Source organism: Micromonospora sp. DSM 43699 (assembly GCF_055517075.1).
Genome location: NZ_JBTMMT010000053.1, coordinates 1 through 44594, shown reverse-complemented (window position 1 = coordinate 44594; position 44594 = coordinate 1). Strand labels below are relative to the sequence as shown.

42 protein-coding genes, 1 tRNA gene and 1 pseudogene are annotated in these 44594 nt (G+C 70.6%); 29 read left to right on the top strand and 15 right to left on the bottom strand.

The features are described from left to right. Positions 1–695: 695 nt before the first annotated feature. Positions 696–1583 carry a helix-turn-helix domain-containing protein gene (locus AC0AIB_RS22800; RefSeq protein ID WP_465097450.1) on the top strand — a complete coding sequence of 296 codons (888 nt, stop codon included), beginning with the start codon at positions 696–698 and terminating at the stop codon, positions 1581–1583. After that, entirely contained in the window at positions 1580–1786 is a 207-nt protein-coding gene (locus AC0AIB_RS22795) for a DUF397 domain-containing protein (RefSeq protein WP_465097449.1), read from the top strand. Before AC0AIB_RS22800 ends, AC0AIB_RS22795 begins: the two co-directional genes overlap by 4 nt. A 68-nt stretch (positions 1787–1854) precedes the next feature. Here the strand turns inward: AC0AIB_RS22795 and AC0AIB_RS22790 are convergent, their stop codons facing one another. Then, entirely contained in the window at positions 1855–3471 is a 1617-nt protein-coding gene (locus AC0AIB_RS22790; RefSeq protein ID WP_465097448.1) for a hypothetical protein, read from the bottom strand. A gap of 185 nt (positions 3472–3656) precedes the next feature. Here AC0AIB_RS22790 and AC0AIB_RS22785 point away from each other — a divergent pair, with 185 nt between their 5' ends. The 5 genes from AC0AIB_RS22785 (at position 3657) to AC0AIB_RS22765 (ending at position 10618) form a co-directional block, all read left to right on the top strand. Next, positions 3657–3857, top strand: a complete 201-nt coding sequence (locus AC0AIB_RS22785; protein ID WP_151454337.1) for a hypothetical protein — start codon at positions 3657–3659, stop codon at positions 3855–3857. A 2-nt stretch (positions 3858–3859) separates the two neighbouring features. Then, positions 3860–5533, top strand: a complete 1674-nt coding sequence (locus AC0AIB_RS22780; protein ID WP_465097447.1) for an N-6 DNA methylase — start codon at positions 3860–3862, stop codon at positions 5531–5533. Then, positions 5521–6168 carry a restriction endonuclease subunit S gene (locus tag AC0AIB_RS22775; protein WP_465097446.1) on the top strand — a complete coding sequence of 216 codons (648 nt, stop codon included), beginning with the start codon at positions 5521–5523 and terminating at the stop codon, positions 6166–6168. Before AC0AIB_RS22780 ends, AC0AIB_RS22775 begins: the two co-directional genes overlap by 13 nt. A 1416-nt stretch (positions 6169–7584) precedes the next feature. Next, positions 7585–8469 (top strand): replication-relaxation family protein, encoded by an 885-nt coding sequence (locus AC0AIB_RS22770; RefSeq protein ID WP_465097445.1) that lies wholly within the window; start codon positions 7585–7587, stop codon positions 8467–8469. Between the two features lie 514 nt (positions 8470–8983). Beyond that, positions 8984–10618: a recombinase family protein gene (locus AC0AIB_RS22765; RefSeq protein WP_465097444.1), complete on the top strand. Its 1635-nt coding sequence runs from the start codon at positions 8984–8986 to the stop codon at positions 10616–10618. On the opposite strand, the gene AC0AIB_RS22760 is transcribed toward AC0AIB_RS22765, so the two are convergent. The 8 genes and pseudogenes from AC0AIB_RS22760 to AC0AIB_RS22725 form a co-directional block, all read right to left on the bottom strand. After that, a tRNA-Lys gene (locus AC0AIB_RS22760) sits at positions 10587–10658 on the bottom strand. The genes AC0AIB_RS22765 and AC0AIB_RS22760 overlap by 32 nt on opposite strands. Positions 10659–11041: 383 nt before the next feature. After that, on the bottom strand, positions 11042–11251 hold the full coding sequence (locus AC0AIB_RS22755; protein WP_328349120.1) for a hypothetical protein: 210 nt from the start codon (positions 11249–11251) through the stop codon (positions 11042–11044). Next, positions 11241–11423 (bottom strand): annotated as a pseudogene (locus AC0AIB_RS22750) (transposase); the annotation flags it as partial. The pseudogene AC0AIB_RS22750 and the gene AC0AIB_RS22755, both read right to left, overlap by 11 nt. A 60-nt stretch (positions 11424–11483) precedes the next feature. Further along, the gene (locus AC0AIB_RS22745) at positions 11484–12830 is read right to left on the bottom strand and encodes a DUF4407 domain-containing protein (RefSeq protein WP_328341285.1); all 1347 of its coding nucleotides are present in this window, start codon (positions 12828–12830) and stop codon (positions 11484–11486) included. Next, positions 12823–14265 carry a hypothetical protein gene (locus AC0AIB_RS22740; protein ID WP_328341287.1) on the bottom strand — a complete coding sequence of 481 codons (1443 nt, stop codon included), beginning with the start codon at positions 14263–14265 and terminating at the stop codon, positions 12823–12825. The genes AC0AIB_RS22745 and AC0AIB_RS22740 overlap by 8 nt, the downstream gene beginning before the upstream one ends. Continuing rightward, entirely contained in the window at positions 14262–16286 is a 2025-nt protein-coding gene (locus AC0AIB_RS22735; RefSeq protein ID WP_328341289.1) for a hypothetical protein, read from the bottom strand. Before AC0AIB_RS22735 ends, AC0AIB_RS22740 begins: the two co-directional genes overlap by 4 nt. A 289-nt stretch (positions 16287–16575) precedes the next feature. Further along, a complete protein-coding gene (locus AC0AIB_RS22730) occupies positions 16576–17175 on the bottom strand; it encodes a toll/interleukin-1 receptor domain-containing protein (protein WP_328348968.1) in 600 nt (199 codons plus the stop codon). Between the two features lie 777 nt (positions 17176–17952). Then, complete coding sequence (locus AC0AIB_RS22725; protein WP_328341291.1) at positions 17953–19254, bottom strand: helix-turn-helix domain-containing protein; 1302 nt, start codon at positions 19252–19254, stop codon at positions 17953–17955. Positions 19255–19328: 74 nt separating this feature from the next. Between AC0AIB_RS22725 and AC0AIB_RS22720 the strand changes: the two genes are divergently transcribed. Further along, complete coding sequence (locus tag AC0AIB_RS22720; RefSeq protein WP_465097443.1) at positions 19329–19748, top strand: hypothetical protein; 420 nt, start codon at positions 19329–19331, stop codon at positions 19746–19748. Here AC0AIB_RS22720 and AC0AIB_RS22715 read toward each other — a convergent pair. Further along, complete coding sequence (locus AC0AIB_RS22715) at positions 19738–20184, bottom strand: HIT family protein (RefSeq protein ID WP_328341293.1); 447 nt, start codon at positions 20182–20184, stop codon at positions 19738–19740. The genes AC0AIB_RS22720 and AC0AIB_RS22715 overlap by 11 nt on opposite strands. A 240-nt stretch (positions 20185–20424) precedes the next feature. Here AC0AIB_RS22715 and AC0AIB_RS22710 point away from each other — a divergent pair, with 240 nt between their 5' ends. From AC0AIB_RS22710 to AC0AIB_RS22695, 4 genes are all read left to right on the top strand, one after another. Next, complete coding sequence (locus AC0AIB_RS22710; protein WP_465097452.1) at positions 20425–21753, top strand: NAD(P)/FAD-dependent oxidoreductase; 1329 nt, start codon at positions 20425–20427, stop codon at positions 21751–21753. 23 nt (positions 21754–21776) lie between these two features. After that, the gene (locus tag AC0AIB_RS22705; RefSeq protein ID WP_328341295.1) at positions 21777–23330 is read left to right on the top strand and encodes an aminotransferase class I/II-fold pyridoxal phosphate-dependent enzyme; all 1554 of its coding nucleotides are present in this window, start codon (positions 21777–21779) and stop codon (positions 23328–23330) included. Positions 23331–23547: 217 nt separating this feature from the next. Beyond that, complete coding sequence (locus tag AC0AIB_RS22700; RefSeq protein WP_465097442.1) at positions 23548–24429, top strand: hypothetical protein; 882 nt, start codon at positions 23548–23550, stop codon at positions 24427–24429. Beyond that, positions 24426–25259 (top strand): hypothetical protein, encoded by an 834-nt coding sequence (locus tag AC0AIB_RS22695; RefSeq protein WP_465097441.1) that lies wholly within the window; start codon positions 24426–24428, stop codon positions 25257–25259. Before AC0AIB_RS22700 ends, AC0AIB_RS22695 begins: the two co-directional genes overlap by 4 nt. Before the next feature lie 73 nt (positions 25260–25332). Here the strand turns inward: AC0AIB_RS22695 and AC0AIB_RS22690 are convergent, their stop codons facing one another. Beyond that, entirely contained in the window at positions 25333–25824 is a 492-nt protein-coding gene (locus AC0AIB_RS22690; protein ID WP_465097440.1) for a hypothetical protein, read from the bottom strand. A 284-nt stretch (positions 25825–26108) separates the two neighbouring features. Between AC0AIB_RS22690 and AC0AIB_RS22685 the strand changes: the two genes are divergently transcribed. Beyond that, positions 26109–26501 (top strand): SCO5389 family protein, encoded by a 393-nt coding sequence (locus tag AC0AIB_RS22685; protein WP_328341303.1) that lies wholly within the window; start codon positions 26109–26111, stop codon positions 26499–26501. 101 nt (positions 26502–26602) lie between these two features. Here the strand turns inward: AC0AIB_RS22685 and AC0AIB_RS22680 are convergent, their stop codons facing one another. Continuing rightward, positions 26603–26995: a Fur family transcriptional regulator gene (locus AC0AIB_RS22680; RefSeq protein ID WP_328341305.1), complete on the bottom strand. Its 393-nt coding sequence runs from the start codon at positions 26993–26995 to the stop codon at positions 26603–26605. Positions 26996–27193: 198 nt separating this feature from the next. Here AC0AIB_RS22680 and AC0AIB_RS22675 point away from each other — a divergent pair, with 198 nt between their 5' ends. Beyond that, positions 27194–27667: an RrF2 family transcriptional regulator gene (locus tag AC0AIB_RS22675; protein WP_465097439.1), complete on the top strand. Its 474-nt coding sequence runs from the start codon at positions 27194–27196 to the stop codon at positions 27665–27667. Between the two features lie 79 nt (positions 27668–27746). Further along, positions 27747–28973, top strand: coding sequence for an MFS transporter (locus tag AC0AIB_RS22670; RefSeq protein WP_465097438.1), 1227 nt, complete (start codon positions 27747–27749; stop codon positions 28971–28973). A gap of 87 nt (positions 28974–29060) precedes the next feature. On the opposite strand, the gene AC0AIB_RS22665 is transcribed toward AC0AIB_RS22670, so the two are convergent. Then, entirely contained in the window at positions 29061–29843 is a 783-nt protein-coding gene (locus tag AC0AIB_RS22665) for an SAM-dependent methyltransferase (RefSeq protein ID WP_328341311.1), read from the bottom strand. Between the two features lie 174 nt (positions 29844–30017). Between AC0AIB_RS22665 and AC0AIB_RS22660 the strand changes: the two genes are divergently transcribed. After that, the gene (locus AC0AIB_RS22660) at positions 30018–30503 is read left to right on the top strand and encodes a hypothetical protein (RefSeq protein ID WP_328341313.1); all 486 of its coding nucleotides are present in this window, start codon (positions 30018–30020) and stop codon (positions 30501–30503) included. On the opposite strand, the gene AC0AIB_RS22655 is transcribed toward AC0AIB_RS22660, so the two are convergent. After that, entirely contained in the window at positions 30468–32813 is a 2346-nt protein-coding gene (locus tag AC0AIB_RS22655) for a glycoside hydrolase family 65 protein (protein ID WP_328348970.1), read from the bottom strand. The genes AC0AIB_RS22660 and AC0AIB_RS22655 overlap by 36 nt on opposite strands. A gap of 189 nt (positions 32814–33002) precedes the next feature. Here AC0AIB_RS22655 and AC0AIB_RS22650 point away from each other — a divergent pair, with 189 nt between their 5' ends. Then, complete coding sequence (locus AC0AIB_RS22650; protein WP_328341315.1) at positions 33003–33617, top strand: phosphatase PAP2 family protein; 615 nt, start codon at positions 33003–33005, stop codon at positions 33615–33617. A gap of 67 nt (positions 33618–33684) precedes the next feature. On the opposite strand, the gene AC0AIB_RS22645 is transcribed toward AC0AIB_RS22650, so the two are convergent. Further along, positions 33685–34416, bottom strand: coding sequence for an A24 family peptidase (locus tag AC0AIB_RS22645; protein ID WP_328341317.1), 732 nt, complete (start codon positions 34414–34416; stop codon positions 33685–33687). A 546-nt stretch (positions 34417–34962) separates the two neighbouring features. Between AC0AIB_RS22645 and AC0AIB_RS22640 the strand changes: the two genes are divergently transcribed. From AC0AIB_RS22640 to AC0AIB_RS22585, 12 genes are all read left to right on the top strand, one after another. Further along, complete coding sequence (locus AC0AIB_RS22640) at positions 34963–35526, top strand: hypothetical protein (protein ID WP_328341319.1); 564 nt, start codon at positions 34963–34965, stop codon at positions 35524–35526. Continuing rightward, positions 35520–36440 carry a hypothetical protein gene (locus AC0AIB_RS22635; protein ID WP_328341321.1) on the top strand — a complete coding sequence of 307 codons (921 nt, stop codon included), beginning with the start codon at positions 35520–35522 and terminating at the stop codon, positions 36438–36440. The genes AC0AIB_RS22640 and AC0AIB_RS22635 overlap by 7 nt, the downstream gene beginning before the upstream one ends. A gap of 109 nt (positions 36441–36549) precedes the next feature. Next, entirely contained in the window at positions 36550–37200 is a 651-nt protein-coding gene (locus AC0AIB_RS22630; protein ID WP_328341323.1) for an SAF domain-containing protein, read from the top strand. 2 nt (positions 37201–37202) lie between these two features. Beyond that, complete coding sequence (locus AC0AIB_RS22625) at positions 37203–38006, top strand: ParA family protein (protein ID WP_328341327.1); 804 nt, start codon at positions 37203–37205, stop codon at positions 38004–38006. Next, positions 37996–39537, top strand: coding sequence for a CpaF family protein (locus AC0AIB_RS22620; protein ID WP_328341329.1), 1542 nt, complete (start codon positions 37996–37998; stop codon positions 39535–39537). Before AC0AIB_RS22625 ends, AC0AIB_RS22620 begins: the two co-directional genes overlap by 11 nt. Continuing rightward, on the top strand, positions 39534–40433 hold the full coding sequence (locus tag AC0AIB_RS22615) for a type II secretion system F family protein (protein WP_328341331.1): 900 nt from the start codon (positions 39534–39536) through the stop codon (positions 40431–40433). Before AC0AIB_RS22620 ends, AC0AIB_RS22615 begins: the two co-directional genes overlap by 4 nt. Beyond that, complete coding sequence (locus tag AC0AIB_RS22610) at positions 40433–41293, top strand: type II secretion system F family protein (protein WP_465097451.1); 861 nt, start codon at positions 40433–40435, stop codon at positions 41291–41293. The genes AC0AIB_RS22615 and AC0AIB_RS22610 overlap by 1 nt, the downstream gene beginning before the upstream one ends. 29 nt (positions 41294–41322) lie before the next feature. Next, positions 41323–41514: a hypothetical protein gene (locus AC0AIB_RS22605; protein WP_328341333.1), complete on the top strand. Its 192-nt coding sequence runs from the start codon at positions 41323–41325 to the stop codon at positions 41512–41514. Next, positions 41487–42050 carry a TadE family protein gene (locus AC0AIB_RS22600; RefSeq protein WP_442930592.1) on the top strand — a complete coding sequence of 188 codons (564 nt, stop codon included), beginning with the start codon at positions 41487–41489 and terminating at the stop codon, positions 42048–42050. Before AC0AIB_RS22605 ends, AC0AIB_RS22600 begins: the two co-directional genes overlap by 28 nt. Positions 42051–42169: 119 nt before the next feature. After that, on the top strand, positions 42170–42634 hold the full coding sequence (locus AC0AIB_RS22595; RefSeq protein WP_328348973.1) for a TadE/TadG family type IV pilus assembly protein: 465 nt from the start codon (positions 42170–42172) through the stop codon (positions 42632–42634). Between the two features lie 53 nt (positions 42635–42687). Then, positions 42688–43062, top strand: a complete 375-nt coding sequence (locus tag AC0AIB_RS22590; RefSeq protein WP_328348974.1) for a hypothetical protein — start codon at positions 42688–42690, stop codon at positions 43060–43062. 129 nt (positions 43063–43191) lie between these two features. Beyond that, positions 43192–44511, top strand: coding sequence for a LysM peptidoglycan-binding domain-containing protein (locus AC0AIB_RS22585; RefSeq protein WP_328341335.1), 1320 nt, complete (start codon positions 43192–43194; stop codon positions 44509–44511). The last annotated feature ends 83 nt before the right edge of the window (positions 44512–44594 follow it).

The following is a 44594-nucleotide window of genomic DNA, read 5'->3' as shown; positions in this document are numbered from 1 at the left end:
GACTCATGACCCCATCCTGGGCCGTCACGACGTCAACAGCAGTATTCAACGCTTCTCGATCCTGAACTCGCCCTGTCCGGCGGACTTGCTACGAGCCGCTGGCCCCAACTCACCCTGACAGACAGGGAAGCGGGCCGCTGCCGTGCTGGTAGTCCTGTTCACGTAGGTGCACGACGTCGCCGGGCGCGACGGCGACTACAGGTGTCATCGGCCTCGGGGTCACAGTCCGCTCGTCCAACTCGTCCGGCCGGGACACGGGCGGGATCTGCGGCCTCCGCAGTCGGGGCAGTTCAGTGCCGACCCGCACCGTCGGCACCATCGGGACTTGACCTTGAACAGGAACAGTCCGGCGGCGAAGCCGAGCATCGCGACCACCAGCAGGACGAGGGATGAAACCACCGCGTTGCCTCCCTGACTCGGCCTCTCGGTGGGGATGCAGCCCGCTTCGGGTGACGGGCTGCGTCCCCGCCGAGAGGCGTCCGAGGCCGGACGGATGGTGGGCCCCTGGGGGCGCGAGCCCACCGCCGTACCGCGCGGCTTGATGAGCCGCGCCGGCCTGACATGCTCATGCCCATAGTGCCTATGCACTAGTGAGAATGCAAGGATTGCATTCGCATGTACGTCACTTGCCTGGCCTGCCTAGAGGTTGCATCCGCACGGCGGGCACACTCTGACTACGACAGGAGCGAAGGGACATGGAGTTGTCAGCTCGACGGCAACCGCCCACCGTGCGCCTCCGGCGGCTCGCGGCGGAAATGCGCGGACTGCGTTCCGCGGCCGGCCTCACCCGCGACGAGGTCAGCGAGCAGACCGGCATCAATCCCGCAACGCTCTACCGCATCGAGACGGCCAAGGTCCGCCCGCAGCGGCGCACCCTGATGGCGATGCTGGACAAGTACGGCGTCACCGACGAGGACAAGCGCAGCGAGCTGATCGCCCTGTCCCGCCAGGCCGCGCAGCTGGGCTGGCTCCAGGCGTACGAGTCGGAACTGCCGGAGCTCTACACCACGTACATCAGCTTCGAAGCCGAAGCCCGCTCGGTCCGCAACTATGAGTCGCTCTTCGTCCCGGGCCTCCTGCAGAGCGACAACTACGCCCGCGCCGTCATCCGGGGCGTGTTGCCACTGGCAACCGACGCGGACGTGCATGCCCGGGTGGAGGCACGCATGCAGCGGCAGGAGTCGCTCCGCAAGACGGAGCCGCTACGTCTCTGGGCGATCCTCGACGAAGCCGTCCTGCACCGGCTGACCGGCGGACCAACCGTCATGGCCGAACAGCTCGACGCCCTGGTGAGTGCGGCGGGCCAACCTCACGTCACCCTTCAAGTCATCCCGTTCACCTCGGGCGCGCACGCCGGCATGCCCGGCTCGTTCGTCGTCATGGACTTCCCCGACCCAGCCGACCCCGCCCTGGTGTACGTCGACAGCATGGCCGGCGACCTGTTCCTCGAACGGGAAGCAGACGTCCGCCGCTACACCAGCACGTTCGAACACCTTCGCGCCACCGCACTCGACCCGACCAGCTCGATCAAGCTGATCCAGGAACACGCTGCCGCGATCAGTCAGGAAGGAGGTACGGGATGACCTCAGTTGACCTGTCCCGCGCCCAGTGGAAAAAGAGCACCCGGTCCAGCGGGAACGGCCAATGCGTCGAGGTCGCCGACCTCGCCGACGAGGTGGCTCTCCGGGACGGCAAGGACCCAACCGGCCCGGCTCTCCTGTTCCGCCGGGAGGATTGGACGAGCTTCTTGGTCGGCGCCAAGAACGGCCACTTCACCCACCAGTAGGCGAACGCATCCGTCGGACGAGCCCAGTCGACCATCGGCGAACATGGACGCGCTTCTGCGCATGGCTGCTACTTGTGCCACCAGTTGGGGCGTCCGCGCATTCCGTGGTGCCAGGTGTCGGCCTGAAGCCGGCTGGCGTTGATGGCCTGCTGGTCGTGCTCCGACCGATACTCGCGGTGGGGCTGGTACGGGCTCCAGTCGCCGATGAAGGGCCGTAGGTCGTCGGGTTTGGGTTCGATGTCGAAGTCGATGCCGGCGAGGGCTCCGTCGCCGCAGGTGGGATCGAGACGGGCTGCCGCGGCTCGTGCCCAGCCGATCCATCGGGCATGGTTGTCCAAGTCGTCCGGCCTGTCGGGGCCGGCTACTTCGAGGGCGTCGCAGAAGGCACGGATCTCGTTGGCTGCCGTCCAGGAGTCGTAGGCCCGCCGGAACGCCTTCTTGCGTAGGAGTTCGGCGGCCTGGGGACGGGCCTCGTCGAGGGCCGCTTGCCAGCGGCGACGCTCCTCGGCCTCCTTCCGATTCAGCTCGGCGACGTATTCGTCGTGGGCACGCTGAGCAGCCTGCTTGGCTTCCTCGTCAGCGGCGACGCCGGCTTCGACATCGCGGATGATGCGCGGAAGGCGTTTCTCCAGGGTGGTGCGCTTGTCGTCGGTCCAGGTGTCCTTCTTGTCCCAGCCATCGCGGGCGATCTCCATCCGCAGCCGACCGGAGGCCACCCGGTCGGTCTTGGGAAGCACCATCCACCGATTGCGCCGCAGCTGCCGGGCCTCCTGCTCGGTGGGCACGTGGGGGATCTCGTCGTACTCCTCGATCAACCGGACTCTGCGGCGGGTCTTGTCGACCTGGAGGTAGACCGACGGGTTCTTTGTCTTGGTGTTCACCCCGACCCGGTGGCCCCGCCGTCGGGCTTCGGCGGCGAGGCCACGGATCAGGTCCAGCGCCCGGGGGACAGATTCCTTCGTAACCTCCAGTCCGGCCGGGTTCTTCTCCAGCGCGGCGAACACGAGGCCGGGATCGGTGGTGACGCGGCGTGTGTTGAGCCGGATCCGGTTCCAATCCCTGTCGTTCGGGTCGTCGTCGTTGGATAGCTGGATGATCAGGTCTCCGGCGGCGCGGCCGGTGTGCTTGAGGTGGAAACCGGCGGGTACAAGGCCGTGCTGCTTCGCCGCGTGGATGACCCGGCGATACAGGGCACGTTCCTCGGAGTCGGGGCTCTCGACTCGCACGGTTCCGCCCTCGGCCCGCAGGCGTTCCACGAGCAGCCGGGCCTGCTCGACTGTTGCGGTGGTCGGAGGCTGCGGCGAGTCGGCCGATGTGGCGCCGCCACCGGCTGGCGACCGGCTCGAAGCCGACCCACTGCGGTTGGCGGTGATGGCGGTCCGGGTGCGCTGACGGGGTGTCGCCCTGCCAGGCGAGAGCCGGTCGGGGTGGTCGGGGTGGATGCCGTTGTCGAGGTAGAAGCGGCCGGCGTCGGTGATCTGGGCCCGCCACACACCGCCCCGGCGGCTGACGTCAACGAGCCGGCGGGTCTGCAGTGCTCGAGCCGAGTGGCGCTGGTCGAGTCCGTCGGGGCCGCTGAGATCGTCTCCGTCGCCGATCCGCCGCAGCAACAGCAGCTGGTGTTCCTTCAGCGGATCCCATATCTGCACGCCCTCGACCTTCGACTGCCAGGGCCTGATCCGCAAGGATCGACACCCTTGCGCGGGTTTGAGCTGGCCTCCCTTGCCCACGATGGGATACCGGCGCCCTTCGCCGCTACGCCCGGACAGCGGCGAAACAGATAGACGCGTATCGTCGATACGCGCTTCGTTCGTCGGGCTGCTGCCCCTAGCTTCGAGTGCGACAACGAAATCTCACAGGAGGAGGCAGCATGGCGGCGAGGCTGGCGCAGCTGGTCGGTGATCTCCCCGGGCCGTACATCATGGGTGCGATCCTGTTACCGGTGCTTTTCCTGGGCTGGGTCATCATGAGCGAGCGGCGGACCCGTCACCTCACGCAGCTGATCCGCGCGGTGCGGGGATCGGTGCGCCCGGGAGGTAGCTCCCGTGGCAGCAACCGAGAGGGGCGCTGACCATGTCCACGGTAGAGCAGCTGATGACAAAGGAGGAAGTGGCTCACGCCGCAGCCGTCACCACCCAGGCGGTGAGCAACTGGGCGCGTAGGCATCCCAAGAATTTTCCTCAGCTTGTTCGGCGCGAATCCCAGGATGGTTACCTGACGTCGGCGGTGGCGGCGTGGCTCGATGGCCGCCAGATTCCGCGTCCGGCGTTGCTGCCGGGCGAGCGTCAGGGAACGACCTACGGGGAACGGTTCCGCTCTGCGGTCGGGTATCCGGTACCACCAGCTACCGTTGATCCGATGCCTGAACCGGCGGCGGAGTTACTCGACGAGCGGTTGTGGTCGCCCCTGGAGCGGCTGCTACGCAAGAGCGAGGTACCGGCAGTCTTCGAGGCCATCGTCCTGTCCCTCCTGTGCCTACGAGATGCCACCCCTGTCGACTGGGCGGCGATATCGAGATCCTCCATCGACACGATTCATGGGGTTGTCACGCAGGCGTGGCAGCGGCAGGCGGCACCCCTTTCGACTGCCACAACAGTCCTTCGAGAGGCTCCAGCAACCGTCTACGGACGGCATCAGCTCCTCAACACCGTTCGCATCCTCTCCGACGTCCAGACACCCGGCGACAAGGTGTTCGAGTACCTGCTCGACCAGTTCGCCAGGTTCCGCCACAGCAGCCCAGACGAATACCTGGTTCCGGCTGGGCTGGCGAGCCTGATGGTGCGGATGGTCGATCCCGCACCCGGGAGCCGCGTGCACGACCCTTGCTGCGGCTTGGGAAACCTGCTGGTGGCGGCGGGGAAACACATGACGCGCATAACCGGATCGGGTTCGCCGGCGGCACTGACCGGACGGGCTGCGACGGCCAGGACCTGGAGCCTCGCCACGATGAATGCCGCAATCCACGGCGTACGGATCGACCTCGGAGATGGGCCGCCGTCGGACCCTGGGGAGATCGACGCCGAACCGGGCCGGTTCGACGTCGTGCTGCTCAACCCGCCGTTCGGCATGAGGAACTGGAGCCTTCCCACGGCCCGATCGGCACGCCCGTGGCCGTACGGCGAGCCTTCTCCGCACAACGTCACCATGGCCTGGTTGCAGGCGGCGGTCGAGGCGCTCGCGCCCGGCGGCCGGGCTGCCGTGATCATGCCTTACAACGCCACGTTCGCGCTCACCGTCCGGGAGCGGGAGATCAGGGGGGCGATGGTCGAGCGTGGAGCCGTTCGCTGTGTTGTCGCGCTGCCCAGTCACCTGTTCCGCGAGACCACGGTCCCGGTAACAGTGTGGATCTTGGCTCATCCTGGCGATACTGCAGGCGAGAAGGTTCTCTTCGTCGATGCGCGGGGAGCGACTCGCAAGATCGGCCCTACCCACCGAGTGTTGACAGATCCTGGCTGCCAAGCAGTCCTCGACGCGTATCGAGGATGGATGAGCGGGACGGCCGTCTTCCCCATTGCGATAGAAGACTTCGCCGCCACCACAGCGACGGTGACGGAGATCCGGGAGCACGACTACGACCTTCAGCCCACCACCTATCTGGATCGGCGTCGGCAAGTAATGCCCGATCCGCAGACGTCTCCGACGCTTCCCGCACTGCGGAACGACCTGGCCCGGCTGGACGCCGACGCCACGACAGCCGATTTGACCCTCGACCGCTGCCTCGAAAGGTTGGTGTCGTGGACACGCTGATCGGCCCCGTCCCGGACGACTGGCAAACGCGGCGTCTTGACGAGTGTTGCGATGTGCAGCCAGGCCCGTCCGGCACCACGTTGAGATCCTCCGCATATGTGATCGGAGGCGTCCCCGTCGTGAAGGCCGGCGACATCGGCCCCGAGGGCCTCAACCCCACCGTCAGCGTGGACGAGGAAACCGCCGAACGCCTTCGGCCACGATACGAGCTCCGCCCCGGCGACATCGTGCTGGTGCGCATCGGCAGAACAACCCAGCACACGATGGTGAGCGACCGAGAGGCGCGCTGGCTGCTCGGCGGCTCCTGCATCCGTATCCGCGCGACCCAAGACATCTCCGCGGACTACCTCGCCTGCTACCTCACTCACCCGGCGGTGCAGGAGTGGCTGGCCGAGTACACCCAGCGCGGAGTCCTGCCGACACTCAACGGGCGCAAGGTCCGGGAGATGCCGCTCGTGCTGCCCCCCTCAGCCGTTCAGCAGGGCATTGCCGAGATCGCCAGGGCCATCGACACAAAGATCCGCGCGCACAAGGACGTCATCCAGGCCACCCGAACGCTGCGCGAACTACTCATTCCGCAGATGCTCACCGGCAACCCTGTGCTGCCGGAAGCAGCCGCCAGTCGAGACGCGTGAGGACTTTGGCAACAAGGAAGTTGCGACGAAGCCAGGCTGGCGGGGGCATCGGCGCGCTTGATCAATGCGCCGATGACTACGTGAGGTTGGGGTGTGTCGAGTCCTTCAGTGGCACCTCGACGTAGGCGTCCACCTCAGCCACACCGTGCAGCCCGTATCGGCCCTGGTCGGGCACGGACGCAACTCCTGCGTCCTGTCGGCGCTCAGCACGGCGTCGGCGGCCGGACTGGCCTCGTACCGACCGCACGCCGGGCAGGAGACATACTGGGACCACCGGATCCACACCCCCTGTTGGTGCGTCCTGCTCATCAAGGGTCATGATGCCGGACGTATCGCATCTCAACTGGTACGGACAGACGGCCGCTTATCTTCGAGCAGCCAACCAGCGTCTCACATTATGAGAGACCGGGAGATTCCCTCAAGATCTTTTGGTCTGGATGGGGCGGGACTGGAGCGGACTGTTGCACACCGTGGGTGGACGCAGGTGGACAGAGGCGAATGTTCATCGCTCCGGCCAGCGCTTCGGGCCGGCCGATCCCACTTGACCGGCGTGTTCCGCTGATGCGCAATAGAGGCACGTCCTCGTGCGGCTTGAACTGGCCACCGGGCCGATCAGCGTACGGGCGGGCGCTCCCGGGTGGAGCGCTGGCTGTCGTCGCGGTCCTCGACCGGTCGTCGGCGTACGAGCTACCTGACGGGAGGTCCCCGATGAAGGATCTGGTTCCGGCGAGCTGAGCCGGCCCATCGTGCTGGACGCGTTGATGCGTGCCGCCCGGTAGCCCCGATCCCGCCCTTCGCCTGGGCTGAGGACCGGGTGGTGCGCTGGATCGTTCTCTCGCCGTTGTCAAGCAACTGTCACCCAGGGTCGTGGTTCCCGGCCGTGGCGATGGGTGCTGTCCGCTTCTGCCCTGGCCGCCTGGCTCCGCCCGGGGATGGCCGTGTTCCTTGACAACTACACAGAAACCAGTCCCCGCTACCCCCTGTGCCGTCTCGCTCGCCGGGTGAGAGAGGGCCGTGCCCGGGTCCTGCCCGGGCCCGAGGGGCGGCGGCGACACCACCGGAATGATCTCGACCCTGCGGACCGTCGACCCGGCGGTCCACGCTCACTACCCCTTCCACAAGGAGTCCCCTTGCTTCTCGCCCACCTCTCCGACCGCCGGCACCGCCTGTCGACTCGACGTCGCGGGCCGGTGCTGACAGAACCCGTCTTGATCCCCGTTCGGGGGTCAGGGTTGGCGTCCGTGTTGACGTCAGTGTTGAACCTGACCCCCGAACGGACCCCCGTCCCCCACTCACAGTGCAGGTCGCTCCGGCTGTCACCGGCTGCGGCCTGTCCTCCGACAGACCCTCCACGTCTCCGGTCTCTCCCCCGGGGTGCGTTATCCGCATCCGCTGGAATGGGGGTGACCGCCGCTGATGGTTGATCCTGTGCTGCGAGTCCAGGCCCAGCTGACCGAACGGGACCGGGTCCTGCTGGGCTGGCTGTACGACCACGGCGTGCTGACCTCGTTCCAGATCGCCCATGCCCTGTTCCCGTCGCTGGACTTCTGCCAACGGCGGCTGCGCAAGCTGCACCAGTTACGGCTGGTGGACCGGTTCCGGCCGCAGCGGCCCGACGGCGGCTCCTACCCCTACCACTACCTGCTCGACCAGCTCGGCGCCGACGTCGTCGCCGCAGACCGCGACGAGCGCCCACCCCGCCGCGACCACGCCCGCATTCAGCGGCGGCGGTGGACCTCCACCCGGACACTGACCCACCGGCTCGGGGTGAACCAGTTCTTCACCGACCTGGCCGGCTACGCCCGCACCCGCCCCGACACGGACCTGGTCCGCTGGCTACCCGAGGCCGCGTGCGCCCGCCCCGGCGCGTTCACCCGACCCGACGACCCCGCCCTGGTCCGCGCCTACCAGCCCCGGGTCCGACCCGACGGCTACGCCCTGTGGGCCGAACACGGCCGCCTGGTGCCGGTGTTCGTCGAGTACGACACCGGCGGCGAACAGCTCGACGTGCTGACCGGCAAGCTCGCCGGCTACCGGGACCTGTTCGGCACCCTCGGCCAGGTCTGGCCCGTGCTGTTCTGGCTGCACTCCACCGCCCGGGAACGCAACCTGCGCCTCCGGCTGGCCGCCGAGCCCACCGGACTCCCCGTCGCGACCGCCGCCCGCGACTACGCCGCCACTGCCGGCCTGAGCCCCGCCGACGCCGTCTGGATCGTCGGCGGGCCGCATCGGCTGCGCCTGGCCGACCTGGCCGATCACACCCTCCACACCGACCACCACCGCGACGCCATCGCCGACTGACGCCCCGCCGGTCTTGTCACGGATCTGTCGACAGCCCGCCGAAAGCGCCTGACAGATTCCAGCGAGATCGAAGTCCCAGCCGCTGACAGACTACCGAGCTACCTTCCCGCCCGACTCGACGGGCTGCAATTTGAACGAAAGGAGCAACGGATGAACGGAATCCTCCGACCCCAGCCGGTTTTCTCGCTTTTCGGAGGAACGTGGCCCACAAGCCGCACCACGAAAACGACGTCCGGAGCTATCCTGACGCACCACATCCCGGTACCGCCACCAACAACGGCGGTGCGAAGACACCCCGCACCCGCAACAGAGAAACCAGTATTCCTATGCGGATCGCGCGGATCGAAACCGTACCCATGTCCCCTACCGAACTCGACAACGCCGCCGAAGCACTCGCCGTCCTACTCAACCACTTCATCGACGACCACCCCGACCTCTTCCCGTAACCCACCCGCCGGTGGCGGCCCGCCCGGCCGCCACCGGCACCACCCTCCACCACGAAGGACACCACCGCATGGCAGCCCCACCCCTCACCCCGCCCAAGCGGCGCGGCCGACGCGCCCACCAACCCACCACAGCCGAACGCCCATCCGGCCCGTGCCGGGTTTGCGTCTACATCCGCCGCTCTACCGACGACGAACACCAACCGTTCTCCCTCGACGCCCAACGCGCAGCCCTGGAGAAATACGTCGCCTCCCAACCCGGCTGGACCATCGTCGCCGAATACGAAGACGACGCCTCCGGCGCCACCACCCACCGACCCGGCCTCCGAAAAGCACTCCACGCCGCAAAAGCCGGCCTCTACGACGTCCTACTCGTCTACCGACTCGACCGATTCAGCCGCAGCGTCGCCGACCTACTCGACCTCATCAACACCCTCGAAGAATCCGGCGTCCGATTCTCCTCCGCCACCGAACCCGTCGACACCGGCGGACCCTTCGGTCGCATGATGCTCCAACTCCTCGCCGTGTTCGCCGAATTCGAACGCAACATCATCATCGACCGGGTGAAAAGTGGCATGACCGCGAAAGCCAGCAAAGGCAAATGGGCCGGCGGCACCCGCCCCTACGGCTACCTCGTCAACCCCGACCACCGCCTCGTCCCCCACCCCGACGAGGCACCCATACTCCGCGACAACTTCCGCCTTTACACCCGCGACCGCGTCGGCACCCGCGCCATCGCCACCGAACTGAACTCCCGCGGGGTTCCGAACCGGACCGGGAAGAAGTGGTCCGGACACACCATCAACCGAATCCTGGACAACCCCGCCTACGTCGGGGACATCGCCTACCGCGACGTCTACGTCCCCGACGCCCACGACGCGCTGATCGACCGGGACACCTTCCAGCGCGCTCAGGACATCGCCGCCGTCCGCGGCGACGTCCAAACCCAACGGGCGATGTCCGACTCGGACTACTACCTCACCGGCCTGTTGACATGTCCGCGCTGCGGACAGCGCTACATCGGCACGTCAGCCAACGGACGGACCCGCCGCTACCGCTACTACACCTGCTTCACCCGCACCCGCTACGGCAAACACGCCACCTGCGACGCACCCCGCCTACCCGCCGACGACCTCGACAACGCCATCCTCACCGCGCTGCACGACTTCTACACCACCGCTGAGCCCGTGCTGACCGCCATGATCGAACGTGCTCATGCCCAACGCAACAGCACCACCGACGACCGAGGCGCTGAACTCACCGCCCTCGCCCATCAGATCACGACCACCGAGGCTGCCATCGACCGGTATCACACCGCGTTCGAGAACGGCACCATGGACGACGCCACCGCCGGCCCCCGCATCCGGGAACTCCGCCAACGGCTGGCCCACCTCCATGCCCGGCACGCCGAACTCGCAGCCGGTCTCGCAGCCCAGCCCGCCCCACCGGCACCCGGCACCATCGCCCTGATCCGCGACTACCTCACCACGATCATGGCCAGCGGCAGCGACACCGAACGCAAGGCCGCCATCGAGACCCTCATCGCCGAAGTCCAACTCACCGACCAGGGAGTCGTCCCCGTGTTCAAGATCCCCACCGACACAACGATGCCCCCGCCCGAAACGGACGGGGGCACCTCAGAAGTACCACCGGTTCGCACAATGATGCGGTCGGTGGGCCGCCTGGGACTCGAACCCAGAACCTAAGGATTAAAAGTCCTCAGCTCTGCCATTGAGCTAACGGCCCGCTGCGCCACAGGCTACCCGAATATTACCGACCGCTCGTCTCTGCCGGTCGGGCCCGTCGGCCCCGCAGTCACGATCTCACGCCGCCACGCCAGCGCCCGTTCACGTCACCGCGCACATCCGGCCGCCGCCACCCGATGCCTTTGCACAAAGTGCTCTCGGCGGGGTGCAGCGAACTCACCGCGATCCGGCACTGGTCCGCCGCTGCGGCACCCCGCCCGGAGGTGGCCACCGGTACTACATAAAGTTCGGGTAGACCGGGCGAGCGCAGCCCCCGGCAGGTACGGCCCGGCGGAGTCGGACGGCGTCCGCTCCATAGGCGGCGCCACGGTGCAGACGTCCGCGTCCGGCTGATCCGACCGGTCGACGGCAGCTACTCCAGTGTCACTTGGCCTGTCTGCGCTGGTAGTGGGATCGGCGGGCTCGGGCTTGGGATGTTCGTCGCCAGATCGACCAGTGCAGGATGTGCTCTGGCGGTAGCGCCACGGCGAGGACGAGGGCGTTGAGGAGTCGGCGGATCTCGGCGACGGTCAACGCGATGATCTCCGCGTCGGCGTGGGTTTGCTGCGCGGTGGCGGTGGCTGTTCTCGACACGTCCGGCGGTGCCGGTGTACTGCCGCTGCACCCCGACCGAACACAGGCCCTTCTTCAGGAACCCGGTCTCGTCGCAGGCCAGCACCGCGTCGGGGTGGCCGAACTGTTCGACCAGCCACTCTCGCACGTCCTCGCGGACGGCGTCGGCGTCCCACACCGCTGTGCGTAGCAACGCGGTGGCCGTCTTCATGCCCGCGCCACGCCCAACGCCGAAGCCAGGTGACGTTGAGTACTAGGCATCACCACGCAACCGGCGAGCCAACTCCTCGATCTGCGCGTCGAGCCCGGCCTGGCGGTCGGCTTCGGCGTCGCGACCATGCTCCTCGATCCGTTCCTTCCGGAGCCGGACGGCCTGCTCGTTCTCTTGGATCTGCACGTCGAGATCGCCGATTTCCCGCTCGACGTGGTACTTCAGCGTCCTCTCATGCAACCTGTCGTCGACGATCAGCTGACGGGAGAGCATGCCGTCGTACGTGCTGAACCGGCTCAGCCTCTTGATGATCACGGGCAGCGCGTCCACCAAGACCAGCAGCAGCCGCAGCAACCAGGAGTAGACCAGTACGGAGCGGTTCTCGCTGGTGAGGTGTTCCAGGGCCCGGCTCTGGTCGAGCAGACCCGGCTTTTCCAGCTTCGCCGCCTTCCCCTCCGTCTTCTCCTTGATCGTCGCGGTGACCGCCTCGGCGTAGACCTGCCTGACGGTGCTCAGCTGACCGTCAATCTTGGCGATCTCGGCGCTGGTCGCATCCAGTTCCGCCTGCCGCCGCGACCTCCCGCTGTCGGCGATGTACGTCGCCGTCTCGCTGCGCAACTGCCGGCAGTTCGGCCCCTCGCCCACCTGGCCGCTGAGACCGGTTCCCCGCGTACCGTTGCATTCCCGACGGGCGAGGTCCTCTCGCCGTCTGATCTCGGCGTCGATGACTTTGATCGCCTCCTGGATCTCGACCCGTTCCGCTTCCTTGGCTGACTTGCTTCCCAGCAGGGGCTGGGGTGGCCCAGGAATGTTGAGCGCGAATTCCCGGGTGCAGCCGGCAGGGTCGGCGGGCGGCTCTCCGGAGAGCGTGTTGCACCGCTTCAGGGTGCCCTCATACGTGTCGATCAGGCTGGTGCGTTCCTTGCCGATCTGGGTGTTCACATCCGAGCTGAACATCCACAGCAGCAGCGGTTCCGCGACGACCACACCCATCAGGATCGAGATCGCCAGCCGGGCGAGGAACATACCGGCCCGCATGCCGCTCGTGCCGTGCGTGTCGGCGACAAGCCGACGGTCTAGCGTGAGAATCACGTGGCCCCACAGCATCGCGGCCGGGATCAACGCCGCGACCGGCACGCTGTGCGAGCCGAGCAGTACCAGCATCGACAGTGCCGCCATCAGGCCGGTGTTGAGCAGGACCCCGCCGAGCAGGCTGTACCGGTGCCTTTCCTCAGGAGCCCAGTCGAGGATCGACTCCTCGACACCCGCGATGTGGCGCAGGAAGTACCCGACGCCGCGTCGCGCCGGTTTCCCCGGCCGATACGGACCCCGCTTCAGCACGCCGGTGTCCTCGTCCGTCCGGGGTAGGAAGCGCTTCCCGTCACTCATCTTCTTCGAGTACCCCGCCGCTTCGGTCCTCTCCGCTCTCGATCTCCTCTGGGGACGGGAAACGTCCATCGACCGCCGCCGCCCGCCGGTCGTCGACCTCGGGCTGTGGCATGTGCATGACCTCGGCAAAGAGCGAGCTGCCGCCGAGGTCGGTGGTGTTGAAATGCCCCTGGGCGGTCATCGTCTTGAGCATCTCGAAACGCATGGTGTCGATGCGCTGGGCGTCCTCTCGTTCCATCCGCTCCTGGCGCAGCCGGTCCTCGCGGGCCTCCTTCTCGCGCCTCTGCGCGTCGACCCGCTTCTGCGTCTCGCGCCGGCGCTCCTGCTCCGCCCGGCGCTCGTTGTCCTCCTGCTGCCAGCCCCGTTCCACCTTGCGTTCTTCGAGGCTGGCCGCCCGCAGTGCGAGCTGGGACTCACGTTCCTGTACCGCGTCCCGCACCGCATGCTCCCGGGCGCTGTCGTCGATCGCCTTGAGGCTGGCGGCCAGCCCCTGCGCGTCGAGTTGACCGGCGGCGTACGCGGCCAGCAGCGCCCGTTTGGGATCGCCGTTGATCATCTCGACGTTCTTGTCGAACTCGCTCCGGGCCACCTCCCCGCGGCGTCGGATCAGTTCCAGCTCATGATCCGCTTCCGTCGATGCCTTGCGCAGGCCGTGCGCGTGCCGCCATTCCTCGATCTCCAGTTCCTGCGCGGAGGCCGAGGACGTCTTGCCCAGATCGTGATCGTGGGACCGGCCGTCGAGGTCCAACTCGTGGTCACGCCGGCCGCTCTCCAGCGACTGGCTGTGCGCCGTCGTGCTCATCTCCTTGCGTTGCAGGTACTCGAGTTCGTTCCAGTCCAGCCGATGCGCGAATGTCGACCTGCGCACGTCATCCTCGAAGTCGACGATCGCCTTGGGACTGCTCACTTCGACGTTGGCGAACCGGGCCTGCATGCCGGATACCCTCGCCGGCACATGGGTCAGATACGCTCTGACCTGCGCACTCACCAGTCGACGGACGGTGTTCACCTGGGTCAGTCTGTGGTCGAGCCCCAGCTCGAAGATCCGGTTGTGCGCCTTGAGATGCCCCTGGAGCGCCTCGTACGCGTCCACGCCACCGCTGACCACGGCGACCGGATCGGTCACCGTGCACCGGAACGTCACCAGCACCTCGAAGTACGACGCATCCGCCGACGGGATGCGCAGGGAGGCCACCACAAGAGCGTCACGACGCATGTCCACGATGCTCACGTTCGTGGCATTGAGGAATCGCTCGTCGGTCGGGACGATCCGACCGTCGTCGACGACGAGTTCCCCGCCGATCCGGTACACCAGGGACTGGTGCGCGGAGGGACGCGGCAGATCCTCGGCCCGGTGGCGGCGCCGGCCGAGCCACCGGGTCTTCTCGGCCGGGTTGAGCGTCCGGCGTTCAAGGATGGGGTAGGGGGCGGTCATGCGGTTCCTCCGGGATAGATCTTTCTGGCGATAGCGTCGAGACAGGCGACGAGTACCTCGGCGAGCGGTTCCTTTCGGCCCTTGCGTGCCTGCTCGTCCACCTGCATGAATGCGTCCTTGAACGTGTGCCGCTCCCGTGGCGGTAGGGCGTCGGCCAGGGCGGTGCCGAGATCGCGGGCGCGCGTCGCGGGCTCCGCGCTGATGTCCCGCAGCGCGTGCAGCCCATGCCGCAGCGCGTAGAAGGCCTCCCACCGGAGCGGGCGAAAGACGAGTACACCGGCCCAGATACGGGCGATCACCGGCAGTCGATTCGGATTCGCGTCCAGGTACTCGACGATCGCAGGACGACCGGTGCGGATGCTCCGGGATAGGACGACCGCCATGGCCGCCGTCATGGTGAGATTCCGCAGCCGAGTGAGCTGGTTCGCCGGCACGGGACCTCTGCGGTCCTTCGGCCCGTCACCGGTGCCGAAGTCACTCATCTTCTTGTCCAGCAGGTTGAGCACGGTGGCCGGGTCGCCGTCCTCGTCGTCGCTGAGCGTGGCGAACAGTGCAGCCATCGCCGCGCACCCGGCCGGCCACAGCTCACCGTTCTGCGACATGATCTGCCACAGCCGGTTCACCGCCTCGGACGGGAAGAACACGCCGAGCTCGCCGCCGAACGCGATCACCGCCGTCCGCTGTCGATGCACGTCCCGACTGCGGGACCAGGCCACTGCCATCCGCAGGGCGATGGCCTGCAGGCCCTCCCGGTGGCACATGTACCACAGGGCGTAGGTGGCCGTCACCTGACCGGCCCAGCCTCTCGTACCCGCGGCCCACGGCTCGACATAGCAGCGCAGTACCTCATGCACGCTGGAGCAGGCGAGCCAGGCCAGGCCGCTGGCCACAGTGACGTGACTGTCCTCGTCCTCGGTGATCACCTCAGTGAGCCACTCACGGATCGCGTCCCAGAAGTGGATCGTCTGGGTGCGCCAGAGTTCCGCGAGTACGTGCCGGCGGAAGGCCTCGTTCGTGAAGGTGATGACCTGGACCGTCGCACCCATCCAGGGCGCGGTGCGTATCTCCAGCAGGCCGCCGCCGTGCACCCGGGACTCACGCTCACCGAAGATGTCGGCGTCCTCCTTGCGGATCTCCGCCTTGGCCCGCCCGTCGGTGACCCGGTCCGCCATCACCTCGTGCAACCGCTCCAGCGACGTCTCGTACGTCCGCACGTCGGCGCCTTCGAGGAAGCACAGGGCCGCGACGGCGATGATGTCCCGGTGTCCGGGTCGGCCGGCGAACCATTCCAGGACGCGCCGGCCCACCCTCTCGTCGAGCCTCGCCAGCGCCTCACCGGTGGACAGGTGCTCGTCACGAATCATCCGAGCCACGGCTACCAGGTTCGTCAGTGAGGTGTCGTCGCCGAGCGCGGCGATCACGTCGTGCACCACCGTCTCGACGCCCTCGATGTCGCCCAGCTGCGCCCGCAGCACCTTTTCCGGCGCCGGCACCTCCCAGGCGAGGTGCGGCACCGATCCGGTCGTCACGGCACCGATCACCGAGGTGGTGATGACGAGATGTGCCTCCGATTCGTGGATGCGTTCCTTCACATTCGACCAGGTGAAATCGAGGTCGATCCGCTGCCGTTCCGGTACGTGGTCGAGCATGAGATAGCCGTAACCCGCGCTGTACGTGCGCTCCGCGAGTTCCCTGGGGGACAGGGTCGGTGACAGCACGATGAGCGGACCGTCCGTGACGTGGCGGAGCAGGTTGATCCCGCCCGCGCGCCTTCCGACACCCGACCGACCCTCGATGACCACGACCCGGTTGTGCCGCAGATTCTTGAGCACCCCGTCGAAGCACGGCGGTCTCGCGTAGCGGTCGACGACGGCCTCGGTCTCCTCCGGGTCGAGCCGGCCGGTGACCTTCCGGTGGCCGCCCGCCCGGCGCTCGCTTCCGTCCTGAACACCGAATACGGCACCGTTGGTTGCCACACCGCCGTAGAAGTTGTTGGTGACGGCGGCGATCCGGTCGGTCACGTCGTCGGATCGTCCGTGGCCCGCGGTCCGTTGCGCCCCGCGTGGCATCGCGGTGTCGTCGGCCAGGCTGTCGAGGCCGAGAGCCGATTCCGCCGTCCGCTCCGGCGCGTCGTCGGAGTCGTCCGACGCAGCGGACTCCGAGGCCGGCGAATCGACGACCGGTGCCTCTGCTGGCCGCCCGCCCGGCTGACCCGGTGGGGGCGCCGGGAAGGGGGACTCCGGTGACGACGACCTGTGCGCGGCGGCCGTGGCGGTCGGATCGGGTTGGGCGGCTTCGCCCGGCATCGGCCTACTCACCCCGGTGCACCGCCACGCCGAACACCGCATGATCGGCGTTGACCTGCTTGTGGAAGTTGTTGGTGACCGTCGACTGCCCCGTCGGCGCGTCGTCGGGGCGTCGCTTCGCCCCCTGCCCCGTTTCTGCGACCGGTGGCCCACCGAGAAGGGCAACGAGCTCGTCCGCCACACGTTCGATGTCCTGCTCGATGCCCCGAAACCGGAGGGTCCGGTACTGGTGCAGCGGCAGGCCACGCAGATCCTCCGGCAGGTCTTCCGGGATCGGCAATTTTGCGTCACCGACCAGGACAGGCACCACCCGAATGCCACGGCGCAACGCCTCGGCGATTTCCCGACGCACGAAGTCGGACGGGTCGTCGATACGGCGCCGACCGTTCTCACCTGTCTGCAACCAGCGGCTTCCGATCACGGCGACGAGGATGCGGCACTCCCGGATCGCTGCCCAGATCCTGCCCGGATAGCGCTCGCCTGGGCTTATCGTTTGGTAGTCACGGAAAACACGCTCACCGATGCGACTTCTGAGCGCCTGGTCGATGAGCAGAGCCGCGAGCGGTTCGTCGGCGGTGCGGTAGTTGACGACAATATCAATCATGGTCACGAAACCTCTCGAACTATCGGATGCAGGACAGGGGAATCACTCGCAACGGTGAGCACAGGATCGCGGCCCATCCGCCGCCTCGGTCAGCAACGGACCGCTCGTCGACGAAGTGTCATTCCTTGCCGGATCGACAGCGTCGCAGTCGCGACCAGTCGTCAGCAAGCGGTTGTCCGGTGGGTACCGGACTGGACGACGGGACGAGAAATCGAGCACTGCGGACGACCTGGACAGCGGTCAATCGGAGGCCCGAGGACCAAAGGACAGGCGTCGGTCAGGTGTGCGGATTTCCCAGCTTGATAGGGCAGGTGACGCTACACCCCCGGGGCCACTCGCTGATTGACACGCATCGTACGCCGGTTGACGGTGGTATCTTCTCGCCGGACGCCGGTCGAAGCTCACGGTGCTGGCGGATCGATCGGAGAGGCCACGCACACCGGAACGCCGGCACTGCTGACCCTGCGGAAGGGTCGCTCGACCCGCTTCGGTGAGGTGCATCTGCGATTTCGCAATCTCCGACAGGGCTGCGCTTACGGATTGAGGTGATCACCGCCAGAACGGGGCCGGCGTGCCGTCGCCGGTCAACTGGTCGAAAGTGTCGGCGACACCAGTGCGGCAGCGCTGAGTCAACCGTGAGGCTCCGTTTTTGCCACCCCCTCGCATCTCCGGCCTCATACGGTACGCATGGATTCGGCCAGACCGGATCCGTGCCACAGGGGTTTCCCGTTGCCCAACGGACGGGGCGGGTGGAAACGCCAGCATCCGCCGCCACAGTTAGCTGATGCTGGGTACGTGCAGGACGGCGTGCAATGTCGGCAACAATTCACGGACGTCGGGCTCGCGGCGCCACCGGGTGAGCAGGTGGCCCAGCCGCGCGAGGTCGGACCGCACGGTGGCGGAGTCGACGTGAACCGCTGGCTCGAGCAGGGCGGTCACCACGGCGCAGGCTCGTTCTGGTTCGGCCGCGTCGGCGTACGCGAGCGCCAGCCGAACACCGAACCGGACCCGGGTGCGGAGCGCATTCGGGGGCACCGAACCAAGCTGCTGTTCGAGAATCCGCACCGCTTCGGCCGGCTGACCGAGGTCGTACAGGCACCAGCCGCGAGCCATCCCCGCCGGGTCGCTCAGCGACGACGTGCCGACCACCGGTGTGCCCGCCGGCACGGGCGCGAGCGCCAGCTCTTCCGCCGCCTGATCGAGAGCCCGTCGGCAGGAATGCTCATCTCCACCGAGCGCGTGACCCTGCGCCTCCCGCTGGGCGGCAAGCCCACGGATGCGGTGGTCGACAGCGGCGGCTCCGGCTCGTCGCGCCAGTGCCACCGTCTGGGACGCGTCGTGGCGGTACAGGGAAACCAGTGCTCGGCGGACGTCCGCGTACGCCACGAACTGGGTGTCACCACCGGCCGCGGCGAGATGCGCTGCCCTGTCCGTCCAGGCCAGCGCGGCGCGGTCGTCACCCGCCTCCTGCAGGCACCAGCCCGCGTACTCGGCGAACCGGGCGGCGAGCACCAGGACGGCCGGCCGTTCGTCGGCGCTCACCGTCGTCGCGAGCCTCCGCAAGGTGTGGGTCTGGGCGAGCGTGGCCGGCAGGACGAGCGTGGGCGACTGCCGCTGGCCGAGCCTGCGCAGTTCGCCGAAGATGGCGCGGAATCCCTCCAGGGTGCCGGCCGACAGGCCCCCGCCAGCCGACGCGTTCCAGTGACTGACCTCGGCCGCGCTCACGTCATCGACCGGAACGACCGTGAGCCGACCCGCACCGCTGCCGTCGAGGGTCAGCGTCCAGTCCTCGGTCACCTGGGCCAGCGGGTGCCGGTGTTTCCCGGTTGGCGTCTGCTCCGTGGAGGGTGTCTCTTCATGCGGGCGGACCGGCCCGCCGAGCCGACGCAGGGCCCCGTGGGCGCGCAGCACCGCGTCGCACTGCCGGGCAAGTTGGTCCGACGGTTCCTTCCTACCGTTTTCGACCTTGCTCAGATGGCTCTTGCTGTAGTGGACACGACGCGCCAGGTCATCGAGCGACAGGCCCGCCTCGTGCCGGAGCCGGCGGAGCTCATCGCCGAACCGCAGCGGGAAATCCATCCATACAGTGTCGACGCCGATCCGTTCCGCGACAACCGCCCGTCGAGCTTTCGCCCGTTATGGAGGGACACTCTGTGAGTGCCGGTTCCGATGCCCCTCGTATGAAGCACCTCGAGTTCCTCCAGGAGGTGATTGCCCGAATGGCCAACACGTCGCTGCTGGTGAAGGGGTGGACGACGACGATGTCGGTCACCCTGCTCGTGGCGTCGGTCGAGCGGCACAGCTGGCCGGTGGCGGCGAGTCTGCTGCTGCAGGTCCTCGTGTTCTGGTGCGTCGACGGCTATTACCTGCGCCAGGAACGATTGTTCCGGCGACTCTACGATGCCGTCCGGCTCGCCGACGAGACGGTGGAGCCGATGGCGATGAGTCCGCTGCGGTTCCGGGCCCAGATCACCTGGGCCGGCGCGGCGCGGTCGGTCACCCTGATGGCGTTCTACGGCACGATGGTGGGAATCGCCCTGGTCTTCGTCGCGATCGCGGCCATCACGGCCTGAGCTCCGCCAGCTCAGCCCGAATCAGCTCGGCGATACGTTCCCGTGCTGACGCCTGCTGCGGAGGGCGGGTCGGCCAGATCCGTCCCATGTGGTCGTCTTTCCACCGCGGTACGACGTGGAGATGCAGGTGGAACACCGACTGCGTCGCGACCTCACCCGCCGAGCTGATGAGATTCATGCCCTGCGGGCGCAGGGCCCGCCTGATCGCCGCACCAACGACCGAGGCCGCCCTCGCCACCGGCGCGACGTCAGCAGCTTCCCCGTCCCAGAAGTCGCGGAGGTGCCGCCGCGGCACCACAAGGGTGTGCCCCACCGCAGCTGGCCGGACCGGCGGAAACGCGATGACCTGCTCGTCCTCGTACACCAATATCACCGGTTCCCGTCCTGCGACGATCGCGCAGAAGACGCAGTCGGAACGCCGGGCGTCATTTTCCATGCTCACATCTTGCCGAGTCCGGTCGCTGGGACGTCGGCCCCACAGCGAAGGCCGCCACCGGTCCGTGCACCTCGGCGACGGCGATCGTCCGGTGGAGCGCGACGATCGGGGATCGGCGTGAGTGTCAGTCACCGTCGGATGGGCGACACCTCGTCTTTTAAATCCACTGTGGACGTACGGTATGTTGCCCGCAGCCGTTGCCAGGCAAGCGCTCCCGCCGCCACCGCCGACGAAGGACCGATACAGATGTACGACGCGATCGTGATCGGTGCCCGCTGCGCGGGCGCGTCCACCGCGCTGCTGCTCGCCCGGCAGGGCCACCGGGTGCTGGTGGTGGACCGCGCCTCGTTCCCCAGCGACGTCATCTCGACGCACTTCCTCTGGCCGCACGGGACGTCCTACCTCAACCGGTGGGGTCTGCTGGACGAGGTCCTGGCGGTCACCCCGGCCCACACCACAGTCGAGGTGGTCAACGACGGCATCCGGCTCAGCGGTTCGGTGCCGCCGGAGCTGCTGCGGGAGTACTTCCGGGACCTGCACGGCGACGACTCGGGAGTGGTGCAGAGCTACGCCTCGGTGCGGCGTCGGGTGCTCGACCAGATCCTGGTCGACGCGGCGGCCGGGGCCGGTGCCGAGGTACGCACCAACGTCACCGTCCGTGAGCTGATCGTCGAGGACGGACAGGTCGTCGGCATCCGTGGGCGCGGCGTCGACGGGGAACCGGTCGAGGAGCGGGCCCGGATCGTGGTCGGCGCGGACGGCCGGAACTCGTTCGTCGCCCGCGCGCTCGACCTGCCGAAGTACGACGAGCGGCCCCGCTGCACGTTCGCCTACTGGAGCTACTGGTCCGGCTTCAACCTCGGCCCGGCCCAGCTGCACCGGCGCGGCCGGCTGGCCTGCGCGGTGGTGCCGACCAACTTCGACCAGAACATGGTCCTGGTCTGGGGGCCGAGTGAGTGGTCCCGGGAGTTCCGCGCCGACGTGCCGGGCAACTACCAGAAGGCGCTGGACTTCGTCAGCCCCGAGCTGGGCGAGGTGGTCCGGCTCAAGGGGACCCGGCAGGAACGCATCTACGGCACCCTGGACCAGTCGGCCTTCCTCCGGCCGTTGCACGGCCCCGGCTGGGTGCTCGTCGGGGACGCCGAGTCGGCCAAGGACCAGTGCACGGCGATCGGCATGACCCACGCCTTCCGCGACGCCGAACTGGTCAGCGCCGCCCTCGACGGATGGCTGCGCGGTACCGCGTCCATCGACGAGGCGATGACCGGGTACGAGAGCCGCCGCCGGAGCCAGAACGCCGCCGCCTACCACGACTACGTCTGCACGCTGGCCGAGATGCGCCCGTACCGGCACGACGAGTTGCAGCTCTTCGTCGCGTTGCGCGGCAACCAGCAGGAGACCGACAGGTTCATCGCCACCCACGCCGACGTCGCCCCGGTGTCGGAGTTCTTCCAGGCGTCCAACCTCTTCCTGCTCAACGACGCCGCGAAGGAGTCATCCGCCGACCACCCGGTCTTCGCCGACTTCGCCGAGACGTCCCGCATGTACCAGCAGAACCTGTTCGCCTGAACACGCACCAGGGAGACGACACCGTGACCATCGAGCTGGACCAGCGTGAAGACGGCGAACTGATCGGGATCATCCTCCAGGCGGCCGGGCGGGGGGATTTCGAGACCATGGCGCGTACCGCGTCGGAGGTCTCCGAGATGACCCGCAACTGGGCCACCCACATCCCCTGGGACGACCTCGCCGCCCTCGACGGGGCCGACGGGGAGCTGGCCCGGGTCGTCGAGGACCTGACCGAGATGTGGGAGCCGGCCCACCTGCGCAACCCCGTCGACCCCGACGAGGAGTACGCGCTGGACAAGAACGCGTACGACTTCTACCGACCCGCCGGGCGCAACCTGCTGACCCGTACCGAGGACTTCTACGACTGGGTGCAGGCCCGCCGCCGTACCGAGACCTGGCAGTACTCCCGGGTGTTGGAGGCCGCGCCGGACAGCGTCGCCCAGATCACCAACGACCTGGGCCGACGCGCCCGGGGCATCAACTTCAACTCGCAGGACTACCTGTCGTTCAACACCCACCCGGCGATCCGGGAGGCGGCGGCCAGGGCGATGCACGACTACGGGCCGCACAGCGCCGGTTCGCCGATGGTGCTCGGCAACACCCGCATCTCCGACGACCTGGAAGCCGCCCTCGGTGACCTGGTCGGGCTCGACCACGTGACGCTCTTCCCGACCGGCTGGGCCGCCGGCTTCGGCGCGGTCGTCGGCCTGGTCCGGCAGTCCGACCACATCCTGATCGACCGGCTGGCCCACTCCTGCCTCCAGCAGGGTGCGCGGGCGGCCACCCGCAACGTGGTCCGCTACGAACACCTCAACGTCGAGGCGGTACGCCGGCACCTGACCGAGATCCGGGCCACCGACAGCCGCAACGGCATCCTGGTGGTCACCGACGGGCTCTTCTCGGTGGACGCCGACTGGCCGGACCTGGTCACCCTGCAACGTGTCTGCCGGGAACACGACGCCACGCTGCTTGTCGACGTGGCGCACGACCTGGGCTCGATGGGACCGGGTGGCACGGGCGTGCTGGGGATGCAGGGCCTGCTCGGCGAGGTCGACATCGTGATGGGCGCCTTCTCCAAGACGTTCTGCTCCAACGGCGGCTTCGTCGCGTCCCGCTCGCCGGCCCTGAAGCAGTACGTCAAGATGTTCGGCGGCTCGCACTTCTTCTCCAACGCGCTGTCCCCGGTGCAGACCGCCGTGGTGCGCGAGGCGGCCAGGATCATCCGCTCGCCCGAGGGGGACGTGCTGCGCGACCGGCTCTTCACCGCGATCCACGCCCTGCGCGACGAGCTGACCGGCCGGGGCCTGACCTGCATGGGTGAGCCGTCGCCGATCGTGCCGCTGCTGATCGGCAACGAGAAACTGGCCCGTACGGCGAACCGGCTGCTCTTCGACCGGGGGGTACTGGCGTTCATGGTCGAGTTCCCGGTGACCCCGACCGGCTCGTCCCGGTTCCGGCTCCAGGTGCAGGCCGGGCACCGGCCCGAGGAGGCCCGCGAGGCGGCCCGGATCATCGAGGGCGCGCTCGCCGACTCCCGCGCCTACCTGTCCAGCGCGTTCGGCAGCGCGCCCCGCTGACCGGTGCACTGCCGAGCCGCGCCCGGTCCACTATGGCGTAGTGTGTCGGTCCGGTAGCCGTGCGGAGGTGAGGAGCGTGCCACCACGCAGACCGAAACGAGCGAAGGGCCAGCGGAGGCCGGCCGTACCCCAGCAGCAGCCGACGGTCCCGCAACCGGAGCCCCGTTCGCAGCCGGCGGCTCCCCAGCCACAGCCGCCGGCCACGCCGCAGCAGCCGGTGGACGAGCAGTCGGATACTGCGGCTGACCGGTCCTCACGGCGAAAGCTGCTGCTGGCGGCGGGTGGCGCGGCGGCCAGCGCGGTGATCGGCACGGTGATCGGCGCGGTCGCCAACCGGATCACCTCGTCGGAGCAGGCGGTACGCGACGACCGCGCGGTCGAGCAGGCCAAACGGACGGAGGCTCAGCGGAAGCCGCCGATCGCGGTCAACGCCTACTACTACAACCGCTCCGACGAGCCGGCGGCCTGGATCCTGCCGGCGCCGCTGACCGGCGACCAGCGGCGGGGACTCCTCACCCGACGGCATCAGTTCATCGACGAAGAGGTCACACGCGCCTTTCCGGACGCCGTGTACGGGGCGGTGGACGTCCCCGATAGCCGTCTCACCCGGGTGCTCACCCGGATCCGGATCTCCACGGTCGGCCAGTGGACCGGCCCGGTGTTCGTCAGGCAGATCCGCGCCCGGGTACTCAAGCGCTCCGCGCCGATGTCCGGCACTCTCCTCTTCCGGGGAAGCCAGGGTGACGGAGAACCACTGGAGATCGGTTTCAACCTGGACGAGCCGGACAGCATCGCTCGGGTGATCAACCCGAAGAACGACACACTCGGCGCGGCCTACGTGGACCGTCATACGCTGACCCTCTCACCGGGTGAACCGTTGACCATCGACGTCCAGGCGTACACCGACCGGTCGTACTGCGAGTGGGTCGTCGAACTGGAACTCGATCTCCAGGGCGAGAACCGCGTACAGGTGGTCGACGACCACGGCCGGCCGTTCCGCAGCACCGGCCTGGCCCCCAGCTACCAGGACCGCTACTTCGTGCACTTCACCAACGGCTGGACGGCTGACGGTGCCGGGCCACCCGTCTGGCGACTGTGAACACCGGCCGGCGGCAGACCGCCCTGCTCGTCGTCGTCCTGGTCCTGCCCGCACTGCTGGCCTTCGGCATGGTCCGGCTGCTCGGCACGCGGGACGGCGGGAAAGACCGGGCGGAGCCGCCCCCGCCGGTGAGCCCGTCCGGCGCGGTCGACTCCGGGCCCGCCATCGACCTGGCCGCCCGGATCACCGGCACCGCGTACAGCACCGAGCTGACCTTCGAGATCAACCGGGACCGGGCCGAGGCGGGGCCACCGCCGCAGGTCGGAGACTGCCGCCAGTTCGCGGAGTGGGCTCAGCGCAACGGCGGTTTCCCGGTGGGCGGCGAGCCGGTCCAGACCCTGTCGGTGCACGCGCGGCGCAGTCTCGACGTGAACTGGGTATCGGTGACGGCGGTACCGGTCGCCGAGGTCGAACTCACCAAGGAGGACGGCCCCTGGGTGGAGCTGGCCTGCCGCGACGATGCCCCGTCCCCGTCCGTCACCCGAGGCGAGGAGGAGGGGAACATCGACCGGCCGCACGTCCTCACCGCCGGGCAGACGATCGAACTGCCCGTCCCGCTGCAGGCCCCCGACGACACCGGTGAGGCGTTTCCGCGCGGCGTGGTCGACTACCAGCTCGACGTGCGGATCGAGATCGACGGGGTGGTACAGGAACACGTGCTGCGCAACGGCTCCGTCCCCTTCCGGTGTTGTGGACGCATCACCTACATGGGCTTCCAGGCGGCCCGGTACGAATGGCGGCTGTCACCCTCCCGCTCGCTGCGGTACTGCCCCGAACTGCGGTACACCCTGGAACCGCCACCGGAGCGGTGCGAGACCACCCGACGCTAGGTGGCCGGGGTCGGGGTGCCGGGCGCCCGCTGCCCCCGGGTGGGCCGGGGGCAGCGGGCGGCGCAGGTGCGGGCTAGGAGAACTTGACCGAGCCCGCCCGGTTGTTCCAGCCGTCGCCGATGTTGCCGAGGTTCGACGACTGATCGATCCACGTCGAGGCGGCGCCCCCGAAGTTCACCTTGTTGAAGAATTTGACGTCGCACTGGTTGTAGGTGTGCACCGAGCTGACCCGGTTGCCCCAGCCGATGCTGTTCAGGTCGTCCCACTGCCATTCATTGTCGTAGCCGGAGGTGCACTCGCGGGACTGGGTCCAGGTGAACGTTCCACCAGCGGTGTCGTAACCGGTGTTGTCGTAGAAAATGGCAATCGTCAGCGCCGCAGCCGAGACACCGCTGAGGCGTCGGGCCTGCTGCTGGTCGCTGGCACAGGTGATCCGGCCGGTGTCCAGGTTGGCTATGCAGTGCCGGTTGGAGGATTGATCGGCGGCAGCAGCCACCGCAGGGCTCGCGGTGCCCACCACAGCGATGCTCAATAGCAGGGCGAGGGTGCTGATCGACTTTTTCACGCATGTCTCCCAGGTGAACAGCGAATGGGCCACGAACGGGACTGGTTACTTTCGTCGATGATCCTGTCACGATGAATCACCACGGGCGCTCTGAGCGAGCAATTAATCGAATGCCGGCGATGAAACTGCCAAGATGAGGGATGAGGGGCCGGCACCGTGCGTAGCGCCCTGTGCTGCGGGCTGGGCGTGCGGGCAGCCGGAGTGTCGGTGTTGACGCAGGTGGAGTGACGTGGTGTGCTCACAACGCTAATGAAAACCGTAGTCGTTATCACCTAAGGAGGATCATGTCTCTCACCGTGCCACCCACCCTGCTGGAAGCCGCCGAAGCGGGTCCGGTCGACGACCGGGAATTCATCGCCTGCGTACGGGACTCCCTGCCGTACGCCTGGCAGACCGTCAGCCGGGTCGTCGCCGATCTGGAGTCGTCCGGATCGGACCAGGCCGACAACTCCGTGCCCCCGCCCGGCGAGGCGGAGCGGGGCCAACTGCTGCGTGCGCTGGCCAGCGACGCCATCCGGTCCAGCCTGGAGCGCCACTTCGGGGTGAAGCTGGCGTTCCAGAACTGCCACCGGGTGGCCGCGTTCCGCCCCTCGGCAGTTGACGGCACGCCCTACCGCCGGTTCGTCTCCACCCGTGGGCAACTCCTGAACCAGTCCCCCGAGTTGCGGAACTGCTGACCCACCTCTGATCCGGCGAGCGGGCCGCGGCGCGGTCACGCACCTCGGCCCGCTCGCCGGACCGCACGCCACACCGGGCAGCCGGAAAGACCCGACGTCGGTCAGCTGGCGCAGGCCGCGCAGGTGCCGAAGATCTCGAAGGTGTGCCCGACCTCGGTGAAGCCGTGTTCGGCGGCGACCTGGTCGGCCCACCGCTCGACAGCCGGCCCGGCCACCTCGACAGTGCTGCCGCACTGCCGGCAGACCAGGTGGTGATGGTGCCGGCTCTGGCTGCACCGGCGGAACAACTGCTCGCCGCCGGGCAGCCGGGTGGAGTCGATCTCGTGGGTGTCGACGAGCAGTTGCAGGGTGCGGTAGACCGTGGTCAACCCGACCCGGGCCTTGCGGGCCAGCAGCATCTGGTGCAGTTGCTGCGCGGTGTGGAAACCGTCGACCTCGCGCAGCAACGCCAGCACCTCGCCGCGCTGGCGGGTGTTCCGGGTCACGTTCGGCATCGCCTGGGTCACCGTACCGCCGTCTCCGCTCGTCGCTCCGGCCGCCGACCGGCGACCGTCGCTGCTCCGCGCCCCCGTCGGTCCGCGCGGAGGCCGTGACCATTATGCGATGCGCATATGAGCACGCCATGCCCCCGAGCGGCACGGTATCGCGGACCACCCGGGCGAACCAGGATGTGTAATATCCTGGTTGTGCGGATGAGCGAGCAGGTCGAGTGGGGGCTGCACTGCTGCGTCACCCTGGCCTGGATCGGCGGCGACCACCCCATGCCCGCCGTCCGGCTCGCCGAGTGGTTCGCACTGCCCCCGGCGTACCTCACCAAGTGCCTTCAGGCCTTGACCAGGGCCGGCATCCTCCAGTCGGTGCCCGGCGCACGCGGCGGGTTCCGACTCGCCCGCCCACCGGCCGAGGTGACCGTGCTGGACGTGACGGTGGCGATCGACGGGGCCGACAACCCGTTCCGCTGCACCGAGATCCGCCAGCGCGGCACGGGGGTGGACCCCTCCGCGCCGGAGTTCCGCATCCCGTGCGCCATCAGCACCGTGATGCACCGCGCCGACCTGGCCTGGCGGCGTGAGCTGGCCGGTCACACCCTGGCCGACCTGCTCGCCGCCGCCCCCGCGGAGGCGGCCGAACGCGCCCGTCGCCGCTACGCGCTGCTGCGCCGCTGACCACCCCGCCGCCTCCGCCCCGACCGTCGGCCACCACACCACCACACCACCGCGATGCCGCCCGCACACCGGAGACCTCATGTCCCACCTGCGCGCCCACGCCGGCCCGGGGCCGGCCACCCCCACCCCGCCCCGGCGGGGCCTACGGTTCACGCTGATCCTCGCCGCCGGCACCTTCGCCGTCGGCACCGATGCGTTCGTGGTCGCCGGACTGCTCCCCGACCTGGCCGCTGACCTGCGGGTCTCCACCGCCGCCGCCGGGCGGTCGGTGACCGTGTTCGCGATCTCCTACGCGCTCCTCGCCCCGGTGCTGTCCACGCTGACCGCCCGGCTGCCGCGCCGGACGCTGATCGTCGCCGCGCTGCTGGTGCTCGCCGCCGGGAACCTGGTCTCGGCGGCTGCCGGGACGCTGCCGGTGCTGATCGTCGGTCGGATCGCCGCCGCCGCCGGTGCCGCCGCGTACACCCCGAACGCGGGTGCCGCCGGCGCATCCCTGGTGTCGCCGGCACTGCGGGGGCGGGCGCTGGCCGTGGTGATCGGCGGGCTCACCGCCGCCACCGCGCTCGGCGTCCCGCTCGGCGGGCTGACCGGCCGGTGGCTCGGCTGGCGGGCCGCGCTCACCGCGGTGGCCCTGCTGGCGTTGGTCGTCGCGGTGGCCGTCCGGCTGGCCATGCCCGCGCTGCCCGGCGGCCCGGCGGTGCCGCTGCGTGCCCGGTCGGCCGCGCTGCGCCGCCCGGCCGTGCTCGCCGTGCTACCGCTCACCGTGATCGGGATGGCCGCCTGCTACACCGTGTACGCCTTCGCGGTGCCGACCCTCGGCGCGCTCGGCGTCGACGCCTACCAGGTCAACCTGATGCTGCTGCTCTACGGGGTGGGGGCGGTCGCCGGCAACGTCGCCTCCGGCTACGCCACCGACAGGTGGGGCCCGGTGCCGGTGCTGGTGGTCGGCTACGCCACGATGGCCGTCGCGCTGGGCGGGCTCGGCGCGCTCAGCATCGCCGGTCGCGCCCCGACACCACTGGTGGGGCTGCTGGTCGTCGCCTGGGGCGCGGCGAGCTGGTGCCAGACCCCGGCCCAGCAGCACCGGTTGATCGCCGCCGCGCCGCAGCAGGCCCCGCTTGTGGTGTCGCTGAACTCGTCAGCCATCTACCTCGGCATCGGCCTGGGCACCACGGCCGGCGGGGCGGCGCTCGCCACCGGCGTGCCGACCATGTACGCCCTCGGCGCGGTCGGGGCGCTGGTCGCGCTGCTGGTCCTCCAGTTCGGCCGGCACGTCATCCGCCGGACCGGGGCGGCGTCACCGTGATCCGCACCCCGGCCCCGACCGAGGTGCGATAGCGCCCGCCGCCGACCGAGGCGGGATCCGCGCCCGGCCCCGGCCGATGGTGGATCGTCAGCGGCGCAGGCCCATCCCGGCGTAGCCGTGGGAGATCCGTTCCCGCGGCTCCCCGTCGGGCCGCCAGTCGGCCACCCGGACCAGGCCCGGATCGACCAGGTCGTAGCCGTCGAGGAAACGCAGCACGTCAGCGTGCGGGCGGGGCACCAGCGGTGCGCTGCTGCGCTGGTAGACCGCCTGCCCCTGCTGGACGGGCAGCGGCGGGGCACCGTCCAGGGTGAGGTGGGAGACGACCAGCGGGCTGCCCGGGACGGTCGCCTGCCGCAGCCGGGCGACCGCGTCCCACGGCTGCTCGGCGTCGGTGAGGAAGTGCAGCACCGCCACCAGCAGCACGGCGACCGGGCGGTCGAAGTCGATCACCGCCCGGACGTCGGGGTGGGTCAGCAGTTCGTCCGGGCGGCGCAGGTCGCCCCGGACCACGCGGATCCGCCTGTCGACCGGCAGCAGCCGCCGGGCGTACGCGACGGCGACCTCGTCGTAGTCGACGTAGACCACTGTCGAGTCGGGGGCGACCTGGCGGACCACCTCGTGCACGTTGCCCTGGGTGGGCAGCCCGGCACCGATGTCGAGGAACTGGCGTACGCCGAGCTCGGCGGCGTGCCGGACGGCCCGGCGCAGGAAGTGCCGGTTGGCCTGGGCGGCGATCCCGGTGTCCGGGAAGATCCGCAGGATCTGCTCGGCGGCGGCCCGGTCGACGGCGAAGTTGTGGCACCCGCCGAGGTAGTAGTCGTACATCCGGGCCACGTTCGGCCTCTGCTCGGCGTCGGTCGGCGCGGTCACCGGCCCTCCCCTGCGCTCGCGGTCCCCGGACGACCCGCCGCCGCACGGCGGGCGTGCCCTGATGTCTAGCACCTGGGGCGACGAGATGTTGACCCGCCGTGTCGGCGAAGCGGCTGCGCACCACCATCACCTGCAGGTATGACGGTGACACGAGCGTCGTCGAGGAGGCATCCGATGAACCCTGCCCGGGAGACCGTGGAGGTGGACCCGACCCTGTTCCGGGCCGTGTACGACTCACCCGCCTCGCTGCCGGGGCGGCACCGCTGGACCACCCCGGAGCACGACGTACGCCGGCTGGAGAAGCTGCTCGGGATGCCGGCGCAGAGCATCGGCGCACCGCTGTGGGTGAGCGGCGACGAACCGGACTGCCCCAAGTGCGGACGCCGGACCACCTGGCTGGACATCGTCGCCTCGGCCCTCAAGGGTGTGCACGACCCGACGATGATCGCCACGGTGATCCTCGGTGACCGCCGGTACGTCAACACCGAGGTCCCGGAGGCTATCGCCGGGGTGCACTGCCTCGACTGCCACACCCCGGTCACCGGGCTGCGCAGTTTCAAGTGCCACAACTGGGCGTACGCCTTCGAGGAGCTGGCCGCGGTGCGGGAGCGGATGCGGGGCGGGTCAGGCCCGGTGGGCGGGTCGCCGGCCGGGCGGTGACGGCGGCTCCGGCCCCGGGTCGGGCAGCTGCGGCATCGGCCGGGTGACCGCCTCCCCACCGGTGACGGTCACCGGCTCTCCGGCGTGCCGCAGCTCGACCGCCGTCGCCGGGTCGGCGTCGGGCAGCTCGTAGCGGGCCCCGTCCCGGGTCAGGGTGACCCGCAACCGCTGCCCGCGCCAGCGCAGATGGAATGCCAACCGGTGGATCGGGGCCGGCAGCCGGGGGTCGAACGACAGCTCCCCGGTGTCGTCGCGCAGCCCGCCGAAGCCCTCCACCACCGCCGTCCACGCCCCGGCCAACGCGGCCAGGTGCAGCCCGTCGCTGGTCTTGTCACCGAGGTCGGCGAGATCGTGCAGCGCGGCCTCGGCGAACAGGTCGTACGCCAGGTCCAGGTGGCCCAGCTCGGCGGCGAGCACCGCCTGCGAGCCGGCCGACAGCGACGAGTCGCGGACGGTACGGGCCTGGTAGTAGGCGAAGTTGCGGGCCTTGGCCTCGGCGGTGAACTCCCCCGGGCAGCGCTGCATCGCCAGCACCAGGTCGGCCTGCTTGACCACCTGCCGCCGGTACAGCTCCAGGTAGGGGTAGTGCAGCAGCAGCGGGTAGTCGTCGTCGGTCATCGCCGCGAAGTCCCACTCGGGCTGCTCGGTGAAGCCGGCCGCCTGCTGGTGCACCCCGCGCTTGCTGTCGTAGGGCAGGTGCACGGCGTCGGCGGCGGCCCGCCAGCGGGCGACCTCCCCGGCGTCGACACCGAGCGCGGCGGCCCGCTCCGGGTGCCGTCCGGCGGCGTCGGCGGCACCCCGCAGGTTGCGCCGCACCATCAGGTTGGTGAAGACGTTGTCGTCGACGAGCGCGGCGTACTCGTCGGGGCCGGTGATCCCGGTGACGTGGAACGCGCCGTCGTCGGACCAGTGACCGTAGCCGGCCCAGAGCCGGGCCGTCTCCACAAGCAGCTCCAGCCCGGTGTCGGCGAGGAACGCCTGGTCGTCGGTGGCCGCGACGTAGCGCAGCACCGCGTCGGCGACGTCGGCGTTGACGTGCAGCGCGGCGGTGCCGGCCGGCCAGTAGCCGGAGCACTCCCGGCCGCCGATGGTGCGCCACGGGAAGGTCGCCCCGGTCAGCCGCAGCTCGGCGGCGCGCTCCCGGGCCTCGGGCAGGTGGGCGTGCCGCCAGCGCAGCGCGCCCCGGGTCACCTCGGGCAGCAGGTACGTCAGCACCGGCAGCACGTAGCTCTCGGTGTCCCACAGCACGTGCCCGTCGTAGCCGTTGCCGGTGAGCCCCTTCGCCGCGATGGTCCGGTCGCCGTCGGCCCGCCCGGCCTGGAGCAGGTGGAACACGGAGAACCGGACGGCCTGCTGGAGCTCGGTGTCACCGTCGATCTCCACGTCGGCGGTGCGCCACCGCTCGTCGAGCACGGTCCGCTGGTCGGCAAGCAGCGCGTCGAAGCCGTGCCGCCGGGCGTCGTCGGCCTCGACGGTGACCAGGTCGGCCAGCTCGTCGGGGGTGCCGCCGTCGACCGGGCTGCACCCGTACGCGGCGAATTTGGTCAGCCGCAGCCGCCCGCCCGGGGCGAGCCGGCCCTCGATGGTCATCCGCAGCCGGTCCGGGGTGTGGTCGTCGCTGTCGACGAAGCCCGCTGGCAGTTCCGTCTCGTGGGTCACCGCGACGGCGACGCGCTGGGCGCTGCGGTCGGTGCGGTGCACCAGCACGCCCCGGTGACCGTCCGGACGGTGCAGTTCGGCGTCGAGCGGATCGTGCACGATCGAGGCGGCCCGGGGGTCGTCGCCGCGTTCCGGCACCCGCTCGTTGGCCAGCACGTCCGAGCAGAGCCTGATCTCGACAGGCCGGTCGTCAAGCGACTCGACCTGGTAGCGGACGGCGGCGACGGCATGCCGGGGCAGCGAGACCAAGCGGGTGCTGCGGACCCGGACCCCGTGCCCGCCCGGCGAGATCCACTCGGTGTGCCGTTCCACCACACCGGCGCGCAGGTCGAGGGTCCGTTCATGGCTGCGGACGGTCCCGGTGCGCAGGTCCAGCGGCTCGCCGGCCACCCAGAGCCGGATCAGGGCGGCGTTGGGCGCGCTGATCACGCTGTCGCTCTCCTGCGGGAAGGCGTACCCGTCCTCCGGGTAGCTCTGTTCCCGCCGCTCGTGGAGACCGTTGAGGTAGCTGCCCGGCATGCCGTAGGGCTGGCCCTCGTCGAGGGTGCCCCGCCAGCCCACCCAGCCGTTGCCGAGGGCGAAGACCGACTCGGTCTCGCCGAGTCGCTCCAGGTCGGTGGTGGTACGCCGGATCTGCCAGGTCTCGTCCATCTGCACGGCGGGGAGGTACCCGGCGTCGGTGGGCGGTCAATCGCGGGGGCCGCTGTGAACTCGCTGTGACGAAGGTCAGGGACGGCTCCCGACTTTGGCACGATGTGACCGTTCGGGAGACTTCCTATGCTCTCTCCGATTTCAATAGGGTATGAACCTTTAGTGAGGTGAACTATGGCGCAGAACGGCATGACGGAAATTCCCGATATCAGTGTGGAGTGGTACCGCGACCTGGTCGAGGTGGCCGACGCCGCCCCGGCCCCGGTGCAGTGGTTCGCGGTGCACTTCACCGAGGCGGTGATCCTGCTGCTCGGCCTGCTGCTGGTGGCCGTCGCCGCACCCAGGCTCTTCCGCGCCGAACCGTGGGGCCGGGCCCTCGCCCTGCTCGCGCCGGCCAGCGTCGTCCTGGCGTACGGGTGCAGCGAGGTGCTCAAGTCGCTTGTGGACGAGGAGCGGCCCTGCCGGGGCGCGGTCACCATCCTGGCCGGGCAGTGCCCGCCGACCGGCGACTGGTCGTTCCCGAGCAACCACGCCACCATCGCCGGGGCGCTGGCCACTGCCGTCCTGCTGCTCTCCCCCAGGTGGGGCCTGCTCGCCGCCCCGCTGGCCCTGCTCGCCGCGTTCTCCCGGGTCTTCGTCGGGGTGCACTACCCGCACGACGTCCTCGCCGGTCTGCTCCTCGGCCTGGCGGTGCCGCTGCTTGTCGCCCCGTTGGCGGCCCGCCCGCTCGCGGAGGTGCTACGCCGCCGCTCCGCCACGCCCGCCCCGGACCCGGTCGCCACCGGCCCCCGCCCCCGCTACTGAGCCTCCTCCCCGCTCACGGGCGGCCGAGAGCCCCACGGCAGCCCCGAGGCTGCGGCAGCCGGTGTGGTCAGCCGGGCAGGAGCAGGGCGGCGCAGGTGCCGGCGACCAGGAACGGGCCGAACGGCAGATGGCTGGACCAGCCGACCCGGCGGGACGCCAACAGCGCCACGCTGACCAGCGCCGACAACAGGAAGGTCAGCACCAGGCCGGTCACCAGCAGGCCCCAGCCCTGCCAGCCGAGCAGCGCCCCCACCCCCAGCGCCAGTTTGGCGTCGCCGAGGCCGAAGCCCCGCCGGCCGAGCAGCAGCGTGGTGGTGGCGAAGGCCAGGCCGAGCGCCGCGCCGGCCGCCACCGCGCGCAGCCACGGCCCGGCACCATCCACCCCGGTCAGCGCGGCCACCCCGAGCAGCGCCCAGGTGCCGATGGCGGCGGGCCAGGTGAGCCGGTCCGGTAACCGGTGCACCGCCACGTCCACCAGGACCAGCGGGACCGCCCAGCCGAGCCACCAGGCCAACGCCGCCCGCTCGGCCACCGCCCCGTCGACCAGCACCAGCACCGCCACGGCCACCAGCAACAACGCCTCGACCGCGAACGGGGCCGCGCCGATCCGGCCCCGGCAGGTCGGGCAGCGGGCCGCCGGTCCGAGCGCCGGCAGCGGCCGGTCCAGCCCGACCGGCGCGCCGCAGCCCTCGCACCCGCCCCGGTCCACCACCCCCGGGGGTACGGCGTACCGGGCGACCGCCAACCGGAGCACCGGCACGACCGTCAGCGCCGCCGCCAGCCGCCGAGCAAAGGACACGGAGGGTGACTTCCCGTCGGGGCCCGGGTAACGGTCCGATATCACTCCGGTGTCCGGAGTGGAGACCAGGCCGGCCCTTACCCCCTCGGAGTCTTCCGGGGCGTCGGCGGCAGCAGCCGGGGAACGGATCGGGCGAGGCCGATCGACCCGCCCCATATCCCCCGGTGGCGCGGGCGGTTCGACAATCATGCCGGTCCGGTCGGCGGGCACCGGCCCATGATCGGCCGACCCCGGTGGCACCGGCCGGCCCCCCTGGACATCGCCCACCTTCGGTCACTCCTGCCCATCACTGAGAGTGCGCGGTTGAATTGCCTCTGTTGCATCGGCGCACGTCAGCCTATGCTCGCCCCTTGGGTGGGGCGCAACTCCGAGCAGCCGCGTGACAGCCCACACCGGACAGCACACTCCACAGTTGGCAAAAGATCCGCACAGGTAAATGCAGCAGCACCCCGGAAATGTCCGATCGACATCATCCCGGCGTACCGCCGCATGCCCGGAGGCCGCCACGATCGCCGCCGCCGGGTGGTACCGAGGAGGGGCACGGCAATGCGTACAGGGCATTCCCGCCGCTGGACCACCTGCCTGGTCATCGCCGCGGTGGCCGGCTCCGCCGCCGGTTGCGGCGACGCACCGGAGACGACCACCGCACCCGCACCCCGGCCGGCGAGCGACACCCGCCGGCCCACCGAGGCGGAACGGGACGCCGAGCGGGCCGCGCTGGCGGCGTACGCCGGCTATCTGGAGGCCTCCCGCGAGGCGAGCCGGGACAGCGACCCCCGCCACCCCAAGTTGACCCGGTTCCTGGCCGACCCGCTGCTCACCCGGGTCCGGGTCGCCATCGACGACACCCGACGGCACGGCGCGGTACGCACCGGGACGCTCAGGTCCGAACCCACCGTCACCTCCGTCAGCCTCGACGGTGAACCGCCGACCGTGGAGATCCAGGACTGCCTGGACGCCACCGGCTACCGGCTGGTCTACGTCAAGGACAAACGGGTGGTGCCCGGCTCCGGCGGCACCCGTCACCTGGCGACCGCCACCGCCACCCGCTACCCGGACGGCCGGTGGCTGATCAGCTCCGGCGCGGCACACGAGGACCAGCCATGTTGACCTGGAGAAATGGGCACGCCCCCACCCGCCGGGTGCTCGCCGGGCTGCTGCTTGCGGTGCTGGTCGCCGGGGTCGCGCCGCAGGCACCGGTGCAGGCCGCCGGCCCGGGGGTGGAGTGCCCGCCGGGGCAGAACGACTGCAGCATCTGGGACGACGACCCGGGCACCCCCGGGGACCCGGGCGGCGGCGACGGTCCGGGTAGCCCGAACAGCCCCGGCGCCACCCCGAAGTGCCAGTGGAACGGCAAGCCGCTGCCCTGCTACAACGAGTTCCTCGGCTGGTTCGACAACGCCAGCGGCTGCTACTACAAGGTCGCCGAACCCCAGCCCGAGGCCTCCGACGGCCAGGTGTGGTACGTCCGCACCTGCAACGGCGGTGACCTGGGCGACCAGTCGACGGTGCTGCTCGCCGGGCCGCCGCCCGGGTTCGGCACCCCGCCCGACCCGGAGGAGCTGGCCCGCCGGGCGCTCGCCTCGATCAGCCTGCTGCCGCCCCGGGCCTCGGTGGCCCCCCGGCGCAGCATGGGCCCCGGTCTGGTCGGCCTGCCGGTCTGGATGTGGGCCAGCACCGGCCGGAACTACTTCGGCCCGCTCCACGCCTCGGCCAGCGACCGCGGCCTGACCGTGGAGATCACCGCCGAGGTCGAGCGGATCGTATGGACCATGGGCAACGGCAAGAAGATCACCTGCACCGGCCCCGGCACACCGTACAAGGCGAACGGCCCGAACGCCGGCAAGAAGTCGCCGACCTGCGGTTACGACGGCTACCCCACGGTCGGCAACTACCGGGTCAGCGCCACCACCTTCTGGAACGTGCACTGGGCCGGCGGTGGCCGTAGCGGCGACATCGCGCAGACCCGCACCAGCGGCGTCATCGACATCCAGATCAAGGAGCTCCAGGTGGTGACCCGATGACCAACGCGCCGGTCTTGCGAGCCCCGCAGTCGCGAACGGAGATCTTCCCAGTGAGCGCGAGGAGTGAGCCGATCTTGCGAGCCCCGCAGTCGCGAACGGAGATTGTCCAGTGAGTCTGGCCACCCGCAATGGACTTCCGGTGGACGCGCCGGTCACCCCGCCCAAGGTGGTCCGGCAGCGCCGTACCCGGCCCGGTCTGCTCGGCCTCGCCGTACTGCTTATCGCGTTGGGTGGCCTCGGCGCGGCCTTCGCGGTCACCTCGGTCCGGGCCACCGGCAGCTACCTGGCGGTCGCCCGTGAGGTCGAGGTGGGTCGCATCCTGACGGCCGACGACCTGGTCAGCGTGCAGGTCTCCGGGGGCGCGGGGCTGTCCCCGGTGCCGGCGAAGAAGCGGGACGAGGTGGTGGGCAAGCGGGCCGCCGTGTCGCTGGTCCCCGGTTCGCTGCTCACCATGGCGCAGCTCACCGACGCCCCGCTCCTCGGCCAGGGGCAGCAACAGATCGCGCTCGGCCTGGAGCCGAGCAAGGTGCCGGCCCGCAAGCTGCACCCCGGTGACAAGGTGCTGCTGGTCAGCACCCCGGACGAGGACGCCGACAACCAGCCGTCGACCACCCGGTTCACCGCCACCGTGATCGACGCGGTCACCCCGGAGAACGACGACGTGGTGGTCTACCTGGCGCTCGCCGTCCGGGACGTCCCGGCGGTGGTGGTGCTGGCCGCACAGGACCGGATCGCCCTCGTGCTGACCGAGGCGGCCTGACCGTGGCCATCATCGCGCTGGTCTCGGCGAAGGGCTCGCCCGGCGTCACCACCACGGCGCTGGCCTGCACCCTGAGCTGGCACCGGCGGCTGGTGCTCGCCGAGTGCGACCCGGCCGGCGGCTCGGTCCTCGCCGGCTACCTGGGCGGTGCGCTCGACGGGCCGCGCGGAATCGGTGAGCTGGCCGTGGGTGAGCTGCGCGACGGCAGCCTGGAGTCGACGTTCTGGTCCCAGCTGGTCGACCTGGACGCGCCGAGGCGGGAGCGGCTGCTGCTGCCCGGCGTGGTGGACCCGGCCCAGGCCGGCAGCGTCGCCCCGCTGTGGCAGCGGTTCGCCGACTTCTTCGGCGCGCTGGAGAAGGGCCGCCCCGGCTACGACGTGGTCGTCGACTGTGGACGGCTTCAGGTCTTCGGGCCGCCGTGGCCGCTGCTGCGCGCCGCCGACGTGGTGCTGCTGGTGACCCGGGCACAGCTGCCCGACCTCTCCGCCACCAGGTCGACGATCCGGGCGATCGAGCGGGACTTCACCGACCACCGGGTGCCCCCGGGCACGCTGCGACTGGTGGTCGTCGGCGACGGCCACGGCAAGGGCGAGATCAGCAAGGCGTTGGGCGTACCGGTGATCGCCCGGTTGCCGGACGACCGGCGTACCGCGCAGGTGCTCAGCTTCGGTGGCACGGTCCGCGCCGGACGGCCGCTGCTGCGCGCGGCGGCGGCGTTGGAGGCCCCGGTCCGGGAGTTGCTGGAGCAGCGGCGGGCCCGGTTGGCCTGGCCGGCCCCGGCCCAGGGGGTGCCGGATGCGGTTTGAGCCGGTCGCCCACGACCCGCGCACCCCGCCGCCGGGGGCCACCTCGACGATGCCGCCCCTGCCACCGGTGAACGGCCGGCACCACGCCGCCGCGCCGCCGCCGGCCGCCGCCCCACCCGCGCCCACCCCGCCGCCTCGACCGAAGGTGGACTTCGCGCTGGTCCGCGAGCTGCGCCGGGAGCTGAGCGAACGGCTCACCCAGTGGCAGCGCGGCCGGGAGTTCGACGCCGACGCCGAAGAGGTCGAGCGGGCCCGGCTCGCCGTCGCCGTGGTCTCCGGCTACGCCGACGCGGTACGCCGGGCCGGCACCCCGCTCAGCGCCGACGAGGAACGGACCCTGCTCGACCAGGTGACAGCCGAACTGGTCGGGCTGGGTCGACTCCAGACCCTGCTGGTCGACGACACCATCGAGGAGGTGCACATCCTCGGCTGCGACCAGGTGCGCATCACCCGGCACGGCGGTGGCGTCGACTGGGGTGAGCCGATCGCCGACAGCGACGACGAGCTGGTGGAGATCCTCCAGGCGGCGGCCCGGCGGGCCGGGGCCACCGAGCGGTCGCTGTCCACCTCCAAGCCGACGCTCGACCTGCAACTGCCCGACGGCAGCCGGTTGGCGGCGGTGTTCCTGGTCAGCCACCGCCCGTACGCGGTGATCCGTAAGCACAACACGCTGGACGTCAGCCTCGACGACCTGGCCGGCAGCCGCCCCGACCTGGACGAGATGATCGATCCGCTGCTGCGCGACTTCCTCCGGGCGTCCATGCGGGCCGGGTTGAACATCATGGTCGCCGGGCTGGCCGGGGCCGGGAAGACCACTGTCATCCGGGCGCTGATGGACGAGATCCCGCCCGACGAGCCGTACGTGCTGCTGGAGGAGAGCCGCGAGCTGCTGCCGGCCCGGCGTGGCGACAAGCACCGGGCGGTGATGAGCTTCGAGTCCCGCGAAGGGCACGGCGAACGCGGCCCGGACGGTCGACCGGCAGGTGAGGTGAGCATCGCCGACCTGATCCCGGTGTCGCTGCGGATGGGCGTGCTGCGGATCATCGTCGGCGAGGTCCGGTCCCGGGAGATCGTGCCGATGCTCCAGGCGATGACCACGAGTCGCGGGTCGATGTGCACCATCCACGCCCGTACCCCGGCCGGGGTGAGTGAGCGGATCATCGAGCTGGCGCTGGCCCACGGCCGGGAGATGACGGTCGACCAGGCCCGCCGGATGGCCGGCAACGCCCTCGACCTGATCGTCTACGTCACCGTCGAGGACGAGACCGCGATCGGCGGGCGCAAACACCGGTTCGTCTCCCACGTGGAGGAGGTGATCGGGGTGGGCGACGCCAACCGGATCACCACCACCACCGTCTTCGGGCCCGGCCCGGACGGCCGGGCTATCCCCCGCCACCTGCCGGAACGGGTCCGTGGCCAACTGCTGCGGGTCGGCTACGACGCCCGGCTGCTGTCCCGGTTCATCGAGGCCGGCGCGGGCGCGTGGCGTCGTCCCCGGCACAGTCGCCTCGCCCCGGTGGTGCGCCGATGAGCACCATCGAACTGCTCGCGGTGGTCTCCGGCGCGGCCTTCGTCGGTGGTCTGGTGCTGGCCGTGGTGGCGCTCTTCGGCACCACCAGGCCCACCCGACCGGCCCGCAGCTCCGGCACCGGGCTGCGTCGGCTCTGGCTCGGTTCGGGGACGAACCGCCAGGACCAGCGCGCCCACCAGCTGACGCTGGGCGCGGCGGTGGTGGCCGGTGCGCTGGCGTTCCTGCTCACCGGGCTGCCGGTGGTGGGTCTGATCGTGGCGGTGGCGGTGCCGGGGGTGCCCTGGCTGTTCGCGGTGGGCCGGGCCGAACAGCGGGCGATCGCCCGGATCGAGGCGGTCGGCGAGTGGACCCGCCGGCTCAAGGACGTCTCCAACACCGGGCAGGGCCTCCAACAGGCGATCGTCGCCACCATCGCCACCGTCCCCGACCAGATCCAGGAGGAGGTACGGCTGCTCGCCGCCCGCCTCCAGGCCGGCTGGACGGCCCGGTCCGCGCTGCTGGCGTTCGCCGACGAGATCGGCGACCCGGTCTGCGACCAGGTGGTCGCCGCGCTGATCCTGCACCTGACCGACCGGGGTGAACGCCTCGGCGACGTGCTCGGTTCGATCGCCTCGGCCGCCTCGGCCGAGGTGGCCACCCGACGCGAGGTGGAGGCCAAACGCACCCAGCCCCGGTTCGCGGTCCGCTTCCTCACCGGGATGACCCTGGCCGTGCTGGCGTACGGGCTGGTCAACACCGAGTACATCAGGCCGTACGGGACGTTCTTCGGTCAGGTGCTGATGGCGATGCTCGGAGCGGCGTTCGTCGCCCTGCTGGTCTGGGTGCGCTCGATGAGCCAGCCCCCGCCGCCGCCCCGGTTCCTACCCAGGCCCGACCCGGCGGAGGTGCTCGCGTGATGCTCAACTGGCAGCTCACCATCGCGGTGCTCGGCGGGGCCGCCATCGGGCTCGGCCTGTTCCTGCTGGTCCGGGAGACGTTGCCGGCCTCCCCGGCGCTCGGCCCCGCGCTGCGCCGGCTGCACCAGCCACCGGGCACCGCCGTCGCCGCCGGCCGGGGGCCGGACTGGCTGGGTGGCTTCTCCCGCTGGCTCAGCCCGCCGCACCGCCAGCTCGCCCTGCTCGACCAGACCCCCGAGCAGTACGCCATGTCGATCCTGCTCTCCGCTCTGGTCGGGTTGGCCACCCCGACGGTGGCGGGGGCGCTGCTCTTCCTGGCCGGGGTGGGCATGCCGGTGGTCGTACCGGTGCTGGGCAGTCTCGGGTTGGCGCTGATCTGCGCGCTGCTGGCACACCGGGCGGTGTTGACCAAGGCGGACGCCGCCCGCGACGAGTTCCGCGCGGCCGTCTGCACCTACCTGGACCTGGTGGCGTTGCAGTTGTCGGCGGCGCACGGCCCGGTGCAGTCGCTGGAACGGGCGGCGGCGGTCTGCGACGGCTGGGTCTTCGCCCGGATCCGCGAGTCGCTGCGGATCGCCCAGATGCAGATGCACTCCCCCTGGGACGAGCTGCAGGAGCTGGCCGAGAAGATCGGCATCCCGGAGCTGGGTGACGTCGGGGCGATCATGCGGTCCTCCGGCAGCGAGGGCGCCCAGGTGCACGAGACGCTGCGCAGCCGCGCCGAGTCGCTCCGCGACCAGATCCGCACCGACAACCTGGCCCGCGCCGAGGGCGTCACCAGCCGGCTGGACATTCCCGGCTCGCTGCTGGTCTTCGTGCTGCTGGCGTTCGTCCTCTATCCGTTCGTCGCCCGCCTCTGAGCAACCCACCCTCCCCAAGGAGTCCCGTCATGCAATTCGTCACCTTCCTCTACGTGGCCACCGTGGCCCGCCTGTCCGAGCTACGCCGGGAGGCGGAACGGGGCGACAGCCCGGTCCCGACCGCCGTGATCATCGCCGGCCTGGTGGTTGCCGCAGCCGCAGTCACCGCCCTGGTCAAGACCAAGGCCGAGGGATGGATCAACAGCATCCCGAGCCAGTGACAGGCGTTCCCCTGGTCGGCTCACGTCGGGACCGGACGGCCCCCACCGCCCGGTCCCGGTGCGCACCCCTGCGCGCGTCCGCGCCCCCACACACGTCCGCAGCCGGGCACGCCGCCCCGGCCGGGCTCCGCGCCGCCGGCCGGGCCGCACACCGCAGGCTCACCGCCGGGGGTACGGACCGGGGGGCCAACCCGGTGGAGCTGGCCGTGGTGATGCCGGCGGTGCTGGTGCTGCTCTTCGGCTCCATCCAGATCGCCGCCTGGTTCGTGGCCCGGTCGACGGCGATGCACGCCGCCCAGAGCGGGGTGAACGCGCAACGGGTCCTCGACGCGCCGGCCGGGGCGGGTGAGGCCCGCGCCAGACACTTCCTGGGTGCCGCCGGGGACTGGCTGGCCGGCGCGAAGACCACCTGCGCCACCACCGCCACCGAGGTGACCTGCACGGTCACCGGGAAGTCCCTGAGCGTCATCCCGGCCGTCCGGTTCGACGTCCGGCAGACCGCCCACGGCACGGTCGAACGGTGGACGAACCCGTGACCGCCCACCCGACCCGGCGCACCTGGCGCGCCGTACTGACCGAACGGGCCGGGCCACTCCCCCGGAGCGACCAGTCCGTCGTCCCCGCCGGACGACCCACCGCCGACCCGCCGACCGGGCTGGCCGCGGGGCGTGCCCGGGGATCGGTGTCGGTGGAGGTGGCGGTGCTGGCCCCGGCGTTCCTCGCGTTGCTGATGCTGGCCGGGGTGGCCGGCCGGGTCGCGGTGGCCGACGAGGCCGTGGAGGCGGCGGCGCACGACGCCGCGCGGGCCGCCTCGATCGCCCGCGACGCCGGTACGGCGGAGAGCGCCGCCCGGTCGGCCGCCCGGCGGCAGCTCGACTGGCGGGGCCTCCACTGCACGAGCGCACCCCGGGTCACGGTCTGGGGGTCGACACGGAACTCCGACCACACGTCGCTGAACACGGCGTTCCGGAGCCCGCTCGGCGAGCCGGTGAGCATCTGGGTCCGGGTGAGCTGCACCGTCTCCTTCGCCGGTATGCGCTTCCCCGGCCTGCCGATGGGTGACAAGCGGGTCGAGGCGACCTTCGCCTCCCCACTGGACCGTTACCGGACCCGGCAGTGACCGCGCGCCCGACCGGCGACGAGGGCCGGATCAGCCTCTTCCTCGCCGTCACCATGCTCGGCGTACTGGCGATCATCGGCGCTGCTTACGACGGCGCGGGTCAGCTGCGTACCCTGCAACGCGCCGACGACCTGGCCGCCGAGGCGGCCCGCAGCGGCGGCCAGGTGATCGACCGGGCCGCCGCGATCGAGGGACGGCCCAAGGTGATCGACGAGCCGGGTGCCCGCGCGGCCGTCACCCAGTACCTGCGGGGCAACTCCGACGTGACCGGCCAGCAGGTCAGCTTCCCGGTGGTCGCCGGCGAGAAGCAGATCCGGGTACGGGTCACCGTCGTCTACCGCCGGCACCTGCTCGGCCTGATCGGCATGGACCGCACCGTCACCGTCTCGGCCGAGGCGACCGCCCGCACCCTCACCGACCGACCATGAGCCCGCTCACCCGACCGGCATCGTCGCCGATCTCGCCGTCCCCGGCAGACGCCGGGCCGCTCGACCGACAGAACGTGGACCCGCTCCCCCGGCGCCCACGCACCGACAGACCGTAGGAAGGAGGGCGTCATGACCGCACCGCGTGGTTCCACCGCCCGGCGTACCGGGCAGTTGCTCACCGGCTTCGGGTCGCTGGTGGTCCTGGTGGCGTTGCTGGGCGGCGCGCCGGTGGCGTTGCTCGCCTTCGCCGGCAACCCGCTACCCGACCACCTGCCCACCCTCGCCGAGGTCGGCACCCTGCTGACCAGCCGCGACGACGGCCAGCTCTTCATCCGGGCGCTGGCAGTCGTCGGCTGGTTCGGCTGGGCGACGTTCGCCTTCTCGGTGCTGGTGGAGGTGGGTGCCCAGGTGACCCGCCGGCAGACGCCCCGGCTGCCCGGGATGGGCCGGCAGCAGCGGGCGGCGGCGGCCCTGCTGGGCTCGGTCGCCCTGATCATCGCGGCCAGTCCGGCAGCCAGCGCGGCGGTGACGCTGGCCCAGCCACTGCCGGCCGCCGCCGGCACCGGCGTGGCCACCACTTCGCACACCTCCCGCAGTGCCCTCGGCGCCGCCCCCAGTGCCGGTCTCGGTGCCAGCTCCGGTGTCGCCCACGGTGCGGCCCCGACCACCGGGCAGCCCACGGCCAAGCCGGTGTACCGGGTGGCCCGGGGCGACTACCTGGGTGAGGTGGCGGAGCGTTACCTGGACGACTTCGACCGCTATCCGGAGGTGGCCCGGCTCAACGACCTGCACGACGCCAACCGGATCCGGCCGGGTCAGCTCATCAGGCTGCCCGCCGAGGCCGACGACGCCGGTGCCCGCCGGCACGCCGCAGGTCACCTCGTCCCGGGTACGCCCCGCAAGCCGTCCCCGCGCCCGCCGGCCACCACGCCGGGTAACCCTGGCGGCCAGGCCGACCCGCAGCAGCCGGGCGCTCCCGGTTCCCCGGGCGGTCCGGGCGGGCCGACCACCCCGGGCAAGCCGGCCCGTCCGGCCACCCCCACCAGCCCCACCGCCCCCGCCAGCCCGAAGCCGACCGGCAAGATCGGGCCGGCCACACCGCAGACCGCCACCCCGCAGACCGCTCAACCACCCGCGCAGCAGCCGGCCGAGCGACCGGTCGGGGTTCCGCCCGCGATGGCCGCCGGTGCCTCCCGGGCCACCCCCGCCGACACGATCAACCGACCGCTGGCCGTGTCGGCGGTGCTGGCGGTGGCGAGCATCGTCGGCGCACAGATCGGCGCGGTGCTCGGCCTGCGCCGCCGCCCCGTCCGGGTGGCCGCCGGCCGCACCTCGGCCGCCCGGATCGCCGCCGCCCGGACGTCCACGCCCCGCACCCCGGGCCGCTCGATGGGAAGCCGCGCCTCCGCCGCCCGAGACCTGGTAACCGGCCGCCACCGCCGCGACTGACCCAACCCGCACCCCTACCCCGCCCCACCCCCCCACCCCGGCCGGGCCCACCCCGACCGGACCGCCCTGGTGATCAAGAAGTT

Coding starts and splice junctions, on each gene's coding strand:
- AC0AIB_RS22715 (WP_328341293.1), bottom strand. CDS start 20,184: ATGGAAAATGACGCCCGGCGTTCCGACTGCGTCTTCTGCGCGATCGTC.
- AC0AIB_RS22640 (WP_328341319.1), top strand. CDS start 34,963: ATGCGTACAGGGCATTCCCGCCGCTGGACCACCTGCCTGGTCATCGCC.
- AC0AIB_RS22770 (WP_465097445.1), top strand. CDS start 7,585: ATGGTTGATCCTGTGCTGCGAGTCCAGGCCCAGCTGACCGAACGGGAC.
- AC0AIB_RS22685 (WP_328341303.1), top strand. CDS start 26,109: ATGTCTCTCACCGTGCCACCCACCCTGCTGGAAGCCGCCGAAGCGGGT.
- AC0AIB_RS22615 (WP_328341331.1), top strand. CDS start 39,534: ATGAGCACCATCGAACTGCTCGCGGTGGTCTCCGGCGCGGCCTTCGTC.
- AC0AIB_RS22585 (WP_328341335.1), top strand. CDS start 43,192: ATGACCGCACCGCGTGGTTCCACCGCCCGGCGTACCGGGCAGTTGCTC.
- AC0AIB_RS22620 (WP_328341329.1), top strand. CDS start 37,996: ATGCGGTTTGAGCCGGTCGCCCACGACCCGCGCACCCCGCCGCCGGGG.
- AC0AIB_RS22675 (WP_465097439.1), top strand. CDS start 27,194: ATGAGCGAGCAGGTCGAGTGGGGGCTGCACTGCTGCGTCACCCTGGCC.
- AC0AIB_RS22800 (WP_465097450.1), top strand. CDS start 696: ATGGAGTTGTCAGCTCGACGGCAACCGCCCACCGTGCGCCTCCGGCGG.
- AC0AIB_RS22765 (WP_465097444.1), top strand. CDS start 8,984: ATGGCAGCCCCACCCCTCACCCCGCCCAAGCGGCGCGGCCGACGCGCC.
- AC0AIB_RS22610 (WP_465097451.1), top strand. CDS start 40,433: ATGCTCAACTGGCAGCTCACCATCGCGGTGCTCGGCGGGGCCGCCATC.
- AC0AIB_RS22795 (WP_465097449.1), top strand. CDS start 1,580: ATGACCTCAGTTGACCTGTCCCGCGCCCAGTGGAAAAAGAGCACCCGG.
- AC0AIB_RS22745 (WP_328341285.1), bottom strand. CDS start 12,830: ATGAGTGACGGGAAGCGCTTCCTACCCCGGACGGACGAGGACACCGGC.
- AC0AIB_RS22605 (WP_328341333.1), top strand. CDS start 41,323: ATGCAATTCGTCACCTTCCTCTACGTGGCCACCGTGGCCCGCCTGTCC.
- AC0AIB_RS22670 (WP_465097438.1), top strand. CDS start 27,747: ATGTCCCACCTGCGCGCCCACGCCGGCCCGGGGCCGGCCACCCCCACC.
- AC0AIB_RS22730 (WP_328348968.1), bottom strand. CDS start 17,175: ATGATTGATATTGTCGTCAACTACCGCACCGCCGACGAACCGCTCGCG.
- AC0AIB_RS22655 (WP_328348970.1), bottom strand. CDS start 32,813: ATGGACGAGACCTGGCAGATCCGGCGTACCACCACCGACCTGGAGCGA.
- AC0AIB_RS22740 (WP_328341287.1), bottom strand. CDS start 14,265: ATGACCGCCCCCTACCCCATCCTTGAACGCCGGACGCTCAACCCGGCC.
- AC0AIB_RS22725 (WP_328341291.1), bottom strand. CDS start 19,254: ATGGATTTCCCGCTGCGGTTCGGCGATGAGCTCCGCCGGCTCCGGCAC.
- AC0AIB_RS22680 (WP_328341305.1), bottom strand. CDS start 26,995: ATGCCGAACGTGACCCGGAACACCCGCCAGCGCGGCGAGGTGCTGGCG.
- AC0AIB_RS22650 (WP_328341315.1), top strand. CDS start 33,003: ATGACGGAAATTCCCGATATCAGTGTGGAGTGGTACCGCGACCTGGTC.
- AC0AIB_RS22590 (WP_328348974.1), top strand. CDS start 42,688: ATGCTCGGCGTACTGGCGATCATCGGCGCTGCTTACGACGGCGCGGGT.
- AC0AIB_RS22785 (WP_151454337.1), top strand. CDS start 3,657: ATGGCGGCGAGGCTGGCGCAGCTGGTCGGTGATCTCCCCGGGCCGTAC.
- AC0AIB_RS22635 (WP_328341321.1), top strand. CDS start 35,520: ATGTTGACCTGGAGAAATGGGCACGCCCCCACCCGCCGGGTGCTCGCC.
- AC0AIB_RS22600 (WP_442930592.1), top strand. CDS start 41,487: ATGGATCAACAGCATCCCGAGCCAGTGACAGGCGTTCCCCTGGTCGGC.
- AC0AIB_RS22660 (WP_328341313.1), top strand. CDS start 30,018: ATGAACCCTGCCCGGGAGACCGTGGAGGTGGACCCGACCCTGTTCCGG.
- AC0AIB_RS22780 (WP_465097447.1), top strand. CDS start 3,860: ATGTCCACGGTAGAGCAGCTGATGACAAAGGAGGAAGTGGCTCACGCC.